The sequence below is a fragment of the Psychrobacter piscatorii genome (assembly GCF_904846415.1).
Taxonomy (GTDB): domain Bacteria; phylum Pseudomonadota; class Gammaproteobacteria; order Pseudomonadales; family Moraxellaceae; genus Psychrobacter; species Psychrobacter piscatorii.
Map to the genome: position 1 here is coordinate 57,672 of NZ_CAJHAR010000011.1, position 43,902 is coordinate 101,573.

Here is a 43,902-nt window from a genome sequence, read left to right on the forward strand (position 1 = left end):
AGACGATACGTTGCGAGTAGCTGACGTAAGCTTGTATTCTAATATACGCTACGCTCGTGCAGAAAACGTCAAAGCATCTTCAACCTTGATCGCCGCTGATCAGATAGTGACTGAGCTGACGACGCTGGGATTGATACAAAACGATACGCCAATGAATCGTAGCCGCTATGCACACGAATGGGCGTACTTGACACACAACGACGGTCTGGCTGTTGATAAGGTTGCACGAGTACTCGCTGAGCAGCGTGGATTCCCAATAGCTATGGCAGATGTCAATCATAGCATTCGTGAGGCAGCGCTGGATGATCTCTCACCTGCTGGTGTATAGCAGATATTAGTCATTTCTAGCGTTTACGGTTAGCTTTATGAATATAAAACTGACTATAAAAAAGGAGCGGACAACCGATATTTGGTTATCTGCTCCTTTTTTACGTGATTGCTTTTAATTGCTCGATTTTACAAAGCTTAGCTGTTGCTACCAGCCATTTTTTCTGTATCTACATGATCATTGATGGTCACGACGGTCTGTAGCATCTCGATTGCCTCATTGATGGTATTGCATACCACCAAACGATCTAAATCTTGCTGCTTCATAAACCCTTGCTCCGCAGTGTATGTTAGATGCTCAATCATACGGTCATAAAAACCATTGATATTTAAAATAATCATTGGCTTTTCGTGTTGATACAGCTGACGCCATGTGGCGATTTCCATAATTTCTTCTAATGTGCCTAGTCCGCCTGGTAGCGTGATAAAAGCATCGGCATACTCTGCCATAACAGTCTTACGCGTGTGCATGGTATCGGTCAAATGCAAGCGAGTCAGCTGCTCATGAGCGATTTCGTGCTTGAGCATAAAGGTTGGAATGACGCCCACGGCTTGCGCGCCGCCTTTGATGACCTCATCTGCGACCGCGCCCATGAGACCAATGCTAGCACCGCCATATACCAGTCCCATGCCATTATCTGCCAACGCATTACCAAGCTCTCGTGCTGCCTGCTCATAAACCTCATCATTGCCCAAGCGTGAACCGCAATATACGGCCACTAGCGGCATGGTCAGTGTTGATTTATCCACGGCTTTTTCTATATTGGTGATGTCTTTGCTCGTGATTACATCATAAGTATCATCGTTAATGTTCATTTGCATATAGTTTCCTTAATTGATCGATCATTTTTTATTGAGTGTTTGTTATTAGTAAAGGTCAAATACCACACGTTTCATTTATAGTGTCATGCACATCATTTATAGAATGAGTTCAACCAAGTTATACAAAACTTGAAAGTCATATTTGAGTACCTGTCTCGCTAGTATTTATCTTAACATAAGCAATGCTACCACATAGTCAAAACGATTTATCACTACGCAACAACTACATTTTAAAGATGGGAATTGGTGACTCATCGCAGTTTAATAGTCACTATCTACTCATAAAAAATATGAAGGTATCACGATGGATAATCACAACGCTGCTTCTGCCGCAGAGCATGCAGAAAGTATTATTAACAATCCTTTGATTAGTCCTAATATTGCTGATGGCGCAGCCAATATCGACACGTACTCGTTGAGCATCATGACCGATCGCAATCAGGCATTGGCAGCCACTGTCTATCGCCCTAAAGAGGGAACGACAACAGCGATTATGATCGCGCCCGCCACCGGTATCAAACGCCATTTTTATCATAGTTTTGCTTTGTATTTAGCAGAGAGCGGCTTTGGCGTACTGACTTTTGATAATGAAGGGATTGGTGAGTCGCTTTCGACCCATCTGGCAAAATGTGATGCTTCGCTGATAAGTTGGGGTCGCCACGATATGCCTGCCGTACTTGATGCGCTGCAAGATGAGTTTCCTGAAGCGTCTTATCACCTTGTCGGTCATAGCGCAGGCGGGCAGCTTATCGGTTTGATGCCAAACTATCAGGCGATTACTTCCGTATTCAATGTCGCGTGCTCTTCAGGCCGTATCAAAAACATGGGCATGCCTTATAAGCTAAAAGCCATGGGATTTATGGATGCGTTTATCCCATTCACCAATTTAACACTAGGCTATACGCCTTCAGACAAGATTGGCATGGGCGAGCCGCTACCGCGCGGTGTGGCTCGTCAATGGCGTGAATGGTGTAATGGCGCAGGCTATATCAAAACTGCTTTCGGTAAAAGTATACACACCCATTTTTACGATGCACTCAACATGCCAGCATTGTGGCTTGGCTTTAGCGATGATGATATTGCCAATAGCGAAAACATGGATGATATGATACGCGTATTTACGAACATGCCCGTCGAAAAGCGGTTTTTAAATCCTGAAGATTTGGGGTTAAATCATATCGGTCACATGCGCTACTTTAGCAGTAAAACCAATGCTAAAGCACCCGAGCTTTGGCAAATGGCAGTAGATTGGTTTAGTAAAGGTGAATAGCGGTGTTCATCCATCAGTATAAGAAGCCATAGCGACTGATATCATTTATTTGTATCAATACACAAAGTCGGTAAATGCGCTTTTATTACTCAGCATTGTTTGTTTTTTCTGCTTCTATCCGCTTCTTTAGGGCAGAATACAGTGATGGCTGCATATTATGAATATTGCCTATCATCCATTTAACATAGCTGATAGGCACCTCTTTTATTGGCTTACCTTTATGCTTACCAAATGGCATCTTGCTCACAGGCGTCGCTTTATTTGAGATAGCATGTGCCGCTGCAAAATCGGTCGGCGCAATCTCTAAACGCTCGCAGCAGGCTTGATAAAGCAGATAGCACATCCGTGCATCCCCTAGCGCATCATGAGCGGCAATCGTCATTGCACTCGCCTCTTCCTTTCCAATCAGCTGCTCAATGCATCGAGATTGACCATAAGCGCGCCATTCTGGAAAGGCAGCACGCGCGAGTCTCACGGTACAAATCAGCTTAGCAGAAGGACTGCCAATCACTCGCCAATCAAAGCGTACATTATGGCCAATCAAATACTCTGGCAGCTCAAACTGATCCAACTCAAAACGCTCAAGACCAGCCACGTCAGCATCAGTAATACCATGCACCTTGATGACGACAGGTGATATAGAGCGGCCGCTATTGAAGTACTTCATCCACTCAAATCCAGTTGCCACGTTGATAGTCGCCACTTGAATCGGCCTCGGATCACGGCCTTGATCGGTTTCAGTATCGATGACAAGCGCCGTTTCAGCCATAGTAGCCGTATCTGTAATGTCAGCGGTGTTCAAAGCATCATTCATAAAAAGTTAACCATTTGTAGCACCATCATCGCTCAACCGAAGCGTTAAGTAGACAAAATTATATTTGCTGTGCTTGTATTTAACTACATCTGTATTTATGGGGATAAAAGCCATAGATAACAATGCTATACATACCTTAGCAGATAGGGCTTTTATAATATTAGCTCATATAACATCAAACAGATAAGAGACATCAATGCTAGCAGATGGAAAAAGCCAACCACCGAAGCCTTCTTTTGTCAGTCGTGTACTCGGCGTACTGATTAAAGCGGTTGTATTGATAGGATTCTTATTTGTCTTTGATAAGCTACTACCCAGTATTAGCGAGCAAACCCAATCATTTGTGGTCGCCAAGTGGCAACAGCTGAGTCTATTACAGCAAGAGCTGCCCACAGAAAACAGTCTCCCCAGTCCATTGCCAGAGAAAAACCTGACGGACACTTGGGGTGCGGCACGCAGTCAAGGGCGCTCACATGAAGGCATCGATATCTTTGCAGAACGTGGCACGCCGATACAATCGACCACGCAGGGAATTGTGAGTAAGGTTGGTGAGAATAACTTGGGTGGGCGCGTGGTCGTCGTGGTAGGGCCTGGCGGTGCTGGTCATTATTACGCGCATCTAGAAGACTATGCCGATATTGCGCCCAATGATTGGGTCAATCAAGGCGATATTATCGGTTATGTGGGTGATAGCGGTAATGCAAAAGGGACACCGCCCCATGTGCATTACGGTATTTATATCAATGGCAGTGCCGTAAACCCTTACCCGCTTTTGCAAAAAGACTAGGTATACTAAACTAGCCATGCTAAATAAATGCGCACGACGATTCTAAACAAAATGTACATGGTGAGTCTAAACAATATGGGGCAAGACCTGTACTAATTTGTCGCAGCCGACCTCACATAAGTGGCTGGGAATACCACGCTAAATGTCGACCCCTCTCCCTCTACTGAGTCAATCTGTAACTGCGCCTCATGCTGATGCAAAACGTGCTTCACAATAGCCAGACCTAATCCTGTACCACCTGTGGCACGACTACGCCCTTTATCAATACGATAAAAGCGCTCTGTCAAACGCGCAATATGCTCTGGTGCGATACCAAGCCCATCGTCCTCGACTGCAAATCGGCAACCATCCGATGTCTGCGTCCAGCTGATGGTAATATTACCGCCTTTTGGCGTATATTTAATCGCATTGATGACTAGGTTGGACAAGGCGCTGATCAAGTACACCTCCGACCCATATAACCCATCATAAGTATCTATGTGCAAATGAATGGTGTGCTTGTACGCTTGGTTATATGCCTGCGCATCATCATAGATATTGGTGAGAAGTTTGGTCATATCGACATCGTTAAACTCATGTGTCTCTTCGATTTCAATCTTGGAGAGCAGTAATAAGTCATTTACGATTCGATTCATACGTGCTGTTTGCTGAGTCATGAGCTCAAAACCGCGACGCCACTGCGGCGGCATATCTGGCTGGTCAGAGAAGTTCTCTAGATAGCCCATCATCACTGTCAGCGGCGTGCGTAGCTCGTGCGAGACATTCGCCACAAAGTCTTGGCGCATTTGCTCTAAATGCTGTACGCGGGTCACATCATAAATAAACAACAGCTTCTCATCACCAAAAGGCGTGAGCTCACACTTTAGATAACGACTGGGCTCGCGCCACGATTCTATATGAACGCCGTCGTTCGGCAGGGTGGTATTTTGATAGTACTGGCGAAACTCAGGCACGGTGATAAAGTCAAACACACTTTGTCCTTTGTCAGCTGGCTGCAATGATAGTAGATCCTGCGCTGCCTGATTCCACCACTCCAGCCCATCATCTTCGTTCAGTAAGATGACCGCATCTCGCAATGCTCGCAGTGCACTTCTGATTTTCTCCAGTTGCTCCGTCGCATTTTGGCTAGCGATTTGTGCTGACGCATCTTGCTGGTCATTATTATAGTTATGGTCTTTTTTCTTTTTTGCTGGCGCTATCTTGTTCATTTCTTATCCTTACCACTATCCGCTATTTTATTTATTGTTATGGTGGCATTGTTCGTACAAGATCAAGTTATCAAAAATTAACTTATACAAGATTAGCTTGGCTCAATGAGACTAGAGAACCGATAGCCTGTACCACGCACCGTTTGTATCAATGTATCACAATCATAAGGGCGCAATAGTTTACGTAGACGCTTGATGTGTACATCAATGGTTCGATCTTCAATATAAACGTTACCGCCCCAAACCTGATCGAGCAGCTGCGTTCTTGTGTAGGCGCGCTCTGGGTGACTCATAAAAAATGCTAATAAGCGATATTCTGTTGGGCCGACCTCGATGACTTTTCCTGCGGCTGTCACGCGCTGGCTTTTGGTATCAAGACTTAACTGACCAATTTCGATAGGCTTGTCGCTACTCATCGCGCTACTACGGCGCAAGACCGCTTTGATTCTGGAAATCAGCTCGCGCGTCGAAAAAGGCTTGGTCATGTAATCATCTGCACCTGCATCGAGGCCGTGAACCTTGCTGTCTTCTTCGCTTTTGGCCGTTAGCATAATGACGGGTATCTCAGAGAGCATCTCATCGCTTTTGAGCATACGACAAAAATCAACACCGCTCTTGTCTCCGGGCAACATCCAATCTAACAATATTAATGACGGTCTATGATCGACCACTTGCTGATGCGCTTCTGATACGTCAGCCGCTTGTAGGCTATCAAACCCAGCCATTTCTAGCGTCATCACAACCATTTCACGAATCGCAGGCTCATCTTCAACAATCAAAATTTTCTCATTATACATAGGACATTCTCGGTGTTAGCGGACAAAATCTGGCATATAAAAAGGCGATAAATACTCACCAGTCTCTATCTATTAAACGGATTAATTATGACAGCCTGATGACACTCTGGTGTCAGATCTCCAATAGAAAATTGAGTGGTCCATCATTGACGCTTTCAACTTGCATATGAGCGCCAAACTGACCAGTGGCTATATTTGGATACTGGGTCTTGGCATAGTCGATGAGCTGCTCGAACAGCGCTTGGGCGACATCAGGTGCCATCGCGCCACCAAAATCAGGGCGGCGACCTTTATCCGTTTTTGCCATCAAAGTAAATTGTGACACTAATAACAATCCGCCGCCGACTTGCTGGACGTTTTTATCCAGTTTACCAAATTTGGCAGGATCATCGTCATTTTCAAAAATACGATAGGTCAATATTTTGTCAATCATCCGCTTGGCGGCGGCAAAATCATCATCATGACCCAATCCAATATAGGCCAAGACCCCATGATCAATTTTGCCAACGCATTGTTCATCAACGCTGACGCTCGCACGGCTTACTCGTTGTATCAGTGCTTTCATTTACGACCTTCTTTATTTATAAATGGCTTACAGTTTATGGTCAGACAATAATACGCTGTCCATGATAAAATACGGCCATTAACTTGCCTATGCAATAATGACATCACATCCTATTTTGGTAGCCTTATTATGAATGTATTTACCACCTTACAACAGCTGGTACCGCAGCAAAAGCTCAGTAAAGTCGCTGGACGTTTGGCCGCCAGTCGTCATCCTTATGTCAAACGTACCTTTATTCGTGGTTTTGCCAAAGCTTATAACATCAGCTTAGATGAGTATGAGCGCCAGAGCCTTAATGCTTATGAGAGTTTTAATGACTTTTTTACCCGTGAGCTAAAAGAAGACGCTCGCACCATCGATACCACTGCAAACGGCATCGTAAGTCCTGCTGACGGTATTATCTCTCAGCTTGGACAAATTAAAGATCATAAAATGCTACAGGCCAAAGGTCGTCATTATGACGTTGGCCAATTGCTTGCTGATAGCGAAGATGGCAGTTATTTTGCCGATGGTAGTTTTGCAACAATCTATCTAGCACCTAGCAATTATCACCGTGTTCATATGCCATTTACTGGTACTCTGACCAAAACTCGCTACGTCCCTGGTACGCTGTTTTCGGTCAACAATACCACGGCAGCTAATATGCCGGACTTGTTTGCACGTAATGAGCGTCTGGTCTGCATGTTTGATACCAAATATGGCAAAGCAGCTGTTGTCATGGTAGGCGCGATGATTGTCGCTGGTATCGAAACTGTCGCGACAGGTAAGATTGCTCGCACGGATGATATACAGGAAGCGGATCACGATATGCAGTTTGCGGCAGGCGAAGAGCTTGGTCGTTTTTATTTAGGATCAACGGCTATCGTAGTGTTGCCAAAAGCAGCAAGGGCCGACTGGCTAGATAGTATGAATGCCAATAGCGTGGTACAAATGGGTCAGCTATTGGGAATGGCAAACGCTCAGTAACATGACTGTGTAAAAGCGCTTAAGAACATCAGCCCAGTGAAGCATAGATCACAATGCTCAACTGGGCTTTTTTATACCTAGCGTTTTTATAGATTTACGCGTCGATCAACCATCCTTGTTGGGTCGCATAGTCAATATTGTATGAGAGCCAATCATGAATGGAAGGAAAGCTGTCTTTGATAAAAGCAAGCGCCGCCGCCACTTGCGAGCGCGTCACCTGAGATTCAATCCACGTTTTTCCCTCGGTATTGAGATTAAGTAAAAATGGCAATAAGCGATCAACCACTCTGAGCAGCTGAGCCTCTTTGCTACTACCCGTTTCTTGCTCTTCCCAAACCTCACTCAAAGCTGCGATGCCGTTACCACGCTCTGCTTGCAGTCGGGCGATGCCAGCGCGTTCTTCAATATGTGCGTCGCTACGACTGTTTGCGAACAAAAACGTATCACCCGCGTCAATCTCACCCAAATCATGTACCAAAGCCATCTTTAGCAATTGTTCATGATTGACATCCAGCTCAAACAACTCAGCGATTGACCAGCACGCCATGGCTAAGTGCCAAGAATGTTCGGCAGAGTTTTCTCTGCGATCGGTATCAGTCACGTAACTACGGCGATTTACGCGTTTTAGCGCATCTAGCTCTAGTAAGAAATGAGTGACATCCTCTATGTCGATAGTTGCAGCAGATTTTTGATCGGTCAATGACATCGGTGTGTTTGAGGACATATTTCTCTCTGATTTTTGAGTCGTTTTATATACTACGGTGTGGCTAACAACAAAATAGCGCTGATGTTATCAAGCGCTATCTCTTATAAGTCATTGAGTTAAATGACTGAGTACCCTGTTATATAACCATCTACTTAATCAAATTCAGAATGGTTTTGAAGGCAGGGTCCTCACTGCTACGGCACAACTCAAACAAAATGGTTTCTACTGTTGAGATTATCCCACCTGCACGGCGAATACGGCGAATGGCTTGTTTTTTGTCGTATGGAAAACGCGAGCCAACAGCATCGCCAATAATGACCGGTTGCATACCATTGTCTAGCAAATCAAGCGCGGTCTGTAACACACAGACGTGCGCCTCAACCCCAATAAGCAATACGGTACTACGGTTTTGCTGCGCTAAATGATGCCATGTGTCATTGTTATCGCAGGCACTAAACGTGACTTTTTCAAAGCTCTTTGCATTGTCGCCCTCCAGCACATCACGAAGCTCTGGCAAGCTATCGCCCAATCCTTTTTTATACTGCTCGTTGAGCATGATGGGGATACCGAGCGCTTGCAGTCCTTTGATTATGGTCACTGTTTTTTTGATGATATTCTCGTGATCATAGATATGTGGCGTGAGGCGCTCTTGTACATCGATAATCATCGCTTGGGTATTTTCACGAGCAATTCGGTAAGTACGATCAGTAATCATCGTAGACATAATACACTCCTTGTACGGCTGATATTTATTATTAAAAGCTATTTTAAAATGACCATCATTAGAATTTTCATCAATAATAGTCTTAGCTCAGCTCACCCTTATTTAGTCACAGTTTCTTGAATGCGTCAATGGAGATAATTTTCATCAGTACCTATGTGCTCTTGACTACGCCAAGTATTAACTCGCTCATTATACTCACAAAAAACCCCCAGCCATCACGGCTAGGGGTCATTATTAGGATATTTTTAATCAACAAATGTTACAAACTGGCTACCGACTTTAAAATTAAACACGCTCAATAATAGTCGCGATACCTTGACCTAGACCGATACACATTGTTGCTAGACCGATTTCGGTATCTGACTGCTCCATTGCGTTGAGCAAGGTTACTGTGATACGAGCACCTGAACAGCCGAGTGGATGACCCAGAGCAATCGCGCCGCCGTTGATGTTGACGATGTCTTGCTTGTCGGTCAAGTTCAATGCTTTTAGGACTGACAAACCTTGCGCTGCAAATGCTTCGTTTAGTTCGATGGTTTGCATGTCACCGATACTCATGCCAGCACGTTTCAATGCTTTTTGTGTGGCAGGGACAGGACCATAGCCCATAATCGCTGCGTCACAACCAGCAACAGCCATGCTACGGATACGGGCGCGCGGCTTGAGACCGAGATCTTTTGCTTTTTGTGCGCTCATCACTAGCATCGCTGATGCACCGTCAGATAGTGCAGATGACGTTGCTGCTGTGACAGTACCGCCTTTTGGATCAAACGCTGGACGTAGTTTTTGCATTTGCTCCATGGTCGCGTCTGGACGGATGACTTCATCCACAGTACATAGTTGCAAGCGACCATCAGCATCATGACCTTCGATACCGATGATTTCATTGTCAAAACGACCCTCAGTGGTCGCTGCCCATGCACGGCGATGTGACTCAAGACCAAAAGCATCTTGCTCTTCACGCGTAATGCCATTCATACGGCCTAGCATCTCAGCGGTCAAGCCCATCATGTTTGAGGCTTTTGCATAGTGCTTAGAGGCGGCAGGGTTTAGATCAATACCATGCATCATGCCGACGTGACCCATGTGCTCAACACCGCCAATGATAAAGACATTACCTTGGTTGGTCATGATTTGTGCAGCCGCTGTGTGTAGTGCTTGCATAGAAGAGCCACATAGACGGTTAACCGTTTGACCACCAGCGGTTTTTGGAATACCCGCCAAGAGGCCAATGTTGCGACCGATGTTCATGCCCTGCTCTAGTGTCTGGTTGACACAGCCCCAGATAATATCTTCGATGTCATTGGTGTCAAAGTCATTACGTTCAACCAGCGCACGTACCAATTCAGCGGATATGGTGTCCGCACGTACATGACGGAACATACCGTTTTTGGTTTTGCCCATTGCCGAGCGCACGCCATCTACGATGACCACATCATTTGGACTTAAAGTTGTCATACTATCTTCCTTTTCAATTTTTATTGTCAGTGTAGACCGTTCACATCAGCGTTATGATTTATTTATCTTACGCTGTGCATCATGTGCAATACGCGTTGACGTTGAGTATCATTTAGCACGCTGTAGTAAATCAGCCAAAACAGCACGTCTGTCATGAAAAATAGTGATAAATCCATTGCTATCTTTGTTTTGACAGACGTACCACACTTATCCTAATACGGTATGTTCATTACTCAACTGAGTAAAAAGTCTCGCCTGCGGCTGCCATGTCGCGAATCTTTTGCGGGGCTTCATAGGCTTTGCCAAGATGAGCGTACTTTTCACATAGTGCCAAGTAGTTATCTAGACCCATTTGGTCGACATAACGGCAAGGGCCACCGCGGAATGGCGGGAAACCGACACCCATAATCATCGCCATGTCGGCCTCGGCAGGCGTGCTCACGATGTTGTCTTCTAGGCAGCGAACGGTTTCGTTGCAGAACGCCAGCATAGTGCGGTCGATGATCGCTTGATCGTCGAATTCTTGCTTGTCACTGTCAGTCGTGGTTTTTAGCAACTCGTAAGTGGCTTCATCGGCAACTTTCTTTGGCTTGCCGCGCTTGTCAGTTTCATACTTGTAGAAACCTACGCCGTTTTTCTGACCGAGACGTTCGTTCTCATACAGATGCTGAATCGCGCCTTTGTAATCTGGCTTCATGCGATCTGGGAAACCATCCGCCATGACTTCTGCGCCATGTACACCCGTATCTAGACCGACCACGTCGATGAGATAAGCAGGGCCCATTGGCCAGCCAAATTTTTCCATGACTTTATCGACATGAGCAAAGTCAGCACCTTGCTTGAGCAATAAATCAAACGCGCCAAAGTATGGGAACAATACGCGGTTGACCAAGAAACCTGGGCAGTCATTGACGACAACTGGCACTTTGCCCATTTTTGAGGCAAGTGCTACGGTAGTTGCGATGGCTTCTTCAGAAGATTTTTCACCGCGGATCACTTCGACCAGTGGCATACGATGTACTGGGTTGAAGAAATGCATACCGACGAAGTTTTCTGGACGCTCAAGCGCTTCTGCTAGGAACGTAATAGAGATAGTCGACGTGTTTGATGCTAGGATACAATCGTCTTTTACTAGCCCTTCTACTTCTTTTAATACCGAACGCTTCACGTTTGGATTTTCTACGACCGCTTCGATAACGATATCAGTTTCGCTGAAGTCACCATAGTTCAAAGTAGGACGGATACGGCTTAAGGTTTCACCCATTTTTGCTGGGGTCATCTTGCCGCGTTCAACCATTTTGCCAAGCAATTTGCTGGCTTCGCCCATACCAAGGTCTAATTGCTCAGATTTGATATCTTTCATAATGATTGGCAAGCCTTTGCTGGCTGCCTGATACGCGATACCGCCGCCCATGATACCAGCGCCTAGTACAGCCGCTTCATTGATGTCATGTGCTTGTTTGCTGTGTTTTTTGGCCAGTTTTTTGACCAGCTGATCGTTTAAGAAAAGACCAACCAAGCTCTCTGCTTGTGGGGTTTTTGCAGCTTTTGCAAAACCGGCGGCTTCAACTTCAATCGCTTCGTCACGCGATAGATTGACGTGTTTTTCGATCGCTTCGATAGCGAGGGCTGGTGCTGGGTACTGCTTAGGATTGGCTTTAGCGAAAATAGCACCTTTGGCACTGTTAAACGCCATGGCTTGCTCAAGCTGGTTTAGCTTAACAGGAGCCAGTTTTTCTTCACGTTTCGCTTGCCAATCAAGCTCACCTGAGATACATTTTTTGACCAAATCAATGGCTGCATCTTGTAAGTCGTCAGCCGGTACGGTGGCATCAACCAAGCCGAGTTTTAGCGCATCAAGTGGTTTTTTCGGTGTGCCAGTGGCGATAAGCTCAAGCGCGTTATCGATACCAATGACACGCGTACTACGAACCGTACCACCAAAGCCTGGGAAGATACCTAGCTGAGTTTCTGGTAGACCGATGATTGCCTTGTCACTCATGACGCGGTATTCACATACCAAGGTCATCTCACAGCCGCCGCCCATTGCCGCGCCATTGATGGCAGCCACTTTTGGGAATGGCAAATCTTCAAAACGATTGAACGCGTCATTGACATGAACGACCCAATCTTTGATCTCGCTTTCTGATTTTTTGAAAGAAGCCACAAACTCTGTGATATCAGCACCAGCGATAAACACGCCTTTGCCTGAAGTGACGATCAGGCCTTTGACGTCGTCCGCTTTTTCTAAAGCAGTCACGGCTTCACCAAACTGTTTGTTGGTTTCGGCATCAAATTTGTTCACGCTCTCATTTTCGGCGTTGTAGTGCATGTTGGCGATGCCATCCTCTAGCATTGTCACCGTGATGCGATTTCCTTGGTATACCATTTGAAACTCCTTTCTATATAACGAAAGCTACGTTTTGAATTAAAATAAATAGCCAGTTACTGTTAGTAAAATGGGTAATAGCACTGTGCGCCTGTCATGTTGTAAAGACAAACACATAGAGGGCGCACAAGTGAAGATGTCTTTATTATCCAGCGCTCATGATGTGATACGTATTTTGACGTCTCTTGTACCCCATCACACGGCGCTTCATTTATATGTTGCAAATACTGCTATTAAAATACTGACTGAGACATGGTCCAACACTGACAATTGCTGAATTAATACGCTGAGGGAAAACCCACTACAGTCAACATCAGACCATTTTCACGTCAATTAGTGTAGGGGATTATGCCCCTAGCTGTCACAAGCTAATGCCATACTCGCAAGTCACTCTTAAATCACCTGTAGGCATTTACCTTATGCGCAAAGTGTTTTAGTGAATGCTTGTATACTGAGTTGCTATTTTGAATGTATTCCGTCTTGCTCTTCTTTACGGTCTACCACCTCAAGGGTGATAAACCGTTGGTGTAGCCCAATTAATATGACTTACTTAGCTTGCGCCTTTATCAGACCATATTCAACCAGTGAATGACATCAGCGATACGTGACCGAATATTGTTGTGATATTGCGATTATCCTGCTTTATTTTTAAACAGATGACAGCCGTAAAATGCAAAAAACAAACGATTGATACCGTGTCTCACACGAGCAATATGACCTATCATGCTACACTAATACCGCTTTTACCTTATCCCTAATAAGTTTTCATTATATCCCTGATAAATGGTTGGATTATGACGGTTTCCCTTACTTCTAGCGCTACCTCTTCTGGCTTTACCCCTTTTAACGCTGTCTCTTTTCAAAGCACTGAGCAATTTCATTGTGCTGTGCGCGCCCAACTGGCGCAAGATATTGAGGTCTTGTTTGCTTATGCCAAGCTGCCTAGTCCACTGGTAGATGCCTGTCGTTATGTCATGACTGGGCAAGGTAAGTTGGTACGCCCACTGATGGTTGCCAGTGCTTTTGCCAGTATTAATAGCGGTAATAGTGAACGTACAGACGAGCATAAGGACGACATCGACATGCTCAATGCTGATCTGGATTCGCTGCTAGAAAATGACTCAGACTATGATATGTCACGCCGCGCTGCATTGGCCGTAGAGCTGCTACACACTTATTCGTTAGTGCATGATGACCTGCCCTGTATGGATGATGACGAGCTGCGCCGCGGGCAACCAACTGCGCATATTGCCTTTGATGAAGCGACTGCGCTGCTGGCAGGGGATGTGTTGCAGACGCTCGCGTTTGAAGTATTGACTGCGGAGATGCCAACCTTTGCGCCATTCGATGCAGATATTGCAAGTCAGCTCATGGCCATATTTGCCCCGCGCGCACGACGCATGGTGTCTGGTCAAATGCTAGACCTCAATGCCGAAGCCAGTACCAGTATTGCACAGGATGATTTAGAAGCCATTCACCGTGATAAAACAGGGGCGTTGATTGAAGCAGCTATGCTCATGGGCGGCGTCTGTGCTGGCGCAACGGCGCCACAACGTATGGCATTGGAAGAGTGTGCGCAACATATTGGACTCGCCTTTCAAGTTCAAGATGATGTACTGGACGTGACGATGACGACTGATACGCTTGGCAAGCCTGCAGGTAGCGATGAGAAATTAGATAAATCTACTTATGTAAAATTGATGGGCGTCGATGATGCGACCAGCTATGCGCAAACGCTCTTCAATGACGGACGCGCTGCTATTTCTCATGAACTAAACAGTCGTGAGCTTAACGACAATCAAGACAACCTTGGCAAAAATAATGACGCATTGTTGGCGTTGATTGAGTGGCTGTGGTCGCGTAAAAAGTAACTCGTCAAATCACAGAAAAATAAAAACAGCTTAGCAAAATCTATTATTCAACAAGGTAGTGAGTGGTCAACATGGACAGTTCCCCTACCCCGCGTATTTATCTTGGCACTGGTGGCTATAGCGATACTGACTTACTCGGTACGCTATATCCGCAAGGTACCAAAAAGACCGACTTTCTACTTGAATACGCCAAACAATACGGCGCAGTCGAAATTAATAGCACATTCTACGCGCCCATTGGTCAAAAAGCCTTTGCGGGAATGGTTGATAAAGCCTATGTGCAAACTGATAGTGAATTGAAGTTCGCCGTTAAACTACACCAAGATTTTACTCATGCGCGCAAAGGCACTGCAGAGCATGCACAGGCGTTTCTTACTGCGCTATCCCCGCTGGTGGACGCCGATGCCTTAGCGCCGTTATTGCTTCAGTTCCCACATGGCTTTGACCGTACTCGCGAGCATCGTCTCTATCTCGCCAATCTTGTCAGCTGGTTTAAGGACTATCCGCTTGCCATCGAGTTTCGTCATAACGGCTGGCACACCCCGCAAGTGGTCGATAGCTTTGCACAGCAAGGACTGATTTGGTGTAGCGTCGATTACCCTAAAGTTGGCGGACTGCCGCCCTCACGCCTGATATTTACCGAGCGTACAGGCTATCTGCGTATGCATGGCAACAATTTAAATTGGTGGGATGCGATGAGCGCAAGTGACCGTCATGATTATCGCTATAGCGAGGCGGAAATGCAGGACTGGGCGCAAGCGATTGCCAATCAGCGTCAGCATTTTGATACGCTCTATGTCTTTTTTCAAAATACGGTAAAGGCGCATGCTTATTATAATATTGCAATGCTTAGAGAAGCGTTGACGGCGCACAACTTTGACGTATTGTAATTAATCTAAACCCAACCCTTAAATTAATAAGAGCGCTATGGATTCACTCAGTCAAATCGTCTTAGGTGCTAGCGTCCAAGGGGCAGTACTTGGTAAATATCAGGGTCGTAAAGCCTACCTATACGGGGCGATACTGGGCACTCTACCTGATTTGGATGTGCTTATCAGCTACCCCGATCCCATCAGCGACATGACTTACCATCGCAGCTTTAGTCATTCATTATTTGTTCTGACCGCAGTAGGTATCATCGGCGCTTGGCTCATTAGTCGCTATCATCACTGGCGCGATATGCCGTTGCCTTATTCAACGCGGCGCTTAGCACTCGCCATGACGTTGGTTTTGACTACCCATCCTATCTTGGACAGCTTTACCGTCTATGGCACACAGTTGTTTTGGCCATTGCAAGATCCTTTGCAGATAACCCCCATCAGTATTGCCTCCGTCTTTATTATTGATCCACTCTATACCCTGCCATTACTTGTAGCTGTGACTGTGGGACTTATTAAAGGGTGCAAACTTGCGGTATTTAAGTCAGGACTGTGGGCCAACTGTCAGCGCTTTACCCTGTGGATGCTGCTGCTTAGTAGCAGTTATTTGCTGCTCGGCTTAGGCTTAAAATACCATGCACAGTCCCAAGCTGAGCAAACTTTGGCAACGGCTAATATTAATACTACGCGCATTAAAACCATGCCTGTGTTGCCAACAATACTCATGTGGCGTACCGTTGCCGAAGACGATCAAAATAGATTGCTCGAGTTACGCGGTAGCGTTTTGGATAGCCGCTTACCTGAATATCGCTATCTAACGCAGTACGACAACGCGCAGACACTACGGGCAAACCTGCCAGCGCAAAGCCGACCCTACGCCCAGCGTCTTGACTGGTTCTCTGGTAACTGGACAGGGTATCGCGCCCAAATGCTACCCGCCACTTCTACTACTAGCGATGCAACCGAACAACTGGTCGTCGATGATTTGCGTATGATGGCAGGTGATACGGCTTTCTTTAGTTTTGTATTAGCTGCCAAAGCCAATCAAAGTACCCAATGGCAAGCCATCACGCCGATAGAAGCACCTGTGGTGACTCCTGACAACCAAACTGAATCATCGCGTTTTGAGCTGATAAAACAAGGCTTTAAACGGGTGTTTGATGAGTCGGTTGTAAGTGGCGATGGTTGGATTTTGGTTGATTAAGGGTATAAATTGGGAAGTAACGCGTGTGCAATCTAACACTTGATGTATCAACGTAGCGTTTCTAGTAAGGTATTGCACACTATGATAAAAAAAATCGTCACTATTATAATGCTAACCCTTGTAGCTACTTCAATTTATTTTTTAGTAACCCCTTACTATGAGGTAAGATGGATTCATGTTACATACGATACTGACAATCAATACCTTGCTATTGCTAAAAACTCAGACAATAAAGTAAAGTTTGATTTTTGGTATAACGGTGATTTCGAAAAGTCTTATAACTTAGAAAATCACAAGCTAGGAAATAATTGGTCACTTGTATTTAAAGATGAAAGCGAAAATATAGATGAAATACAACTTGATAGCCTTATTTTGGTAGTTGATGGCGAGGTTTTAAAAGTTAGGTATAAAAAAGATCCTTTAAAATTTGAATTGAATGGCATGTATAAGGATATCATTGCTACTCAAAGAGCCTTTCCCAAACTCTGTGTAACTGCTTATAATCCACTAACAGGAGAATAAGCAATGACTACCCAATCTGACATTAAGAAACTGGCCGAGCAAATGGCTGGTAGCATGAACAGCTTTGATGATATCAAAGACTTTCAAAAGCAGCTCATGCAATCCTTTATCGATACTGCCTTAGAGGCTGAGATGGAAGACCATCTCGGCTACCCCAAGCATGAAAAGGCGGATAAGCCTAACAAGCGCAACGGGCACACTAAAAAGACCGTCCGCAGTGACACAGGCGATCTTGAGATATCTACCCCAAGAGACCGTGATAGCAGCTTTGAGCCTGTACTCGTTAGTAAGCATCAAACCCGTATCTCAGGGCTTGATGATAAAATCATATTTCTTTACGCCAAGGGCCAAACCACCACCGAGATTGTAGAGAGCATTAAAGAGCTCTACGATGTCGATATCTCAAGTAGCTTGGTTTCAAGAGTCACTGACAACATCTTAGAGGACATCACTGCATGGCAGAACCGGCCATTGAGCAGTGTTTATCCTATCGTCTATCTAGACTGCATTGTCGTCAAAGTACGTCAAGACAAGCAGATCATCAACAAAGCCATTTACTTAGCCCTAGGCGTTAACCTTAACGGTAAAAAAGAGCTGCTTGGTATGTGGCTATCAGAGAATGAAGGCGCTAAGTTCTGGCTAGGTGTTCTTACCGAGCTTCAAAACCGTGGCGTACAAGACATCTTAATCGCTTGTGTTGACGGTCTAAAGGGCTTCCCTGATGCCATTAACACCGTCTATCCAAAGGCACAGGTTCAGCTGTGTATCGTACACATGGTGCGCTATTCAATGAAGTTTGTGCCGTGGACGGATAAAAAGGCCGTAGCGGCTGATTTAAAGGCCATTTACGGCGCTGATACCCTTGAGATGGCAGAGGCCAATCTTGAGCACTTTGATGAGACTTGGGGCAAAGATTACCCGCACGTGGTCAAGTCTTGGCGCAATAACTGGGAGGGCTTAACGGTGTTCTTTGAGTATCCGAAAGACATCAGAAAAGTGATTTATACCACCAATGCGATAGAGTCGCTAAACAGTGTGATTCGGACGGCAGTGAATAAGCGTAAGGTGTTCCCATCTGATCAGGCAGCATTTAAAGTGGTGTACTTAGCCACCCAGCAGGCATCCAAAAAGTGGTCGATGCCCATTCGTAACTGGACGTCTGCTTTGAATCGCTTTATGATTATGTTTGATGATCGTATAAGCAGGCATTTAATCTAAATGGCAGTTACACAGAATCTGAGATGGGCTCTACTCAAACTATAAATCTAAAAAAAATTCCTAAGGACTCTTTCATTCTAGAGGTTACAGGCATTTTAACTACTGAATATGGAGAAGTATTACCTTTCTCATATACTCAAAAAGGTAAGGTTCATTCAGTGTCTAATTATTACTCAGGTTTTTACTTATTAATGCCTACTGTATAATGTCTTTACCTTCTTATCTTTCTAAACTAGCAATTGAGATTGATAAAAACTTAATATATCTCTATCTGCTAGTGATAAGTTAAAAGCATAAGCCTATGGAAAGCTGAGAGCCGCCATAAACAGAAAAACGATACCTCTCAACGTCCTTTTTTCAAATCAAATACTCGGTTGAATATTACGCTTCAACACCAGCATCTTGACCTTTATATTTTGCGTTTGCATAGTTCCAGTTCATAAGCTTATCTAAGAACGTATCTACACAGTCGAGATTTAAATCAACAGCACCCCATCGCCACAATCACTGAATAACTGCTTACATAGAGCTATGCGTGGGCGCAGACTTCATCATATACCAGCTCGCACTAACAAACAGCAGCACCGCCAGCACAGCGCCAAAAATTTCTACCACAAACAGCGTCTGCCCCATTGGCGCGACCGAGCGCGGGAAGATATTAGTAATGCCTGCCACATACACCACAAAAAACTCCACCGCGAGCAATAGCAGTATCTTGCCGCGCATCGCATGACCGTCAATCCCCGCGAACAGCTGCCAAATGCTCAGCAGCCCAAGGGTAATCAAAAATACATTAAATAGCGTCATCACCATCGGTGAGTAGTCAGTCAGCGCCCGCATCCCGACCAAGTTGCTAAATATCACAAAGCACAAATTGATGACCAAGAGTGTCAATATGGCAAGTACTGCGATGCGTGCTTTATTCACCGTGCCCTCGTCTTATTCTCATGATTGATAATGCGTATTATAGCGCTGGTGGGGTCATTTTTGCCGATACCAATTAGCTTGCATCGTCACGCTTTGCCCGCCATTCCTTTTTTAAGATGGCATATTGCAAGGTGTCTTCATACTTTGGCGTGCCGTCTGCATTTTTGATAAACGAGATAAACTCCACAAAATGCCCTTCTTTACGCATACCCAACCGCTCGCACAGCTTTTGTGAGGCAACATTGTCTACTTCGACATAAGCATAGACCCGTCTGGCATCGGCTTTGTCAAACAAATAATCAATAAACGCCTGTGCGCTCTCGCTGGCGTAGCCTTTGCCATGAAATTGCTGATTAAAGTTCCAACCGACAGAATAAGTGTCTGGCTCTTCTTTGACATAGAATATCTCGCCAATCACTTTGCCCGTCTCATTCAGACACACGGCGAGATAGTCGCCCTCGTCTTTTTGTCGTTTGGCGATTTTTGCTACGGCTGCATCTATCGAGGTGACTTTATCGCCTGCAAAACAGCTGGGTATGGGGCTGGACAGATACTCGAGCAGGTCGGCAGCATCGTCGGCGGTAAAGGGGCGCAGATTTAGGCGCGGTGTGTGTACAGTTGTCATTATTATGATCTCGTTATTATGGTCTTGTTATTTGTCTAGGTCATGCTTTATCAAAGTCAGAAGAGTAAATATCAGGCATCGCTATCTTACCGTGATATTTTTATTGTCCTATTAGTTTTTATCAAAACACAAACCAAAAAAAAGGACACCTCACGGCGTCCTTTTTTCAAATCAAATACTTGGTTGAATATTACGCTTCAACGCCAGCATCTTGACCTTTATATTTTGCGTTTGCGTAGTCCCAGTTCACTAGCTTGTCTAGGAACGTGTCAACATAGTCAGGACGACGGTTACGGTAATCAACATAGTACGCATGTTCCCATACATCACAAGTCAATACAGCGATTTGGTCATGTGCAAGTGGGGTATCAGCGTTAGCAGTTTTGGCGATAGATAGTTTGCCACCGACTTTGTCAGTAACTAGCCATGCCCAACCTGAACCAAACTGAGTCAATGCTGCGTTTTTGAACTCTTCACGGAACTTATCATAGCTACCAAAATCTTCTTCGATTTTAGCTTTTAGATCGCCAGTAGGTTCGCCGCCACCATTCGTTGGTGTCATGCAGTTCCAATAGAACGTGTGGTTCCATACTTGAGCTGCTTGGTTAAACATACCTTGTTTGCTTTCATCTTTAGCCGTTGCTTCGATGATTTCTGGCAATGTTTTGTCTTCAAGACCAGAGCCTGGTAGCAATTCATTTAGCTTGTTTACATAAGCAGCATGATGCTTGTCATGATGATACTCTAGCGTCTCGGCACTGATATGTGGCTCTAGCGCGTCTTTTGCGTATGGTAGATCTGGCAATGTAATGTTTGACATAGTTATTTTATCCTTGCTGTTTTTGGCCATTAAATAATAGTAGCTGAATTTTGCATTGTTCTGACGCTACAAAATCATGACCTAAATTGGCTGAGTTTATTGTTTGGACTGACATTTAGTGCTTAATACCTATTACTGCTTGATACAATATCACGTATTATTATGAATCCAAACTGACTTAATTGTTATTTTTGGCAAAAAGCCAAGCGTTTGGCTTACTGCGCTTTTATTAACTAATTGTTCATAAGCCATAAGATATAATTCACTGTAGCTTGTTGCGCATTATAGCAAAATTGACCAGTGATATCAGTTACCAAATGTTATAACCCGTACAAACCACATAATAAGAAATCCTCACATCTATATAACGGAATGCCCGTATGAGCAACACTGACGCCTCACAACTCTCTACCCAATCAACTGCCGATAACCAATGGGTACTCGCCAGCAATAATAAGGGCAAGCTAGCTGAGTTCAAAAAACTGTTTCGCGACGCGAATTTGAATGTGACGATCATTCCGCAAGGTCAGCTCGATATCGAGGACGCTGTTGAAGATGGTTTAAGCTTTGTCGAAAATGCCATTATCAAAGCACGTCATGCCAGCCGTCTGAGCGGCTTGCCTGCGATTGCTGATGATTCTGGTTTGTGCGTTCCTGTACTGGGCAATGCGCCCGGTATATACTCTGCCCGCTATGCAGGCGAACACGGCAATGATGGCAAAAATAACGCCAAGCTCATCGCGGATTTGCAGCCCATTCGCGACCAGCAAACTAAAACGCCTATCGCAGGCATGTTTGTCTGCGTCCTCGCCATGGTGCGTCATGCCGATGACCCATTACCCATTATCGCTCAAGGTCTATGGCAGGGTGAGATTTTAGAAGCACTGCATGGTGACGGCGGGTTTGGGTATGATCCATTGTTCTGGTTACCTGAATTGCAAGCCAGTGCAGCCAGCCTCAGCGCTGCTGATAAAAATCGCATCAGTCATCGTGGTCAGGCAATCCAGCAGTTATTGGCGCAGCTGTCATTATAGTTTTTTTCTATTGGCTCTAATCAGTTCAAAGTAAAATCAATACGTTTCTGATCACGTGCTACTGATATAAATTTTCCTTACTTGCTGCTAAACAGAGGCTACGAAAAATTCATCTCAGTAGTACTTCGTTAGTCTTAGAGTAAACTGACTGTACCTTGCCTGTGAACTCTACAAGCGATCCATATAAAAATAAAACTACTTTAGAATCTGTTTCTGTTTTGAACCAATGATTTTGAACTGACCATAGCAAACAGATAATTTTTACTTTAATAAACAGATAGATTATACTGTTCTACTTTTAAAATTTTGTTGAAAGCCGTTATTTGGCTGTATAATTCACCAAAAAGCGTTATTATGCGGTGCATTAACGGTTTATGATTGATATTTGGTAGTGTCTGCAACTTGGACAGCGTTATCTTATGAGTATCAGCGGCGATGGCTACTGGTGCTGATTTTGAAGTTGCAGCGTTATCACTATCCCCTATTTATTCCAACGGCAACCGTCGTACACGCCCGTAATTTGAGGCACGGTTTGTCTATTACCATTTAACCCTAAGTACTATTTTATTAATCAAACGTACTACTTAATCCTAAAGGTGTAATGAACATGGCTACAGATTTACAAGTCACAACCAACAAGCTATCTAATAAAGAGACGCAGTTAACGGTTAAAGTTCCTGTTGAAAAAATTCAAAACAAAGTCGAAGGCCGTATTCGCCAAGTTGCGAAAACTGCCAAGATTGACGGTTTCCGTAAAGGCAACGTCCCAATGTCACACATCCGTTCTCAGTACGGTGCTGGCATTCAACAAGAAGTAATCAACGATGTGATCCGTGACACTGTGTTCGAAGCGATCAAATCTGAAGACATCCGCGCCGTTGGCATGCCTAACATCGATGACGTAAAACTTGAAGATGATTTCTTGGTTTATCAAGCGACTGTTGAAATCTTCCCAGAAGTAGATGTACAAGGTATTGATGAAATCGAAGTTGAGCGTCACACTGCCCAAGTGAGCGAAGAAGACGTTGACACCATGATCGAAAACCTTCAAAAGCAACGTGAAGAATTCGTTGAGAAAAAAGGCATGGCGGCGAAAGACAACCAAGTGACTTTTGACTTTGAAGGCTCTATCGACGGCGAAAAATTCGAAGGCGGCTCTGCTGAAGACTTTAAACTAGTTATCGGTAGCAACCAGATGATCCCAGGTTTTGAAGCGGGTATCAAAGGCATGAAAGCTGGCGAAGAAAAAGTCATCGACGTCACTTTCCCAGAAGATTACCAAGCTGAGAACCTAGCTGGTAAAGAAGCTCAGTTCAAAATCAACGTAAAATTGGTTGAAAAATCTAAGCTACCTGAAATCAACGAAGAGTTCCTTGAGCTATTCGGCGTAAAAGAAGGTGGCGTTGAGAAGTTGAAAGAAGACGTACGCAAAAACATGGAACGCGAAATCAAAAACGCTGCACGTAGCCAAGTGAAGCAAGCGACTTTTGACGCATTGCTAGAAAAGAACGAGTTTGACGTACCAAATGCGATGCTAGAGCAAGAAATCGAGCGTCAACGCAACATGATGATGCAACGTTTTTCTCAGCAGTTCGGCGCGAATGCTGATAGCTTCGATAAAGACATGCTGCCAAATGAGCTATTTGAAGAGCAAGCGCTACGTGCTGCCCGTCTTGGCATCATCGTTGCCCGTGTTATCGATACTAAAGGCTTAGAAGTAGATCAAGAGCGTGTTGAAACCTTCATCAAAGAAGCCGCTGAAAACTACGAAGATCCAGCAGAAGTGATCGAGTACTACACCAATGATAAGCAGCAGCGCGCTAACATTGAGTCTGTCGTACTAGAAGACCAAGTAGTAGATTACTTGATCAGCCAAGGTAAAGTCACTGATAAAGAAGTGAGCTACCAAGACTTGCTAGCGGCTCAGCAACAACAGCAGCAAGGCATGTAATTTAGACTGAGCGCTGTGTGGTGTTAAATCATAACACTTAGATAGCGCTCTTGTTCTAAACGCCAAAAAATACGGCCCCGATCGATGATCGGGGCCGTATTTTTTATGGAAGCTTGAGAACCGCTTTATTTAGTAAATCATCATAAAGTTTACTTTATACAAAAGCAGGAACAAACACTGCACCCAGTCCGAGCACGACTAGCCCGCGCTGTAACCATAAGTTATCACCGAGGCGTTGCTGCAGCTGCTGGCTGACCAGCGTACCAACTGCATATAGCGCCAGCATCGTCACTAGCATTCCTGCATAAAATCCTAGCTGACCACTCACGCCAGCGTTTGCTGGTACTTCCAGCGCATGTGCCAACCCGTGAAAGACCGCCAAACCACCAAAACCAAACAATGATAGCTGCTGAATGCTTGGCGTGTGCGCTACCTGAGTCTGCGCAGAGAATACCTCTTGTCGACTTTTATGACTCATCAAAATCAGAGCCAATACAACCACCGATAATGATATGGCAACTTCAATTAATCCAGATGATGCAGCAAACCCAACACCGCCAATCAGCACCCCAATAGTGCCCAATACTGCACCTAACGATAACCCTGCCGTCAATGACATCATACCTAAGCGCTGCTTTTGTAGACCATAAAACAACATGCCCATACCGACTGCCAAAAATAAATGGTCAAGGCCGGTCACTGGATGCATCAGTCCTGCTTGCAATGTGCCCAAAAATGACGGCGCTTGCATAGTAGCCGAGTGAATATGTCCTGAGTGTGCTTGTGCCAATGATGGTAGCATTAGCGATGTCATCAGCACAGCCGAACCAGACACGATATGACGAGCTGAGAGCGCTGGTGAAAAGTGAGAGTTTTTTAAAGTCTTTATCATGCGATTTTTCCTTACTATTACTATTCTAATTGTCGATGTGGGCGACTAGCTAAGCCAGCATGCCATGTTCTTTAATAAAGGCGATAATCTCATCCAGACCGTCACCTGTTTTCATGTTGCTAAATACAAAAGGCTTGTCGCCACGCATTTTTTTGGCATCGCGCTCCATCACCTCAAGTGACGCACCAACCATTGGTGCAAGGTCGGTCTTATTGATAATCAACAAATCAGATTTGGTAATACCAGGACCACCCTTACGAGGTATCTTATCGCCTGCAGAGACATCAATGACGTACAAGGTCAAATCAGACAGCTCTGGGCTAAACGTCGCAGCTAGATTGTCGCCACCTGACTCAATGATAATCAACTCTAAACCTTCAAAAGTCGATTGTAGCTCAGCAATCGCAGTCAGATTAATAGAAGCATCTTCGCGGATAGCTGTATGCGGACAGCCGCCCGTCTCCACGCCGCGGATACGCTCAGCAGGCATGGCATCATTGCGGGTCAAAAACTCTGAGTCTTCTTTGGTATAGATATCATTGGTCACAACGGCCATATTGACCGTATCGCGCAAGTTTTGGCAAAGACGCAAGGTCAAAGCTGTCTTGCCGCTGCCGACTGGCCCACCAATACCAAGGCGTAAGCACGATAAGGCAGTCTGATGTGAGTTGTCACTATCGATATGTAAGTCAGGGACGGCTTGATTATTTTTTGGTTTTATTGGGGTTAGAGACATCGTAAGCTCCTTAGAGGATTCATATAGGGATAATGATAAATAGAGATAAAGGTAAAACTATGAGCGGAACAACCGACTGTATTGCTCCTCGTGCATACTCGAAAGAATAGCCAAATTGGGTAAACTGTTAGAGATATTAAGCGATTCATAGAGGTCTTGGCATAATTGCTGACAGCCCTGCTCTTCACTCACATTTAAAGCGTCAATAGCGTTTGATGACATGATTAAATCATCAAAGGCTTGCTGTACGTCATCGCTCAGCCCATCAACCTGAGCACCCAGATCGCTTTGCAATTGCCATAAGATACGCTGACCTGCCATTTGTCCTAGCGGTACAGTCTTCACAGCGGCGAGCACCATATTCTCTAATTGAGCAAATCCATAGGTAGTCATCGACTGCGCTAATGGCAGCTGCCAATGCTGGGCAATGTGAGCGAATAGCGGTAAGTAACCATCTTCAGGTATCTCAGAAGGTATGCCAAGACTCAATACTTCGTTGAGCCAAGATACCATCGCCTGTGCCAGCTGCTGCGACTCGAGTACAAACTCTTTACTCTCGAGGCTAGCATGATAGTCGTGTGCTAGATTTGCCGCCAGCGCCTCATGACCTTGGCTAAGTGCACACATGATGAGTCCCAATATAGGTAACTCGTAGCCAATGACTGCAAGCGCTAGATAATCCTGCATAAATGTGAGCGTACTGGCTTCGTCAAAAATAACGCCTGACTCAATCGCTGACTCTACCCCTTGCGAATAGGTATAGCTACCAATCGGTAAATTGCTCGATGCCAGCATCAACAGCTGCCCAAGTTGAGTAGACTGTTGAGACTGAGTCATGCTATCAACCATCATTTGAATGACCTATGGACGCATCATCATGGCTGTGGCTGTCATCATGGCTATGACTTTTCTTATGACCATAAGAATCACTATGCGAATGTGCATGGGAGTGAGAGTGAGCGTGGTTATGCGCATGCCCTTGTCCTGACTGATAAGCACCTGTTTCAGGCTCAAATGGCACTGAGGTAGACCCGATATGTAATCCTAAGTTTTCTAGCATCTGGGCGAGCACATGATCATTTTCGAAATACAGTGCATACCCTGCGGCGCTGTGCTCAAACATCAATGGCACATGTCGATTGCCCAAATGATACGCGCCTTTCATCAATAAAAAGTCATTGTCAGCAGTCACTTTGGTCACCGCTTGTGGCTTGGCAATGACTTGCATCAGCTCCCCTACTGCATTGATCAGCACATCATCTCCTTTTAAGACGCCAGTTCGTGGCAAATCGATACCGACCGCCTCCCCTGAGACAGTAATAGCTCTAAAGCGCGAATGCTGACGAGTATCAAAGTCTAATAGCAGATAATCGTCGGCTTGATACTGTTCTGCTAATTGTGCTTTTTGGGTATCGCTAAGCGTACTTAAACGGGTATTAAATATTTTCATAAATATGATGCTCTACTTATAGTGGCTCAAACGATTGGTCAATCGTGTTGATGGTAAAAGTGTTAAGAATAAAATTCAGATCTTATATAAGTAACTAGCTGTTTAACGAGATTTGGCAAAATTCAGCCATTTTTGCGTCATTTCATTGTGGTTCAGATTAAGGATGCGTTTCAATCCTTAGAATAAAAAATAACGCTGTGCCATCGGCAGTACATCAGCTGGCTCGCAGGTAAGTGTCTTACCATCGGCACGTACTTCATAGGTCTCAGGATTGATATCCATATCTGGACAGTAGCTATTAAAGCGCATATCACTTTTACGAATCTTGCGGATGCTATGTACTGGCTGAATCACTTTGGTCAATCCGAGCTGCTTATCTACTTGTTTGTCGATAGCGGCTTGCGACATAAAGGTGATACTGGTTTGGGCGACTGACTTTGGGTACGACGCAAACATAGGGCGATAATGTACAGGCTGAGGGGTAGGAATAGAGGCGTTGATATCGCCCATCGGCACCGCAGCGATAAGTCCGCCTTTGATGATGCACTCAGGCTTTACCCCAAAAAATTTAGGCGACCACAGCACCATATCTGCCCATTTCCCTACTTCGATGGAGCCGACCATATCGCTGATACCATGCGTGATCGCAGGATTGATCGTGTATTTTGCGATATAGCGTTTGATACGGAAGTTATCATTGTCCGCGCTTTGGTCATAGTCTGTCAGTGTAATGCGCTGCTCTTGGTGTTCTATGTCCGCTGTCGCATCTGGCGCGAGATGACCACGTTGCACTTTCATTTTGTGCGCGGTCTGCCATGTACGAATGACCACTTCACCCACGCGCCCCATCGCTTGTGAGTCACTACTCATCATCGAAATCGCACCCAAATCGTGTAGAATGTCTTCAGCCGCGATGGTTTCTTGACGAATACGGCTTTCAGCAAATGCTACGTCTTCTGCGATGGCAGGACTCAGGTGATGACAAACCATGAGCATATCGAGATGCTCATCAATGGTATTGACGGTGTATGGGCGCGTGGGGTTGGTTGAGGATGGCAGCACATGCGACTCGCCAATCGCCTTTAGAATATCAGGCGCATGACCACCGCCCGCGCCTTCCGTATGAAAGGTATGAATACAGCGGTTTTTAAATGCCCCTAGCGTACTCTCAAGATAGCCACTTTCATTTAGCGTATCGGTATGAATGGCCACTTGCACATCATAGTCGTCAGCGACGTTCAGACAATTATCGATGGCTTGCGGCGTGGTACCCCAATCTTCATGTAGCTTGAGTCCGATAGCGCCTGCTTCTATTTGCTCAGCAATGGGCGTGGGTACACTTACATTACCTTTACCTAAAAGCCCAATATTCATAGGAATGCTATCAGTCGACTTTAGCATTGAGGCAATATGATACGCCCCTGGTGTACAAGTAGTAGCGAGCGTTCCTTGAGCTGGCCCTGTACCGCCGCCTAGCATCGTGGTCACTCCCGACATCAGCGCTGTCTCACACTGCTGAGGCGCGATAAAGTGAATGTGACTATCGACGCCACCTGCTGTGAGGATTTTACCTTCACCGGCAATAATTTCGGTCGCGCCGCCAATAGGAATATCAATAGCAGGCTGGATATCGGGATTGCCCGCTTTGCCAATGGCACTGATACGACCATTTTTGATACCGATATCCGCTTTATAGATACCTGTATAGTCAACGACTAATGCATTGGTAATCACTGTATCGGCAACTTCTGCGCCCAGCAATTGTCCTTGACCCATGCCATCACGAATAACTTTACCACCGCCAAATTTGACTTCTTCACCTTTGATTTCAATAGGTTTACTGCTACTCTCATCACTTTGCGACGTATTCGCTTGGTCAACAGCAGTATCTTTATGACTGGTTAAATCCGCCTCGACTTGTAGCCAAAGCTCAGTATCGGCAAGACGGACTTTGTCACCTGTGGTCGGGCCAAAATGCTCAGCATAAATCTGCCGGCTTACTCGCTTCTGCGAAGTAGCGGTTAACTTTTTATCAGTAGTGCTCTCCGATATTTTGCCTGAATGAACTTCGCCCATGACGCGACCCGCGAAGCCGTATACTTCCTGCTTGCCAGCATAAGCCACCAATTCTACTTCTCGCGATTGGCCAGGCTCAAAACGTACAGCGGTCCCAGAGATAATATTGAGACGAAAACCCCGAGTCTGCTCTCTATCAAAACTCAGCGCATCATTGACCTCATAGAAATGATAATGCGAGCCAATTTGGATCGGTCTATCACCAGTATTGCTGACACTGATGGTCTGTACCTGTCGTCCTTGGTTTAAGATAATATCGCCATCTTGGATATGGTATTCGCCTGCTTGCATGGGAGCCGCCTTATTTTGGAGTAATCATTTCGGTGATAGACAGAACTATACGATGGGATTGTGTACCGTGACCAGTTTGGTGCCATCAGGGAAGGTCGCCTCGATTTGCACTTCATCGACCATTTCTGCGACCCCCTCCATGACATCATCCGCAGACAGATAAGTAGCCCCTTCACTCATTAATTCAGCCACTCTTTTGCCGTCTCTAGCCCCTTCCATCAATAGCATACTGATATAAGCAATGGCTTCAGGATAATTGAGCTTAACACCGCGATTTTTGCGACGCTCAGCCACCATACCAGCGGTAAATATCATGAGTTTGTCTTTTTCTGTTGGGGTCAGGTGCATGGAAAATCCTTATTTTATTTATTATAAAAGTGATAGCAGACCAGCAGGTTATGTGGCTTAGCTATGAAAAACCGTAAACTTAGGTGTCCCAAATACGCGGACGACAAGGCTCAAGCTGCCACCAATGATGCCGCAAGACTTCTCTTATCTGATAAAACGCCTCAAAACAGCCGCGCACATCTGCGCCGATATACCGAATATTAACGGCCTGACCGTTATGAGTACAATAGATAGGCAATTTGGCCTGAGCAATGGCTTGACGTAAGGCCAAGATGGTACTGTCTAAATAGCGAGTTAATGCCTGTTTGGTCGTGGCTAGTGCCGTCTCAGTCGATTGTGTGGTTTGAGAGGCAGACAATGCGCGATTGTCATGTACGTCGCTCAAACTTGGCACGGCCCAAAACGAGCCATAAATATGCTGATCTGCTAGTCCCAAATTTGATGAGAACCAGCGACTGCCGGCAGACTGATCTACACGTTCAGCAACGATGACTTTATCTTCTCGGCAAATGCGTAAGCCAGTATGATAACGCCCTTGCAAAAACTGCTCGTCATATGCTCGCCGCCCAAATACGCTAATCTCCCATGTCAGCAAGCTAGATGAATCCGCTAAATCAAAACGGCTCACTGCATGCATATTGGCTTCGTTATAGATAATACTCTCTTGTGGTAGCCACTCTAAGCGAGTATGGGGCGCAAGTGTGGCTTGCAGATGTTGGCTTGCATAGGCAGCTATCTCGTCTTGGCTCATACTTTGGTGAGTATCGTTGTCGCCCAACGAAGCTTTATGTTTTTGGCTGACACTGTCTTTACCATACCACTTGCCCGCCCCAGGTGTGGTGATCACAGCATGGCTGCCACTGTCTAAACGCAACTCTATCGTCAGCGTATCACCGCCTGCGATACCTGCTGGCGGATATAACATCAATACATGACAAATACCTTGTTGTACACTCGGCTCAGGATAAAGCGCGCGCTGTACCATAAGCGCGCCTGTGTGCTTACGATGATATAGCCGCGTCTTAGCGGTAGCCGCCGTACTTTTGGCAGTATCTGTGCGCTTAACAGTGTCAAAACTCAATGTTAAAGAAGAAGCCCAACTCATTTTATATACTCATTTGCTCATTTCGCTCATTAGATACGATCTGACAATCTAGTTCCTGACCAAAAAGTCAGTTAATCTCACTGTCCATACAATCATTATGCCAACTCATATGCGTACACTTTTACATACAGTCCACCATTACACCCAACATACTGATTTTAATTTGGTTTTGACTACTCATTTTTGCTTACTAAAACGATAAAGCTGGTTTAGATATTTTTTAATCAGCCTTTTACCACTGGTACTTGAGAAGTAAGTGGTTATTTGCACCAAAATATGGCATTTTTTAATAATGTGCACCATTTTTTAGCATTTAAACTTGGGCAGTCAACGCAACAATTTATGCTACTCTTTCTATTTATAAGTAAATGCGTTCAATGATTGATTTGATAGTGAACCATTTGCACAATTGAACAGCAAGATAGGTAGATGAACGGTAAGATAGGTAGATTATCAGGCGGGTAATCAGGTATTCTATGGTAAAAAGCGCGGTGAGACAGCGCCCCATGATATCTATAACAAGGTAAACTTCTGTAGTATGCAGCTGATTTGCGGATATTTGGGTCAGAATTTATCTTTTGTATTGCTTTTAGATTTGTAAAAAGCTCAAACAAATAGGATGCTCACTTTTTCACCTATTTTATGCACAAACGGGTCTTATAGGCTTGAATAGTGAGCATAGCCCCCCTATAAACTACCCATTAGCTCAAAACCTACTAGACAATAAAATCATTCGAATTTATTTTATACCTTTATCGATAGGACTTTTCTATGACAGATTATGATCGCATCACTGCTAACCCACATTTTGATATGCTGATGAGTGCGCACAAAGAAGTACAAACCACACAAGCGGCACTAGTACCAATGGTTGTTGAGCAGTCTTCACGCGGTGAACGCTCGTTTGATATTTTTTCACGCCTATTGCGTGAGCGCGTTATCTTTTTGACAGGTCAAGTCGAAGACCATATGGCCAACTTGATCGTCGCGCAGTTGCTATTTTTAGAAGCTGAAAACCCAGACAAAGACATTCATTTGTATATCAACTCACCAGGTGGTTCAGTAAGCGCAGGTTTGGCGATTTTTGACACGATGAACTTCATCAAACCAGAAGTATCAACAATCTGTATGGGCGGTGCTTATAGCATGGGCTCATTCTTATTGGCCGCTGGTCAAAAAGGCAAGCGCTACTCACTCGCCAATGCTCGCGTGATGATTCACCAGCCATCAGGCGGTGCGCAAGGTCAAGCGACGGACATCGAGATCAATGCCCGTGAAATTCTAAAAACACGTGCTCGTCTAAACCAAATTTTAGCTGAGCGTACTGGTCAGCCAGTAGAAAAAATCGAAAAAGACGTTGAGCGTGATTTTTGGTTAGATGCCAAAGAAGCCAAAGAATACGGTTTGGTTGACGAAGTATTAGAACGCCGCCCTGATTCTTTATAATCTAAGCACAAGCGCTATACCTCTCAATTGAGAGTGTCATCATAAGAATAGTTATAGTCTATTTGCAGTATAGCAAAGCACTCTATTTATCGTAGCTGACTTATCGAATAATAAAAGAGATAAGCAGTCAATCGATAAAATGATCGACATGCCGCAAATAGACTAACCAGTTTTAAACTTTAGGAGCGCCTTTTATGGCAGAAGATAATACCCCGCATTGCTCGTTTTGCGGTAAAGCCAAAAGCGATGTCCAGCAGCTGATCGCCGCTGACGATGCCAACATCTGTAATGAATGTATCGAGCTATGTACTGATCTGATCGCAGATAGCGCAGAGTACAGTGATGACGACAGCGAAATAGATACTTCTTGGGTCAATAAAAAACTCCCAACCCCAAAAGAGCTACGTGCCAAGCTTGACGAATATGTGATTGGTCAGGACGCTGCCAAAAAAGCCTTGTCTGTTGCTGTCTATAATCATTATAAACGTCTAAAAGTTAGCCAAACACTCGCTAATGACAGCAAAAAATCTAAAATCGGCGCTGATGATGCGATGGTAGAATTGGCCAAAAGTAATATCTTGCTCATTGGCCCGACTGGTTCTGGTAAGACATTGCTAGCGCAAACGTTGGCTCGCCTACTTGACGTGCCGTTTGCGATGGCTGATGCCACCACCTTAACCGAAGCAGGTTATGTCGGTGAAGACGTTGAAAACATCGTACAAAAGCTACTACAAGCGTCTGATTATGATGTGGCCAAAGCTGAACAAGGGATCATCTATATTGATGAGATCGACAAAATCAGTAAAAAGGGCGACAACCCATCGATTACCCGTGATGTATCAGGTGAAGGCGTGCAGCAAGCGTTGCTAAAGCTGATCGAAGGCACCGTTGCTGCCATTCCACCGCACGGCGGTCGTAAGCACCCGCAGCAAGAGCTGATCCAAGTTGATACCAGCAACATCCTAATCATCGTTGGTGGTGCGTTTGCTGGACTGGATAAAGTCATTCAGCAACGTACCGAAAAAGGCGGTATCGGTTTTAACGCGGATGTCAGCTCAAAAGACGATAGCCGTCGTAGCTCAGACTTGCTACAAGAAGTTGAGCCAGAAGATTTGATCAAATTTGGTTTGATTCCTGAGCTGATCGGTCGTCTACCTGTGCTTGCGGCGCTAAAAGAGCTTGATGAAGAGGCATTGGTACAAATCCTCACCGAACCGAAGAACGCACTGGTCAAACAGTACAAGTATTTGTTCGATATGGAAGGTGCTGAGATTAGCTTTACGCAAGAAGCACTTGATGCCATTGCCAAAAAAGCCATGGAGCGTAAAACTGGCGCGCGCGGTCTACGTTCTATCGTAGAAAACGCTTTGCTTGAGACCATGTACGAGCTGCCTTCTATGGAAAATGCCAAGACCGTGATGGTTGATGCAGAAGTTATCAACGAAGGCAAAATTCCTAAAATCGCTTGATTTATAGTGAGACTTAGATGACTCGTTATTAGTAATGAGTTATTCAAAAAAGCGTCTGGCCTTATACGCCATGGCGCTTTTTTTATGTCTGTTAATTACCTAAATTATTTATCAAAAATCCGATTAATTTTTATATTTCAATAACACTTAACAGCATAGTGCTTTAGAGACAATTGATGCTCCTTATCACAAAATGACAGCAGCGTTTATCAATCGCAAGCAGACCTCATCACTAATCATGCTAATGTAGATAGTCTGTTTCAACCTTTATTCTACTGCTGTATTCCAACGTCTATGGCACCTATGAATACCCACTCTTAATAATACAAAGGATTGTTTATTATGCTTACCAATATAACCACGATGGTGTCCTCATTACGTCAGCACCTACCCTTTTATACACCCAGCGATCAAGACAATGATATTATACCTTATTATCAGAACCATGTCGCCGCTATCACTGGTGCAGGTTCTGGAATGGGACGCGAGCTTGCGCTTCATTTGGCAAAAATGGGCTGTCATGTTGCACTGTCTGACATCAACCCTGAACAACTAGCCCAAACCAAAGATTTACTGGTCGGTTATGAGGTTAAGGTCACCTTGACTGTACTTGATGTGTCAGACAATCAAGCCATGCAAGCGTGGGCGGATAGCGTGATGAGCGATCATGGCAAAGTCAATTTCATCTTTAACAATGCAGGCGTGGCGTTCTCATCGACGATAGAGGGCGCTAGTATTGAAGAGCTTGAATGGGTAATGGATATCAATTTTTGGGGCGTGGTTTATGGCACCAAAGCGTTTTTGCCGTTGATCAAAAATAGCGTCAAACAAAGCGAAGTGACGAGTGATAATCAACACGATCAACCCCGCCAGTTTAAAGAACAGGGCCATATTATCAATATATCCAGCCTGTTTGGTTTGACCGCTCAGCCTTCTTACTCTGCTTATAATGCCAGTAAGTTTGCGGTACGCGGCTTCACAGAGAGCTTGCGTCAAGAGCTTAACATTCAGAAATGCGGTGTATCAGCGACCTGTATCCATCCAGGCGGCATCAAAACCAATATTGCCAATAGCGCACGTGGCAATAATAGTACCAGTACAGTCGGTATGCCTACTGGTGATAAAGCCATTAGAAGCTTCAATAAACTGTTGAAATTTGATGCCAGCGAAGCGGCTTGGATTATTCTACATGCCGCTGCGACCAATCAGCAGCGTTGCTTAATTGGGAATGATGCCAAAATGGTTGATGCCATTCAGCGGGTATTCCCATCACATTATAGTGAGGTGATAAACGACATCACTCAGTTATCGCGCAAACTAAAACCACGCCGTCATAAAAAATCAAAGCCAGCTACATAATGGATCATTATCATAAATATTTTGTAGTATCAGCCAGAACAGATAATTCATGTAAAAAAGCCCAGCTATGAGCGTAGCTGGGCTTTTTTAACAAACAATATTTATAAGGCCATTGATAGTGCTTTTAAAATTGACATCGAATTATCAAGGTAGCTTCATATCACCAGCAACTAGCCAGCCCATGCGGCGCATGATGTAAGCAACTAAACCTGCAATCACTGCAGGTAATACAAACATGAGAAGGATAATCGCTGTCCATAATTGAGTCGTACTCATGATTTCTTGTGATGCTTCAATAACGCCAAACACACCCACCAAACCAGCGGTACCCATACCAGCCCCTGTCGCTGTACAAGCCAGCCCAAATCCAACGGTTGCGATAGGGCCAACGATCGCGCTCGCAATAACAGCAGGTAGTAGAACGATAGGTTTTTTGAGTACGTTAGGGATTTGCAGCATGCTGGTTCCCAGTCCCTGAGATATCACGCCACTGAATCCATTATCCTTAAAACTGGCCACGGCAAAACCAATCATATGCGCCGCACAGCCAACGACTGCGGCACCGCCTGCCAAACCACCAAGGCCAATCGCAATACAAATAGCAGCGCTCGATGTTGGTAGCGTCAATAAGATACCAACGACGACTGCAATCACGATACCCATCAGCAATGGCTGTAGCTCAGTTGCCGCGTGAATCCCTTGCCCAATCGCATTAACTGCCGCAACAACAGGTGGATTGAGTAGCGCACAGACCAATAGCGCGATACCACACACTGCTAAGGGCACTAATAAAATATCGAGCTTAGTCTTGCCTGCGATCCACGTACCAGCGCGATAAGCGAATACAGACGTCAGATAAGCACCAATTGGATTGCCAGGTAATGCCACAAAAGTCGCAGGGCCACCCACTTGCGGCGTAAATAACGTCCCTGCCATCAATGCTTCAGAATGCGCACCCAACATACCTGCTACAAGGCAGCTAAGCATCACGAGTGTTGGCGCTTTTAAATAATAAGCGATACCCACCCCGATGCCTGCTCCCATTAATATTGAAGCAAGCTTACCGACCGCGACCAATGCTGGCAAATCTAACCAGCCACCGATTTGCGAGATAATCAAGCCAGCAATGAGTGTGACAAATAGCCCTAAAGCCATACCAGTAAAAGCATCGATAAAGTATTTTTGAAAGAATGCTTTGATAACGCCTGCTTGCGGTGTTACTGAGTTAGATACGGTCATAGCCATACTCTTAATGGATGTTTTGATAGGATAAAACAATTAGAAAGCATTTGATAAAATCAAGAGATAAAAAAAGCGTCATGACGACGCTTTTTCAATAAATACAATTACTGTAAATAACTTAACTTAGCGACGCTGTTCAACGATAATAGAGTCAATACCGTTATTTTGTAGGCGCTGCTGTGCTGTTGTCACTGCCTGACGGTTATTTAACGGACGCGAGATTACCTGATAGATAGGTAGGCCATTGCCTGTCGTGTTTTTGACTACTCTGGCATCAACACCCGCCATCAATACTTGGGCTCGGCGACGATCTGCTTCATCTGCATCACTAAAGCTATTGATCTGCAAAATATAGGTCGCAGCAGGTTTGGCAGCTTGAATACTTGCCGTACCTGCTCCCGCATTGTTGCTACGGGTCGTAGAATTACTGGTATTAGCAGGTGGCGTGCCATCATAGGTAGCATCCTCTTCAACAACAACGATATCGTCGCCCGCAGCAGTATTACTACCGCCACTGGTCTCGCCTGTAGGATTTTCCGCATCACCAAAGCTACCAGCATTATCTATACCATTAGCTGCCGTACCATCCGGCTGGGTCACGACGACATCCGGCTCAAACGCGCCAATATCTCCTATCTGATCGTTATCAATCTCAGCGATATCTTCATCAGGGATGGTTGCCATCTCTTGATTGGGCAAAATATCGTAGAATTCATAATCGCCATTATCAGTATCAGTATCTACGCGCGGCTGCACCTGCCGATCAGGATCGTTCTCGGCGCTACCATCAGCGGGACTAAAGTTAAATAATGGTGAAAGGTAGATAAACACCCCGATCATAAGGGTCAATACGGCCCCAACAAACATCCACAATAAGCCCGATACGCTACTTGATTTGCGCTTTTCTGTTGCGCCTTTCGGTTTTTTGGCTAGCATGGATCTCGTTCTCCCTACTGAATTTAACAGTCATCATCGAATTAATGCTATTGGCTGTCTATACTCATTCTACAGATGAGAAAATGACTACATAGCAGAAGGTGCAGACAAGCCAAGCAGACCAAGGCCGTTCGCCAATACCTGTCTAACTGCTTTGGACAAACGCAAACGTGCTTGCATCAATGCCATTTCATCTGAGCTTGGTGTTTCACCTGACGTGAGACTCACCGGCAAAATGCGATTGGTGTCATACCAGCCGTGGAATAAAGCCGCAAGCTCTTTTAAGTAGTTAGTCAAAACATGTGGCTCGTAGCCCGTCGCTGCACGTAATAGTGTCGCTGGATAACCTGCTAATAGTTTAATCAACTCGTCTTCATTGGGCGCATCTAGTAAGTCTTGATGTGTCAAACCAACAGCATGATCTACTGCTAAATCGTAAGTTGCCAGTTTTTCTAACACGCGGCAAACGCGCGCATGAGCATACTGAATATAATACACTTGATTGTCTTTGCTTTGTGATTTGGCAAGCTCTAAATCAAAGTCAATGTGCACTTCCGGCTTACGCGCGACATAGTAAAAACGCGCCGCATCATTACCGACTTCTGCACGCAAATCACGCAAGGTAACGAACTGACCTGAGCGTGAAGACATCTGTACTTTTTCACTGCCGCGCCACAACGCCACAAACTGCACTAATACGACATCAAGACGTTCTGCATCGATTCCCAACGCGAGCAGCGCCGCTTTTACGCGTGGGACATAACCATGATGGTCGGCGCCCCAAACGTTAATCACTTTATCAAAACCGCGATCAAACTTGTTTTTATGATAAGCAATATCCGAGGCAAAATACGTCGACTGACCATTGGCACGGCGTACCACGCGGTCTTTTTCATCCCCAAAATCGGTCGATTTGAACCAGATATTACCGTCTTTTTCGTACAAGTAACCTTTGGCATCGAGTATTTGTAGGACAGGCTCAATCTCGCTATCAATCGATCTTTCGCTGAACCAGCACTCGTAGCTCACACCAAAGTCATTTAGGTCGTCTTTGATATCGGCCAAAATACTGCTCAATGCCGCATTCAAAAATAGCGCATAGCTGTCACCAAGCAACGCTTTGCTATTCGCAATCAAGCCATCAATATGCGCTTCTTTATCACCTGAAACTAAGGTTTTTTCACCGTCAGTATTGATCTCAAACTGAGCATCTTCTGGCACATCTTTGGCAACTTGTGCAAACTCGTGTACGTAGCTATCGCCATGTTGCGTTTTTAATGTCTGCGCGATATCACTGACATAATCGCCTTGGTAGCCATTGACTGGGAACGTGATTTGCTCACCATTTAGCTCTAAATAACGCAAATAGGTACTGGTTGCTAAGATGTCCATTTGGCGACCCGCATCATTGACATAATACTCGCGAGTGACGTCGTAACCGATGGCTTCTAGCAAGTTTGATACGCTCATACCAAACGCCGCACCGCGTCCGTGACCGACATGCAGACTTGAGGTCGGATTGGCAGAGACAAACTCGACTTGTACCTTTTGCCCATCAAACTGATTACTCAGACCAAAACGATCTTGTAAGGTAAAGATATCGTCTAATACCGAAAACTTAGCTTCCGAGTTTAAAAATACGTTAATAAACCCAGGACCTGCGATTTCTACTTGGCGGATATCTTGATTCTCAGGCAGCGCGCTGACGATTTTTTCAGCGAGTTGACGCGGATTGGCTTTGGCCGCTTTGGCAGCCGTCAGTGCGATATTGCTGGCAAAATCACCGTGGCTTAAATCTTTAGTACGCGTGATTTGACTGTTATTCTGCCAGTCGCTTGGTAGCGTACCATTTGCTTGTAGGGTTTGAATCGCATCATTGAATAGGGATGCAAGCGTATCAATTTGGGCTTGTGACATAGGAATTTGAACTCAATTAAATAAACAACAAAAACGGTGCGAATGCGAGCAGTCGATAACTGCTTATTATAATGTCGACCGACATTGCAGGGATAAAATAATGCAAAAAGATAAGTAATCTGTAAATATAACAATCTTTGCGCTTTATTGCACCATTTGCGCCAAAATTAGCACTAAAATCTTACCGTTATGACAACTAATATTGATAATTGGGATTAATATAAATTTTGTTCGCTTGTTTGCTGATGCTTAGTAAAATAAATCTGGTATTGATAAGCGAAGGACTTTGTCAATTGTAGCGTTCCTGTTGCCCGATACTGAGCAGTCGTTTATACGCAACTGCTTACACGTTATAATGGTGGTTTATATTGCGCTTTTATGACGCTTTTACGCCATAGAAGACGCGTTATTACCCTATAGGATTACGCTATGTTTGCTATTGCTGCCAGTACAGTCACCAGTTGGGGCTTGTACGTCTTACTGCCGATATTCATCGCTTTCTTATTCTTTATCATGTGGGATATCTCTAAAAAGTCTGATGCTGGGCGCGCGGGTACCTTTTGGATCTTTTTGGCCCTTGGTGCAGGTTCTGTTGGCTTCATCCTTAAAATAGTCATGGAAGTCGCTTTCAAAAAATGGCTGATATAATCAGTCATTTTTCGTCATTAAATCCAAAATATTTCTTATTGAGCCTTACCGTTACTGTCTATGACTTTACTCACATAGGTGGGTAAATCCCATGCCCCACCAGCAAAACCGCGACACAATCCTGTGCTCGCCTCTGCGCTCTTAACGAATGCTTTACCATTCCACGTCCATGTCGCACTATTCCAGCAATCACCGATGCCGCGGTCTTTGTTAGCGGCGCGGATATCACCTGCATCATACTCATTACCTGCTGTCGTGATGAGCATAGGATTGCTAGACTTGTCGTTATTAATGAGCCAATAACCCGTGCTTGAGTTGTAAGGGCCTGACCAGCAGAGATGCGTGGCTAACGTATGCGCCTCGTCTACTGCTATAAAGTCCCAGCCAAGCATAGTAGAACCATACTCTGACATCCGTTGATACTCTTCGGTTTTTGGATTGACCAGCTCACAGTCGCCCATTGTATTTCCAGATCCGATGAGCTGCTTGGAGTCAATATCGACCCATTTATTTATATTTTGCTGAAAGTATTTAAGTTTTGATGGGGTGAGCGTCTTTTTATCTTTTGCCGAATACGCAAATGCTTTATTGATGGTGGGAATTGGCAATGCCGCTTTTGGCGTTTGTTGATTGCGCTGGTTTTTGCTGATCAATGCTATCGACGTCCCTACTCGGCCCTGCACATCATCGAGCTTGAGCAATACCGATGATATCCCTTTGTCGCTGATACGCCAGCGATTACTACCCGCTCTGACTTCTATCTTGTTCGCGATACGAGCCTTATCGATAATTGCTTGTGTTTGCTTAGCAGATAGATCATATAATGCCGCGTCATTTCCAGCGAGCTGCAATGTCCCATAGTTTCTATTATTTAGCCACAGCTCAGCCTTATCTTTGGACGCTTTTGATGCCAGCTGAATTTGCGCCTCTGGCAGCGCTATTTTTGGCGATACGGTGAATAGCACTGAAGCAGGCTTATCTATTGAGGCGTCACTTGAGTAGCCAGCCACTCTACACGTCCGCGTATTATCACAAACCACTTGCCAGTCGTCTTGTACAAAGCCCCAGCCTTCAGACGGTGTGCCGTATCCTGCCATAGCAGGTAGCGAGAGCGAACCGATCGTAGCCATCATTAAAGCAGCTGACATTTTCATTATTACTTCCTTGTATTGTTATTCTAGTCAACGCTATTTTTTTGCAATCAAGGTTGCACGCATGGGTGCAGGATAGCCTTCAATAGTCTTTGTGGCATCATTAGGATCTAAGAAATCTGCTAGCGAATGATAGGTCATCCATTCGGTTTTTCGTTGTTCCTCAGTCGAGGTGACTGCCACATCCACGCAGCGTACGTCTGAGAATCCTGCTTTCTCTAACCAACCAGTTAATGCCGCTACCGATGGTAAGAAATACACGTTATTCATCTGCGCGTAGCGGTCATATGGTACCAAGACTGTGTTGGCATCACCTTCGATAACTAACGTCTCAAGCACCAGCTCGCCGCCTTTGATAAGTTGGCCTTTAAGCTGCTGCAAATGCTCGAATGGTGACTGACGATGATACAGCACGCCCATGCTAAATACGGTGTCGAACAACTGACTGTGCTCAGGCAATGCCTCAAGTGGCACAGGAATATAATGCGTACGATAGCGGCCCGTCTCATGAGCATCCGCGCTACCGATAAAATGACGAATCGCCATAAACTGATGGTAAAACAAGCATGATGGATCAATGATAATGACGGTACCTGCTCCCGCGCCAGCCATGCGCCAACCATGATAGCCAGAGCCGCCGCCGACATCCAATACGCGGCGACCGTCAAGCCTACTCAAATGCGGCGCAACACGTTGCCATTTCCAATCACTATGCCACTCAGTATCAATTTTAATACCTGACTCATCATCGCCGATTTGACCGCCAATCTGAAATGGCCCTTTGCGCCACGGCATCAGCTGCTTTAATAACGCTGTCGTTTGTTTGTATTGAGACTGATTCAGACTGGCATCAATCGTCAATGTATCACTATTGAGATCAACGTGATTGACCGTCAAATGTGGTAAACGCGCTACTGACGCTTGGTAAGCCGGGGCATGCGCGTAGTTGGCTTTGTCTTTGATATCATTTAACCATGTTGGCAGCCGCGTCAGCCATTCGTAAGCGCTTGGATACTGCTGTGCCAGTTCTAATAGGGTTAAATATAGTTCGCGTTCGGCGTGCGTGATTGTGTTGTTGAGCATAAAAAAAGGTTACCGTGTAAATCAAAAAAGGGTTAGACCAAAAGTAAGCGTTATTTAAACGCCACAATAGAGACAAAGTTCAAAAACTGAAACCACGTTAGATGACGCTTAAAGCCAACTTGATCTAGCCGTGCATGATGCTCATCTAAAGTATCCGTAATCAGCACATTTTCTAGCGCATTACGTTTGCCACTAATTTCCATCTCGGTATAGCCATTGGCACGTTTAAAATCATAATAACGCTCAACCAACCACGCATCGTATTGCTCATCAAATGCATGAGTTTTTTCCGTTAATACCAGTATGCCACCTTCACTCAACGCCGCATATATCTTCTCTAATACTGCGACTCTATCGGCTGCTGGCAAAAACTGTAACGTTAAATTTAAAATTACCATATCGCAGGGCTCAAGCTCAACGTCGCGAATATCTGCCGTAATGACTTCTATATTGTGATCAGGATAATTGTCACTTAATAACGTTGTGGCTTCGGTCGTCATCGCAGGGGAGATATCAATCGCTTTAATCTGCAAATCCTGCGGGTCGAACTCGCCCGCCAGCGTCATACTTGCGGCACCAAGCGAGCAGCCCAAGTCATAAATACGGCTGACACGCTGACCACTACCCTTTTTCTGACGATACTTGCAGTGACGACGGGCAAATAGTGGCAGCATAGCCAATACCTGACCGTAGCCGGGGACGCTACGACGAATCATATCGGGAAAACAAGCCACCACTTGCTCATCAAAAGAAAAACGCGCCGCTTTATCTAATGGCGTGGTAAATGGTTTGTCAAAAAGGGTATCATGCTTGATGATTGCAGGATTGGGCTGGTTCATGGGGCGACTCGTATTCTGTGATGATAGAACGTAAATAAGATATTATTTGGCAAATTTTCTTGATATATACATCGATAGCAAATCAACGTAGCAAAAGCCCATTATAACATTACTGTTTGTTACTTATCGCGACCAGATGCCCTGCTAAGCTAAATGGCATTGCTAAATAGATAATATTTAAACAAAACACGATGATTTTATATTTATAAAAATAGGAAAAAATTATGCAAACAATCGTATTAGGTGGCGGCTGCTTTTGGTGCACCGAATCCGTCTTTTTATCTGTAAAAGGCGTACAATCCGTTGTCTCAGGCTATATGGGTGGCGATGAAGTATCGGCTAACTATCAGGCAGTATGCAGCGGCACAACTGGTCACGTCGAAGTCATCAAAGTCGAATTTGATGAGACGACTGTTCCACTAGAAGTCATCCTCGACGTCTTCTTTGCCACGCATGATCCCACCACGATGGATCGTCAAGGCAATGACGTTGGTAGTCAGTATCGCAGCGTGGTCTTTTATACTGAAGAAGATCAGAAGCCAACGGTCGACCGTACCATCAATAAACTGCGTGATATGGGCGTTAACGTCGTCACAGAAGTACATCCTGCCGTTGAGTTTTATCAAGCAGAAGACGCGCATCAAGATTTCTTTAATAGAAACCCAGGACAGGCTTATTGCAACTTTGCGATACCACCAAAACTCGCTAAATTGCGCAAAGAGTTTAGCAAGTATATGGTAAGCTAACTGATAGATTAAATAATGTATGATTCACTTAAAGTACATTTAACGTGATGGTCGATGCCAGCCGAATACCTAAGCCAAACACTTATCATATAGGTGTTTGGCTTTTTATTATTCGTCATTTTGGTATCCCTTATCAACATTTATAATAAATACCTTCATATAGTCAGTTCAAAACAAAAATGTTATAGCTAGGACAAACATCATAAAATAATTTGGATAAGTCATTTTCCATCCACCCTTGGCGTAGAAACTTTACTTGTGCCCATTTTTTCTCAATAGGGTTCA

At 44.9% G+C, this 43,902-nt stretch carries 41 protein-coding genes and 1 pseudogene (1 of these 42 cut by a window edge); 16 read left to right on the forward strand and 26 right to left on the reverse strand.

Annotation, left to right across the window (positions count from 1 at the left end; translation table 11 throughout):
* A protein-coding gene (locus tag JMX83_RS06890) for an FAD-dependent oxidoreductase (protein ID WP_227675768.1) crosses the window boundary here: on the forward strand, positions 1–328 show its final stretch. It extends 1,301 nt beyond the left edge of the window; 328 of the gene's 1,629 nt are visible here — the last part of the coding sequence; its start codon lies beyond the left edge, outside the window; the stop codon is at positions 326–328.
* Between the two features lie 137 nt (positions 329–465).
* On the opposite strand, the gene JMX83_RS06895 is transcribed toward JMX83_RS06890, so the two are convergent.
* Positions 466–1,149: an LOG family protein gene (locus JMX83_RS06895; protein WP_201599950.1), complete on the reverse strand. Its 684-nt coding sequence runs from the start codon at positions 1,147–1,149 to the stop codon at positions 466–468.
* Positions 1,150–1,453: 304 nt separating this feature from the next.
* On the opposite strand from JMX83_RS06895, the gene JMX83_RS06900 reads away from it, so the two are divergent.
* Positions 1,454–2,419: an alpha/beta hydrolase family protein gene (locus JMX83_RS06900; protein WP_201599952.1), complete on the forward strand. Its 966-nt coding sequence runs from the start codon at positions 1,454–1,456 to the stop codon at positions 2,417–2,419.
* 85 nt (positions 2,420–2,504) lie between these two features.
* Here the strand turns inward: JMX83_RS06900 and JMX83_RS06905 are convergent, their stop codons facing one another.
* Positions 2,505–3,233 carry a putative quorum-sensing-regulated virulence factor gene (locus JMX83_RS06905; protein ID WP_227675769.1) on the reverse strand — a complete coding sequence of 243 codons (729 nt, stop codon included), beginning with the start codon at positions 3,231–3,233 and terminating at the stop codon, positions 2,505–2,507.
* Positions 3,234–3,429: 196 nt separating this feature from the next.
* Here JMX83_RS06905 and JMX83_RS06910 point away from each other — a divergent pair, with 196 nt between their 5' ends.
* Positions 3,430–4,020, forward strand: coding sequence for a M23 family metallopeptidase (locus JMX83_RS06910; protein WP_201599954.1), 591 nt, complete (start codon positions 3,430–3,432; stop codon positions 4,018–4,020).
* A gap of 92 nt (positions 4,021–4,112) precedes the next feature.
* Here JMX83_RS06910 and phoR read toward each other — a convergent pair whose 3' ends face one another.
* The 3 genes from phoR to dtd all read right to left on the reverse strand — a co-directional run bounded on the left by phoR (position 4,113) and on the right by dtd (position 6,590).
* Complete coding sequence (gene phoR / locus JMX83_RS06915; protein ID WP_201599956.1) at positions 4,113–5,228, reverse strand: phosphate regulon sensor histidine kinase PhoR; 1,116 nt, start codon at positions 5,226–5,228, stop codon at positions 4,113–4,115.
* 92 nt (positions 5,229–5,320) lie between these two features.
* On the reverse strand, positions 5,321–6,025 hold the full coding sequence (gene phoB / locus JMX83_RS06920; RefSeq protein ID WP_058025125.1) for a phosphate regulon transcriptional regulator PhoB: 705 nt from the start codon (positions 6,023–6,025) through the stop codon (positions 5,321–5,323).
* A gap of 112 nt (positions 6,026–6,137) precedes the next feature.
* Positions 6,138–6,590: a D-aminoacyl-tRNA deacylase gene (dtd, locus tag JMX83_RS06925; RefSeq protein ID WP_201599958.1), complete on the reverse strand. Its 453-nt coding sequence runs from the start codon at positions 6,588–6,590 to the stop codon at positions 6,138–6,140.
* Between the two features lie 129 nt (positions 6,591–6,719).
* On the opposite strand from dtd, the gene asd reads away from it, so the two are divergent.
* The gene (asd, locus tag JMX83_RS06930) at positions 6,720–7,556 is read left to right on the forward strand and encodes an archaetidylserine decarboxylase (RefSeq protein WP_201599960.1); all 837 of its coding nucleotides are present in this window, start codon (positions 6,720–6,722) and stop codon (positions 7,554–7,556) included.
* A gap of 94 nt (positions 7,557–7,650) precedes the next feature.
* Here asd and JMX83_RS06935 read toward each other — a convergent pair whose 3' ends face one another.
* The 4 genes from JMX83_RS06935 to fadB form a co-directional block, all read right to left on the reverse strand.
* Positions 7,651–8,280 carry an HD domain-containing protein gene (locus JMX83_RS06935; protein WP_201599963.1) on the reverse strand — a complete coding sequence of 210 codons (630 nt, stop codon included), beginning with the start codon at positions 8,278–8,280 and terminating at the stop codon, positions 7,651–7,653.
* A 130-nt stretch (positions 8,281–8,410) separates the two neighbouring features.
* A complete protein-coding gene (locus JMX83_RS06940; RefSeq protein WP_201599966.1) occupies positions 8,411–8,986 on the reverse strand; it encodes an isochorismatase family protein in 576 nt (191 codons plus the stop codon).
* Positions 8,987–9,271: 285 nt separating this feature from the next.
* Positions 9,272–10,444 (reverse strand): acetyl-CoA C-acyltransferase FadA, encoded by a 1,173-nt coding sequence (gene fadA / locus JMX83_RS06945; protein ID WP_201599969.1) that lies wholly within the window; start codon positions 10,442–10,444, stop codon positions 9,272–9,274.
* A gap of 229 nt (positions 10,445–10,673) precedes the next feature.
* On the reverse strand, positions 10,674–12,833 hold the full coding sequence (fadB, locus tag JMX83_RS06950; RefSeq protein WP_201599973.1) for a fatty acid oxidation complex subunit alpha FadB: 2,160 nt from the start codon (positions 12,831–12,833) through the stop codon (positions 10,674–10,676).
* A gap of 794 nt (positions 12,834–13,627) precedes the next feature.
* Between fadB and JMX83_RS06955 the strand changes: the two genes are divergently transcribed.
* The 5 genes from JMX83_RS06955 (at position 13,628) to JMX83_RS06975 (ending at position 18,526) form a co-directional block, all read left to right on the forward strand.
* The gene (locus JMX83_RS06955) at positions 13,628–14,704 is read left to right on the forward strand and encodes a polyprenyl synthetase family protein (protein ID WP_201599977.1); all 1,077 of its coding nucleotides are present in this window, start codon (positions 13,628–13,630) and stop codon (positions 14,702–14,704) included.
* A 71-nt stretch (positions 14,705–14,775) separates the two neighbouring features.
* The gene (locus JMX83_RS06960; RefSeq protein WP_201599980.1) at positions 14,776–15,594 is read left to right on the forward strand and encodes a DUF72 domain-containing protein; all 819 of its coding nucleotides are present in this window, start codon (positions 14,776–14,778) and stop codon (positions 15,592–15,594) included.
* A 37-nt stretch (positions 15,595–15,631) separates the two neighbouring features.
* Entirely contained in the window at positions 15,632–16,786 is a 1,155-nt protein-coding gene (locus JMX83_RS06965) for a metal-dependent hydrolase (RefSeq protein WP_201599983.1), read from the forward strand.
* An 81-nt stretch (positions 16,787–16,867) separates the two neighbouring features.
* Entirely contained in the window at positions 16,868–17,308 is a 441-nt protein-coding gene (locus JMX83_RS06970; protein WP_201599986.1) for a hypothetical protein, read from the forward strand.
* A 3-nt stretch (positions 17,309–17,311) separates the two neighbouring features.
* Positions 17,312–18,526, forward strand: coding sequence for an IS256 family transposase (locus JMX83_RS06975; RefSeq protein WP_201599988.1), 1,215 nt, complete (start codon positions 17,312–17,314; stop codon positions 18,524–18,526).
* 381 nt (positions 18,527–18,907) lie between these two features.
* Here JMX83_RS06975 and JMX83_RS15220 read toward each other — a convergent pair.
* From JMX83_RS15220 to JMX83_RS06990, 4 genes and pseudogenes are all read right to left on the reverse strand, one after another.
* Positions 18,908–18,997, reverse strand: a pseudogene (locus JMX83_RS15220) (superoxide dismutase [Fe]); the annotation flags it as partial.
* 48 nt (positions 18,998–19,045) lie between these two features.
* Positions 19,046–19,453: a hypothetical protein gene (locus JMX83_RS06980; protein ID WP_201599990.1), complete on the reverse strand. Its 408-nt coding sequence runs from the start codon at positions 19,451–19,453 to the stop codon at positions 19,046–19,048.
* A gap of 73 nt (positions 19,454–19,526) precedes the next feature.
* Positions 19,527–20,078 carry a GNAT family N-acetyltransferase gene (locus JMX83_RS06985; RefSeq protein ID WP_227675770.1) on the reverse strand — a complete coding sequence of 184 codons (552 nt, stop codon included), beginning with the start codon at positions 20,076–20,078 and terminating at the stop codon, positions 19,527–19,529.
* A 190-nt stretch (positions 20,079–20,268) separates the two neighbouring features.
* Positions 20,269–20,898 carry a superoxide dismutase gene (locus JMX83_RS06990; protein WP_201599992.1) on the reverse strand — a complete coding sequence of 210 codons (630 nt, stop codon included), beginning with the start codon at positions 20,896–20,898 and terminating at the stop codon, positions 20,269–20,271.
* Between the two features lie 380 nt (positions 20,899–21,278).
* Here JMX83_RS06990 and rdgB point away from each other — a divergent pair, with 380 nt between their 5' ends.
* Together rdgB and tig are read left to right on the forward strand one after the other, a co-directional pair.
* Positions 21,279–21,932, forward strand: a complete 654-nt coding sequence (gene rdgB / locus JMX83_RS06995; RefSeq protein WP_201599994.1) for an RdgB/HAM1 family non-canonical purine NTP pyrophosphatase — start codon at positions 21,279–21,281, stop codon at positions 21,930–21,932.
* A gap of 607 nt (positions 21,933–22,539) precedes the next feature.
* Positions 22,540–23,883, forward strand: a complete 1,344-nt coding sequence (gene tig, locus JMX83_RS07000; protein ID WP_201510232.1) for a trigger factor — start codon at positions 22,540–22,542, stop codon at positions 23,881–23,883.
* Positions 23,884–24,037: 154 nt separating this feature from the next.
* Here the strand turns inward: tig and JMX83_RS07005 are convergent, their stop codons facing one another.
* From JMX83_RS07005 to JMX83_RS07035, 7 genes are all read right to left on the reverse strand, one after another.
* Positions 24,038–24,775, reverse strand: a complete 738-nt coding sequence (locus JMX83_RS07005) for a HupE/UreJ family protein (RefSeq protein WP_201599996.1) — start codon at positions 24,773–24,775, stop codon at positions 24,038–24,040.
* 49 nt (positions 24,776–24,824) lie between these two features.
* Positions 24,825–25,511: an urease accessory protein UreG gene (gene ureG / locus JMX83_RS07010; protein ID WP_201599997.1), complete on the reverse strand. Its 687-nt coding sequence runs from the start codon at positions 25,509–25,511 to the stop codon at positions 24,825–24,827.
* Between the two features lie 57 nt (positions 25,512–25,568).
* The gene (locus JMX83_RS07015; RefSeq protein ID WP_201599998.1) at positions 25,569–26,348 is read right to left on the reverse strand and encodes an urease accessory protein UreF; all 780 of its coding nucleotides are present in this window, start codon (positions 26,346–26,348) and stop codon (positions 25,569–25,571) included.
* 4 nt (positions 26,349–26,352) lie between these two features.
* Complete coding sequence (gene ureE / locus JMX83_RS07020; protein WP_201600001.1) at positions 26,353–26,961, reverse strand: urease accessory protein UreE; 609 nt, start codon at positions 26,959–26,961, stop codon at positions 26,353–26,355.
* Positions 26,962–27,138: 177 nt separating this feature from the next.
* Positions 27,139–29,328, reverse strand: coding sequence for an urease subunit alpha (gene ureC / locus JMX83_RS07025; RefSeq protein ID WP_201600004.1), 2,190 nt, complete (start codon positions 29,326–29,328; stop codon positions 27,139–27,141).
* A 45-nt stretch (positions 29,329–29,373) separates the two neighbouring features.
* Entirely contained in the window at positions 29,374–29,676 is a 303-nt protein-coding gene (ureA, locus tag JMX83_RS07030) for an urease subunit gamma (protein WP_201600007.1), read from the reverse strand.
* A 79-nt stretch (positions 29,677–29,755) separates the two neighbouring features.
* Positions 29,756–30,781 carry an urease accessory protein UreD gene (locus tag JMX83_RS07035; RefSeq protein ID WP_201600010.1) on the reverse strand — a complete coding sequence of 342 codons (1,026 nt, stop codon included), beginning with the start codon at positions 30,779–30,781 and terminating at the stop codon, positions 29,756–29,758.
* Positions 30,782–31,600: 819 nt separating this feature from the next.
* Between JMX83_RS07035 and clpP the strand changes: the two genes are divergently transcribed.
* The 3 genes from clpP to JMX83_RS07050 all read left to right on the forward strand — a co-directional run bounded on the left by clpP (position 31,601) and on the right by JMX83_RS07050 (position 35,055).
* The gene (gene clpP, locus JMX83_RS07040; RefSeq protein WP_227675773.1) at positions 31,601–32,227 is read left to right on the forward strand and encodes an ATP-dependent Clp endopeptidase proteolytic subunit ClpP; all 627 of its coding nucleotides are present in this window, start codon (positions 31,601–31,603) and stop codon (positions 32,225–32,227) included.
* Positions 32,228–32,421: 194 nt separating this feature from the next.
* Positions 32,422–33,696: an ATP-dependent protease ATP-binding subunit ClpX gene (gene clpX / locus JMX83_RS07045; RefSeq protein WP_201600013.1), complete on the forward strand. Its 1,275-nt coding sequence runs from the start codon at positions 32,422–32,424 to the stop codon at positions 33,694–33,696.
* A gap of 426 nt (positions 33,697–34,122) precedes the next feature.
* Complete coding sequence (locus JMX83_RS07050; RefSeq protein ID WP_227675774.1) at positions 34,123–35,055, forward strand: SDR family NAD(P)-dependent oxidoreductase; 933 nt, start codon at positions 34,123–34,125, stop codon at positions 35,053–35,055.
* A gap of 144 nt (positions 35,056–35,199) precedes the next feature.
* On the opposite strand, the gene JMX83_RS07055 is transcribed toward JMX83_RS07050, so the two are convergent.
* From JMX83_RS07055 to argS, 3 genes are all read right to left on the reverse strand, one after another.
* Positions 35,200–36,294: a PTS transporter subunit IIC gene (locus JMX83_RS07055; RefSeq protein ID WP_227675771.1), complete on the reverse strand. Its 1,095-nt coding sequence runs from the start codon at positions 36,292–36,294 to the stop codon at positions 35,200–35,202.
* Positions 36,295–36,420: 126 nt separating this feature from the next.
* Positions 36,421–37,233 (reverse strand): SPOR domain-containing protein, encoded by an 813-nt coding sequence (locus JMX83_RS07060; RefSeq protein WP_201600019.1) that lies wholly within the window; start codon positions 37,231–37,233, stop codon positions 36,421–36,423.
* Positions 37,234–37,320: 87 nt separating this feature from the next.
* Complete coding sequence (gene argS / locus JMX83_RS07065) at positions 37,321–39,150, reverse strand: arginine--tRNA ligase (RefSeq protein WP_201600022.1); 1,830 nt, start codon at positions 39,148–39,150, stop codon at positions 37,321–37,323.
* Positions 39,151–39,579: 429 nt separating this feature from the next.
* Between argS and JMX83_RS07070 the strand changes: the two genes are divergently transcribed.
* Positions 39,580–39,798: a DUF2788 domain-containing protein gene (locus JMX83_RS07070; protein WP_057761830.1), complete on the forward strand. Its 219-nt coding sequence runs from the start codon at positions 39,580–39,582 to the stop codon at positions 39,796–39,798.
* A gap of 35 nt (positions 39,799–39,833) precedes the next feature.
* Here the strand turns inward: JMX83_RS07070 and JMX83_RS07075 are convergent, their stop codons facing one another.
* Genes JMX83_RS07075 through cmoA form a run of 3 tightly spaced genes read right to left on the reverse strand, consistent with a single transcriptional unit; the run spans position 39,834 to position 42,871 of the window.
* A complete protein-coding gene (locus tag JMX83_RS07075) occupies positions 39,834–40,952 on the reverse strand; it encodes a DUF1176 domain-containing protein (protein WP_201600024.1) in 1,119 nt (372 codons plus the stop codon).
* Positions 40,953–40,985: 33 nt separating this feature from the next.
* Positions 40,986–42,032 (reverse strand): tRNA 5-methoxyuridine(34)/uridine 5-oxyacetic acid(34) synthase CmoB, encoded by a 1,047-nt coding sequence (gene cmoB, locus JMX83_RS07080; protein WP_201600027.1) that lies wholly within the window; start codon positions 42,030–42,032, stop codon positions 40,986–40,988.
* A gap of 50 nt (positions 42,033–42,082) precedes the next feature.
* Positions 42,083–42,871, reverse strand: a complete 789-nt coding sequence (gene cmoA / locus JMX83_RS07085) for a carboxy-S-adenosyl-L-methionine synthase CmoA (protein WP_201600029.1) — start codon at positions 42,869–42,871, stop codon at positions 42,083–42,085.
* 224 nt (positions 42,872–43,095) lie between these two features.
* Between cmoA and msrA the strand changes: the two genes are divergently transcribed.
* Complete coding sequence (gene msrA / locus JMX83_RS07090) at positions 43,096–43,617, forward strand: peptide-methionine (S)-S-oxide reductase MsrA (RefSeq protein ID WP_201600031.1); 522 nt, start codon at positions 43,096–43,098, stop codon at positions 43,615–43,617.
* Positions 43,618–43,902 lie beyond the last annotated feature (285 nt).

Bases quoted from the DNA above. Each gene is read 5' to 3' on its own strand.
- JMX83_RS06905 (WP_227675769.1), bottom strand. From the start codon at position 3,233: ATGAATGATGCTTTGAACACCGCTGACATTACAGATACGGCTACTATG.
- JMX83_RS06900 (WP_201599952.1), top strand. From the start codon at position 1,454: ATGGATAATCACAACGCTGCTTCTGCCGCAGAGCATGCAGAAAGTATT.
- JMX83_RS07055 (WP_227675771.1), bottom strand. From the start codon at position 36,294: ATGACCGTATCTAACTCAGTAACACCGCAAGCAGGCGTTATCAAAGCA.
- JMX83_RS06935 (WP_201599963.1), bottom strand. From the start codon at position 8,280: ATGTCCTCAAACACACCGATGTCATTGACCGATCAAAAATCTGCTGCA.
- cmoA (WP_201600029.1), bottom strand. From the start codon at position 42,871: ATGAACCAGCCCAATCCTGCAATCATCAAGCATGATACCCTTTTTGAC.
- JMX83_RS07075 (WP_201600024.1), bottom strand. From the start codon at position 40,952: ATGAAAATGTCAGCTGCTTTAATGATGGCTACGATCGGTTCGCTCTCG.
- JMX83_RS06940 (WP_201599966.1), bottom strand. From the start codon at position 8,986: ATGTCTACGATGATTACTGATCGTACTTACCGAATTGCTCGTGAAAAT.
- JMX83_RS06910 (WP_201599954.1), top strand. From the start codon at position 3,430: ATGCTAGCAGATGGAAAAAGCCAACCACCGAAGCCTTCTTTTGTCAGT.
- JMX83_RS06990 (WP_201599992.1), bottom strand. From the start codon at position 20,898: ATGTCAAACATTACATTGCCAGATCTACCATACGCAAAAGACGCGCTA.
- argS (WP_201600022.1), bottom strand. From the start codon at position 39,150: ATGTCACAAGCCCAAATTGATACGCTTGCATCCCTATTCAATGATGCG.
- clpX (WP_201600013.1), top strand. From the start codon at position 32,422: ATGGCAGAAGATAATACCCCGCATTGCTCGTTTTGCGGTAAAGCCAAA.
- msrA (WP_201600031.1), top strand. From the start codon at position 43,096: ATGCAAACAATCGTATTAGGTGGCGGCTGCTTTTGGTGCACCGAATCC.
- ureA (WP_201600007.1), bottom strand. From the start codon at position 29,676: ATGCACCTGACCCCAACAGAAAAAGACAAACTCATGATATTTACCGCT.
- JMX83_RS06975 (WP_201599988.1), top strand. From the start codon at position 17,312: ATGACTACCCAATCTGACATTAAGAAACTGGCCGAGCAAATGGCTGGT.
- JMX83_RS07070 (WP_057761830.1), top strand. From the start codon at position 39,580: ATGTTTGCTATTGCTGCCAGTACAGTCACCAGTTGGGGCTTGTACGTC.
- phoB (WP_058025125.1), bottom strand. From the start codon at position 6,025: ATGTATAATGAGAAAATTTTGATTGTTGAAGATGAGCCTGCGATTCGT.
- JMX83_RS06955 (WP_201599977.1), top strand. From the start codon at position 13,628: ATGACGGTTTCCCTTACTTCTAGCGCTACCTCTTCTGGCTTTACCCCT.
- dtd (WP_201599958.1), bottom strand. From the start codon at position 6,590: ATGAAAGCACTGATACAACGAGTAAGCCGTGCGAGCGTCAGCGTTGAT.
- JMX83_RS07035 (WP_201600010.1), bottom strand. From the start codon at position 30,781: ATGAGTTGGGCTTCTTCTTTAACATTGAGTTTTGACACTGTTAAGCGC.
- ureE (WP_201600001.1), bottom strand. From the start codon at position 26,961: ATGAAAATATTTAATACCCGTTTAAGTACGCTTAGCGATACCCAAAAA.
- JMX83_RS07060 (WP_201600019.1), bottom strand. From the start codon at position 37,233: ATGCTAGCCAAAAAACCGAAAGGCGCAACAGAAAAGCGCAAATCAAGT.
- JMX83_RS06985 (WP_227675770.1), bottom strand. From the start codon at position 20,078: ATGACAACTGTACACACACCGCGCCTAAATCTGCGCCCCTTTACCGCC.
- JMX83_RS07015 (WP_201599998.1), bottom strand. From the start codon at position 26,348: ATGACTCAGTCTCAACAGTCTACTCAACTTGGGCAGCTGTTGATGCTG.
- tig (WP_201510232.1), top strand. From the start codon at position 22,540: ATGGCTACAGATTTACAAGTCACAACCAACAAGCTATCTAATAAAGAG.
- JMX83_RS06960 (WP_201599980.1), top strand. From the start codon at position 14,776: ATGGACAGTTCCCCTACCCCGCGTATTTATCTTGGCACTGGTGGCTAT.
- rdgB (WP_201599994.1), top strand. From the start codon at position 21,279: ATGAGCAACACTGACGCCTCACAACTCTCTACCCAATCAACTGCCGAT.
- JMX83_RS06965 (WP_201599983.1), top strand. From the start codon at position 15,632: ATGGATTCACTCAGTCAAATCGTCTTAGGTGCTAGCGTCCAAGGGGCA.
- JMX83_RS07005 (WP_201599996.1), bottom strand. From the start codon at position 24,775: ATGATAAAGACTTTAAAAAACTCTCACTTTTCACCAGCGCTCTCAGCT.
- JMX83_RS06895 (WP_201599950.1), bottom strand. From the start codon at position 1,149: ATGCAAATGAACATTAACGATGATACTTATGATGTAATCACGAGCAAA.
- ureC (WP_201600004.1), bottom strand. From the start codon at position 29,328: ATGCAAGCAGGCGAATACCATATCCAAGATGGCGATATTATCTTAAAC.
- clpP (WP_227675773.1), top strand. From the start codon at position 31,601: ATGAGTGCGCACAAAGAAGTACAAACCACACAAGCGGCACTAGTACCA.
- JMX83_RS06970 (WP_201599986.1), top strand. From the start codon at position 16,868: ATGATAAAAAAAATCGTCACTATTATAATGCTAACCCTTGTAGCTACT.
- fadB (WP_201599973.1), bottom strand. From the start codon at position 12,833: ATGGTATACCAAGGAAATCGCATCACGGTGACAATGCTAGAGGATGGC.
- cmoB (WP_201600027.1), bottom strand. From the start codon at position 42,032: ATGCTCAACAACACAATCACGCACGCCGAACGCGAACTATATTTAACC.
- asd (WP_201599960.1), top strand. From the start codon at position 6,720: ATGAATGTATTTACCACCTTACAACAGCTGGTACCGCAGCAAAAGCTC.
- ureG (WP_201599997.1), bottom strand. From the start codon at position 25,511: ATGTCTCTAACCCCAATAAAACCAAAAAATAATCAAGCCGTCCCTGAC.
- phoR (WP_201599956.1), bottom strand. From the start codon at position 5,228: ATGAACAAGATAGCGCCAGCAAAAAAGAAAAAAGACCATAACTATAAT.
- fadA (WP_201599969.1), bottom strand. From the start codon at position 10,444: ATGACAACTTTAAGTCCAAATGATGTGGTCATCGTAGATGGCGTGCGC.